53 protein-coding genes and 4 pseudogenes (2 of these 57 only partly in view) are annotated in these 57,671 nt (G+C 46.1%); 23 read left to right on the forward strand and 34 right to left on the reverse strand.

Annotation, left to right across the window (positions count from 1 at the left end):
• The 3 genes from H5715_RS15635 to H5715_RS15645 all read left to right on the forward strand — a co-directional run.
• Positions 1-223, forward strand: partial view of a DUF2971 domain-containing protein gene (locus tag H5715_RS15635; protein ID WP_075188169.1) — the final stretch only. Its footprint begins 611 nt before the window's first position; only the last 223 of its 834 coding nucleotides appear in the window; its start codon lies beyond the left edge, outside the window; it ends in the stop codon at positions 221-223.
• 351 nt (positions 224-574) lie between these two features.
• Positions 575-1,411 carry a DUF2059 domain-containing protein gene (locus H5715_RS15640; protein ID WP_075188168.1) on the forward strand — a complete coding sequence of 279 codons (837 nt, stop codon included), beginning with the start codon at positions 575-577 and terminating at the stop codon, positions 1,409-1,411.
• Positions 1,412-2,471: 1,060 nt separating this feature from the next.
• A complete protein-coding gene (locus H5715_RS15645; RefSeq protein ID WP_083608272.1) occupies positions 2,472-2,924 on the forward strand; it encodes a GNAT family N-acetyltransferase in 453 nt (150 codons plus the stop codon).
• Positions 2,925-3,048: 124 nt separating this feature from the next.
• Here the strand turns inward: H5715_RS15645 and H5715_RS15650 are convergent, their stop codons facing one another.
• Genes H5715_RS15650 through H5715_RS15660 form a run of 3 tightly spaced genes read right to left on the reverse strand, consistent with a single transcriptional unit; the run spans position 3,049 to position 9,301 of the window.
• A complete protein-coding gene (locus H5715_RS15650; RefSeq protein ID WP_221892301.1) occupies positions 3,049-6,183 on the reverse strand; it encodes an EAL domain-containing protein in 3,135 nt (1,044 codons plus the stop codon).
• A 60-nt stretch (positions 6,184-6,243) separates the two neighbouring features.
• Positions 6,244-7,623 carry a DUF1329 domain-containing protein gene (locus H5715_RS15655; RefSeq protein ID WP_075188166.1) on the reverse strand — a complete coding sequence of 460 codons (1,380 nt, stop codon included), beginning with the start codon at positions 7,621-7,623 and terminating at the stop codon, positions 6,244-6,246.
• 16 nt (positions 7,624-7,639) lie between these two features.
• Complete coding sequence (locus tag H5715_RS15660) at positions 7,640-9,301, reverse strand: DUF1302 domain-containing protein (RefSeq protein WP_075188165.1); 1,662 nt, start codon at positions 9,299-9,301, stop codon at positions 7,640-7,642.
• Positions 9,302-10,321: 1,020 nt separating this feature from the next.
• Between H5715_RS15660 and H5715_RS15665 the strand changes: the two genes are divergently transcribed.
• The 7 genes and pseudogenes from H5715_RS15665 to H5715_RS15695 all read left to right on the forward strand — a co-directional run.
• On the forward strand, positions 10,322-10,534 hold the full coding sequence (locus H5715_RS15665; protein ID WP_075188164.1) for a DUF6500 family protein: 213 nt from the start codon (positions 10,322-10,324) through the stop codon (positions 10,532-10,534).
• Between the two features lie 255 nt (positions 10,535-10,789).
• Complete coding sequence (locus H5715_RS20635; protein WP_425506998.1) at positions 10,790-11,140, forward strand: CPBP family glutamic-type intramembrane protease; 351 nt, start codon at positions 10,790-10,792, stop codon at positions 11,138-11,140.
• 133 nt (positions 11,141-11,273) lie between these two features.
• A complete protein-coding gene (locus H5715_RS15675) occupies positions 11,274-11,453 on the forward strand; it encodes a hypothetical protein (RefSeq protein WP_075188162.1) in 180 nt (59 codons plus the stop codon).
• A gap of 189 nt (positions 11,454-11,642) precedes the next feature.
• Positions 11,643-12,191 carry a cysteine hydrolase family protein gene (locus H5715_RS15680; protein WP_083608269.1) on the forward strand — a complete coding sequence of 183 codons (549 nt, stop codon included), beginning with the start codon at positions 11,643-11,645 and terminating at the stop codon, positions 12,189-12,191.
• Between the two features lie 286 nt (positions 12,192-12,477).
• Complete coding sequence (locus H5715_RS15685) at positions 12,478-13,257, forward strand: SIMPL domain-containing protein (RefSeq protein WP_075188160.1); 780 nt, start codon at positions 12,478-12,480, stop codon at positions 13,255-13,257.
• Positions 13,258-13,411: 154 nt separating this feature from the next.
• A complete protein-coding gene (locus H5715_RS15690) occupies positions 13,412-13,876 on the forward strand; it encodes an RDD family protein (RefSeq protein ID WP_075188159.1) in 465 nt (154 codons plus the stop codon).
• A 424-nt stretch (positions 13,877-14,300) separates the two neighbouring features.
• Positions 14,301-14,780 (forward strand): annotated as a pseudogene (locus H5715_RS15695) (outer membrane beta-barrel protein); the annotation flags it as partial.
• A 67-nt stretch (positions 14,781-14,847) separates the two neighbouring features.
• Here H5715_RS15695 and H5715_RS15700 read toward each other — a convergent pair.
• Positions 14,848-15,921, reverse strand: coding sequence for an MBL fold metallo-hydrolase (locus H5715_RS15700; protein WP_246434794.1), 1,074 nt, complete (start codon positions 15,919-15,921; stop codon positions 14,848-14,850).
• Positions 15,922-16,077: 156 nt separating this feature from the next.
• Here H5715_RS15700 and H5715_RS15705 point away from each other — a divergent pair, with 156 nt between their 5' ends.
• Positions 16,078-16,701 (forward strand): TetR/AcrR family transcriptional regulator, encoded by a 624-nt coding sequence (locus H5715_RS15705; RefSeq protein ID WP_075188157.1) that lies wholly within the window; start codon positions 16,078-16,080, stop codon positions 16,699-16,701.
• A 78-nt stretch (positions 16,702-16,779) separates the two neighbouring features.
• Here H5715_RS15705 and H5715_RS15710 read toward each other — a convergent pair whose 3' ends face one another.
• The 8 genes from H5715_RS15710 to H5715_RS15745 form a co-directional block, all read right to left on the reverse strand.
• The gene (locus H5715_RS15710) at positions 16,780-17,946 is read right to left on the reverse strand and encodes a DUF4785 domain-containing protein (protein ID WP_075188156.1); all 1,167 of its coding nucleotides are present in this window, start codon (positions 17,944-17,946) and stop codon (positions 16,780-16,782) included.
• Between the two features lie 11 nt (positions 17,947-17,957).
• Entirely contained in the window at positions 17,958-18,824 is an 867-nt protein-coding gene (locus H5715_RS15715; protein ID WP_075188155.1) for a hypothetical protein, read from the reverse strand.
• A 1,157-nt stretch (positions 18,825-19,981) separates the two neighbouring features.
• Positions 19,982-20,422, reverse strand: coding sequence for a PaaI family thioesterase (locus H5715_RS15720; RefSeq protein WP_083608267.1), 441 nt, complete (start codon positions 20,420-20,422; stop codon positions 19,982-19,984).
• A gap of 27 nt (positions 20,423-20,449) precedes the next feature.
• Positions 20,450-21,280, reverse strand: a complete 831-nt coding sequence (locus H5715_RS15725) for an MBL fold metallo-hydrolase (protein ID WP_075188154.1) — start codon at positions 21,278-21,280, stop codon at positions 20,450-20,452.
• 33 nt (positions 21,281-21,313) lie between these two features.
• Entirely contained in the window at positions 21,314-22,249 is a 936-nt protein-coding gene (locus H5715_RS15730) for an ATP-binding protein (RefSeq protein ID WP_221892305.1), read from the reverse strand.
• A gap of 23 nt (positions 22,250-22,272) precedes the next feature.
• Positions 22,273-23,289, reverse strand: coding sequence for a P-loop NTPase (locus H5715_RS15735; protein ID WP_221892306.1), 1,017 nt, complete (start codon positions 23,287-23,289; stop codon positions 22,273-22,275).
• Positions 23,270-23,884 (reverse strand): hypothetical protein, encoded by a 615-nt coding sequence (locus H5715_RS15740; RefSeq protein ID WP_075188153.1) that lies wholly within the window; start codon positions 23,882-23,884, stop codon positions 23,270-23,272. Before H5715_RS15740 ends, H5715_RS15735 begins: the two co-directional genes overlap by 20 nt.
• Positions 23,885-23,936: 52 nt before the next feature.
• On the reverse strand, positions 23,937-24,320 hold the full coding sequence (locus H5715_RS15745) for a NifB/NifX family molybdenum-iron cluster-binding protein (RefSeq protein WP_075188152.1): 384 nt from the start codon (positions 24,318-24,320) through the stop codon (positions 23,937-23,939).
• Positions 24,321-24,509: 189 nt separating this feature from the next.
• Between H5715_RS15745 and H5715_RS15750 the strand changes: the two genes are divergently transcribed.
• The 5 genes from H5715_RS15750 to H5715_RS15770 all read left to right on the forward strand — a co-directional run bounded on the left by H5715_RS15750 (position 24,510) and on the right by H5715_RS15770 (position 28,792).
• A complete protein-coding gene (locus H5715_RS15750) occupies positions 24,510-25,874 on the forward strand; it encodes a sigma-54 interaction domain-containing protein (RefSeq protein WP_075188151.1) in 1,365 nt (454 codons plus the stop codon).
• A gap of 176 nt (positions 25,875-26,050) precedes the next feature.
• Positions 26,051-26,398 carry a NifB/NifX family molybdenum-iron cluster-binding protein gene (locus H5715_RS15755; protein ID WP_075188150.1) on the forward strand — a complete coding sequence of 116 codons (348 nt, stop codon included), beginning with the start codon at positions 26,051-26,053 and terminating at the stop codon, positions 26,396-26,398.
• Between the two features lie 115 nt (positions 26,399-26,513).
• Complete coding sequence (locus H5715_RS15760; RefSeq protein ID WP_075188173.1) at positions 26,514-26,876, forward strand: NifB/NifX family molybdenum-iron cluster-binding protein; 363 nt, start codon at positions 26,514-26,516, stop codon at positions 26,874-26,876.
• A gap of 66 nt (positions 26,877-26,942) precedes the next feature.
• The gene (locus H5715_RS15765; RefSeq protein ID WP_075188149.1) at positions 26,943-27,494 is read left to right on the forward strand and encodes a disulfide bond formation protein B; all 552 of its coding nucleotides are present in this window, start codon (positions 26,943-26,945) and stop codon (positions 27,492-27,494) included.
• A 587-nt stretch (positions 27,495-28,081) separates the two neighbouring features.
• A complete protein-coding gene (locus tag H5715_RS15770) occupies positions 28,082-28,792 on the forward strand; it encodes a DUF2799 domain-containing protein (RefSeq protein ID WP_075188147.1) in 711 nt (236 codons plus the stop codon).
• Between the two features lie 793 nt (positions 28,793-29,585).
• Here H5715_RS15770 and H5715_RS20085 read toward each other — a convergent pair.
• From H5715_RS20085 to H5715_RS15800, 6 genes and pseudogenes are all read right to left on the reverse strand, one after another.
• Entirely contained in the window at positions 29,586-30,047 is a 462-nt protein-coding gene (locus tag H5715_RS20085) for a transposase (RefSeq protein WP_221892307.1), read from the reverse strand.
• A gap of 89 nt (positions 30,048-30,136) precedes the next feature.
• Positions 30,137-30,895: an AAA family ATPase gene (locus H5715_RS15780; protein ID WP_075188172.1), complete on the reverse strand. Its 759-nt coding sequence runs from the start codon at positions 30,893-30,895 to the stop codon at positions 30,137-30,139.
• Positions 30,896-30,956: 61 nt separating this feature from the next.
• Complete coding sequence (locus tag H5715_RS15785) at positions 30,957-31,187, reverse strand: hypothetical protein (RefSeq protein WP_075188146.1); 231 nt, start codon at positions 31,185-31,187, stop codon at positions 30,957-30,959.
• Entirely contained in the window at positions 31,174-31,842 is a 669-nt protein-coding gene (locus H5715_RS20305; protein ID WP_281388165.1) for an RHS repeat-associated core domain-containing protein, read from the reverse strand. The genes H5715_RS15785 and H5715_RS20305 overlap by 14 nt, the downstream gene beginning before the upstream one ends.
• Before the next feature lie 190 nt (positions 31,843-32,032).
• Positions 32,033-32,282: pseudogene (locus H5715_RS20310) on the reverse strand (transposase); the annotation flags it as partial.
• 357 nt (positions 32,283-32,639) lie between these two features.
• Positions 32,640-33,053, reverse strand: a complete 414-nt coding sequence (locus H5715_RS15800; RefSeq protein ID WP_185906555.1) for a group II truncated hemoglobin — start codon at positions 33,051-33,053, stop codon at positions 32,640-32,642.
• Between the two features lie 197 nt (positions 33,054-33,250).
• Here H5715_RS15800 and H5715_RS15805 point away from each other — a divergent pair, with 197 nt between their 5' ends.
• The 3 genes from H5715_RS15805 (at position 33,251) to H5715_RS15815 (ending at position 35,284) form a co-directional block, all read left to right on the forward strand.
• Positions 33,251-33,700 (forward strand): hypothetical protein, encoded by a 450-nt coding sequence (locus tag H5715_RS15805; RefSeq protein WP_075186659.1) that lies wholly within the window; start codon positions 33,251-33,253, stop codon positions 33,698-33,700.
• Positions 33,701-33,761: 61 nt separating this feature from the next.
• Positions 33,762-35,084, forward strand: a complete 1,323-nt coding sequence (locus H5715_RS20315) for an RHS repeat-associated core domain-containing protein (protein ID WP_484600454.1) — start codon at positions 33,762-33,764, stop codon at positions 35,082-35,084.
• Positions 35,084-35,284 (forward strand): hypothetical protein, encoded by a 201-nt coding sequence (locus tag H5715_RS15815; RefSeq protein WP_075186661.1) that lies wholly within the window; start codon positions 35,084-35,086, stop codon positions 35,282-35,284. Before H5715_RS20315 ends, H5715_RS15815 begins: the two co-directional genes overlap by 1 nt.
• Positions 35,285-35,581: 297 nt before the next feature.
• Here H5715_RS15815 and H5715_RS20640 read toward each other — a convergent pair whose 3' ends face one another.
• On the reverse strand, positions 35,582-35,719 hold the full coding sequence (locus tag H5715_RS20640; RefSeq protein WP_425507047.1) for a helix-turn-helix domain-containing protein: 138 nt from the start codon (positions 35,717-35,719) through the stop codon (positions 35,582-35,584).
• 85 nt (positions 35,720-35,804) lie between these two features.
• On the opposite strand from H5715_RS20640, the gene H5715_RS15825 reads away from it, so the two are divergent.
• Positions 35,805-36,650: an REP-associated tyrosine transposase gene (locus H5715_RS15825; protein WP_185906556.1), complete on the forward strand. Its 846-nt coding sequence runs from the start codon at positions 35,805-35,807 to the stop codon at positions 36,648-36,650.
• Between the two features lie 254 nt (positions 36,651-36,904).
• Here H5715_RS15825 and H5715_RS15830 read toward each other — a convergent pair whose 3' ends face one another.
• The 3 genes and pseudogenes from H5715_RS15830 to H5715_RS15840 form a co-directional block, all read right to left on the reverse strand.
• Positions 36,905-37,237: a hypothetical protein gene (locus H5715_RS15830; protein ID WP_185906557.1), complete on the reverse strand. Its 333-nt coding sequence runs from the start codon at positions 37,235-37,237 to the stop codon at positions 36,905-36,907.
• Positions 37,238-37,321: 84 nt separating this feature from the next.
• Positions 37,322-38,179, reverse strand: a complete 858-nt coding sequence (locus H5715_RS15835) for a hypothetical protein (protein ID WP_075186664.1) — start codon at positions 38,177-38,179, stop codon at positions 37,322-37,324.
• A gap of 178 nt (positions 38,180-38,357) precedes the next feature.
• A pseudogene (locus tag H5715_RS15840) lies at positions 38,358-39,772 on the reverse strand (IS4 family transposase).
• Between the two features lie 100 nt (positions 39,773-39,872).
• On the opposite strand from H5715_RS15840, the gene H5715_RS15845 reads away from it, so the two are divergent.
• Complete coding sequence (locus tag H5715_RS15845; protein WP_075184799.1) at positions 39,873-40,118, forward strand: hypothetical protein; 246 nt, start codon at positions 39,873-39,875, stop codon at positions 40,116-40,118.
• Between the two features lie 504 nt (positions 40,119-40,622).
• Here the strand turns inward: H5715_RS15845 and H5715_RS15850 are convergent.
• The 7 genes and pseudogenes from H5715_RS15850 to H5715_RS15875 form a co-directional block, all read right to left on the reverse strand.
• Positions 40,623-41,099 carry a hypothetical protein gene (locus H5715_RS15850; protein WP_139309732.1) on the reverse strand — a complete coding sequence of 159 codons (477 nt, stop codon included), beginning with the start codon at positions 41,097-41,099 and terminating at the stop codon, positions 40,623-40,625.
• 22 nt (positions 41,100-41,121) lie between these two features.
• Positions 41,122-41,916 carry an RHS repeat-associated core domain-containing protein gene (locus H5715_RS20430; protein ID WP_075184797.1) on the reverse strand — a complete coding sequence of 265 codons (795 nt, stop codon included), beginning with the start codon at positions 41,914-41,916 and terminating at the stop codon, positions 41,122-41,124.
• A 695-nt stretch (positions 41,917-42,611) separates the two neighbouring features.
• Positions 42,612-44,129 (reverse strand): Lnb N-terminal periplasmic domain-containing protein, encoded by a 1,518-nt coding sequence (locus tag H5715_RS15860; RefSeq protein WP_175574241.1) that lies wholly within the window; start codon positions 44,127-44,129, stop codon positions 42,612-42,614.
• Positions 44,130-44,165: 36 nt separating this feature from the next.
• Positions 44,166-44,504 (reverse strand): annotated as a pseudogene (locus tag H5715_RS20675) (DUF7843 domain-containing protein); the annotation flags it as partial.
• A 50-nt stretch (positions 44,505-44,554) separates the two neighbouring features.
• Positions 44,555-45,052, reverse strand: a complete 498-nt coding sequence (locus H5715_RS15865; RefSeq protein WP_075184795.1) for a DUF3015 family protein — start codon at positions 45,050-45,052, stop codon at positions 44,555-44,557.
• A 266-nt stretch (positions 45,053-45,318) separates the two neighbouring features.
• Positions 45,319-47,151, reverse strand: coding sequence for a glutamine--fructose-6-phosphate transaminase (isomerizing) (gene glmS, locus H5715_RS15870; RefSeq protein ID WP_075184794.1), 1,833 nt, complete (start codon positions 47,149-47,151; stop codon positions 45,319-45,321).
• A gap of 61 nt (positions 47,152-47,212) precedes the next feature.
• Positions 47,213-47,989, reverse strand: a complete 777-nt coding sequence (locus H5715_RS15875; RefSeq protein ID WP_075184793.1) for a DeoR/GlpR family DNA-binding transcription regulator — start codon at positions 47,987-47,989, stop codon at positions 47,213-47,215.
• A gap of 348 nt (positions 47,990-48,337) precedes the next feature.
• Between H5715_RS15875 and H5715_RS15880 the strand changes: the two genes are divergently transcribed.
• Positions 48,338-48,991, forward strand: coding sequence for a PEP-CTERM sorting domain-containing protein (locus H5715_RS15880; protein ID WP_075184792.1), 654 nt, complete (start codon positions 48,338-48,340; stop codon positions 48,989-48,991).
• A 205-nt stretch (positions 48,992-49,196) separates the two neighbouring features.
• Positions 49,197-50,465, forward strand: coding sequence for an NAD(P)/FAD-dependent oxidoreductase (locus tag H5715_RS15885; RefSeq protein ID WP_075184791.1), 1,269 nt, complete (start codon positions 49,197-49,199; stop codon positions 50,463-50,465).
• A 68-nt stretch (positions 50,466-50,533) separates the two neighbouring features.
• Here H5715_RS15885 and H5715_RS15890 read toward each other — a convergent pair whose 3' ends face one another.
• From H5715_RS15890 to H5715_RS15910, 5 genes are all read right to left on the reverse strand, one after another.
• Entirely contained in the window at positions 50,534-50,866 is a 333-nt protein-coding gene (locus H5715_RS15890; RefSeq protein WP_139309731.1) for a TFIIB-type zinc ribbon-containing protein, read from the reverse strand.
• 190 nt (positions 50,867-51,056) lie between these two features.
• A complete protein-coding gene (locus H5715_RS15895; RefSeq protein WP_075184790.1) occupies positions 51,057-51,764 on the reverse strand; it encodes a phospholipase D-like domain-containing protein in 708 nt (235 codons plus the stop codon).
• On the reverse strand, positions 51,761-52,306 hold the full coding sequence (locus tag H5715_RS15900) for a rhomboid family intramembrane serine protease (protein WP_075184806.1): 546 nt from the start codon (positions 52,304-52,306) through the stop codon (positions 51,761-51,763). Before H5715_RS15900 ends, H5715_RS15895 begins: the two co-directional genes overlap by 4 nt.
• 3 nt (positions 52,307-52,309) lie before the next feature.
• Positions 52,310-57,622 carry a DNA repair ATPase gene (locus H5715_RS15905; protein WP_075184789.1) on the reverse strand — a complete coding sequence of 1,771 codons (5,313 nt, stop codon included), beginning with the start codon at positions 57,620-57,622 and terminating at the stop codon, positions 52,310-52,312.
• 15 nt (positions 57,623-57,637) lie between these two features.
• Positions 57,638-57,671 carry the 3' portion of a hypothetical protein gene (locus tag H5715_RS15910; RefSeq protein ID WP_075184788.1) on the reverse strand. 182 nt of this gene lie beyond the right edge of the window, so the window shows 34 of its 216 coding nt (coding positions 183-216); the start codon falls outside the window, past its right edge — the gene reads right to left on this strand; it ends in the stop codon at positions 57,638-57,640.

Raw genomic sequence — 57,671 nt, forward strand, 5'->3', positions numbered from 1 at the left:
AGACCCAGAGGGTTCACCAATAATGCGTAGAAGTGGGGCATCGTACCTACTAAGAAACGATGCAATTCAAGCTGTATATTTTGGTGTAAATACGCCAGATCAGCATCAAGAAAATATAAAAAATATGATAGATAACGGCCCATTTTCGCCGAAACTATGGTGCAGCAAATTAAATAAAGATGAGTTTAGTGTTGATTTCCATCCACTGCATAAGTCGGTATAAAAAATTTGTCACGTCAAACATCTACTCCGATTGTTGTTGTACGCGTACTGACAGCAACCCACGCTACGGAGCATCCTAGCTTTAGCTACGAGCGGCAGGTCAATGCCCAAAGATATTCAGTTGTTTACACCTCTCTGCCAATATTCCGATTCGGGTATACGGCTAGCCCCCAGTAGGGGCATATCGTCAATTAGTTCACGGGTGATCAAAGCCTTCCTCTCACGACATTGATTGGAACTTCCGAGCTATTCGCAAGTTAATTGATAATGATTCTCTCCCCATTGATATCACCTCGTAATAATTAAATACCCCGTGGTAATATGGAACAAAATCTCAATCAAGGAGCAGAGTATGAAGGCCGTATTACACATTTTATTGATCAGCTTGCTAAGTTTTCAGGCATTTGCCTTTAGTGAAAAAATTCCAGAAGAGCAAATTAGGCAGTACATGGCGCTAAGTGGCGTAGATGAGATAATTGATTCCGTACCCCTGCAGATTGAAGCAATGATTAATCAAAGGCTTCTCACCTCAGAAAACCCAGAGACTGAGAAAGAGATTATGCAAGTTCTCACATATTCTTGGGATTCCTCTGTTATTAAAGAGTCCATTTTTAATCACATTCAGAAAAATTCAAACAGTGGCGAGATCTCAGCTTTGCTTGACTGGAGAAAAAGTCCTTTGGTGGTAAAAATTACAGCGGCAGAATTAGATTCGGCATCTCCCAACTTTCAAGGCGATCTGCTTCATTATATCGCAGACCTTCAGGTAGCACCTCCGGCACCAGAAACCATACAAGCTATACGCCGCCTTGTAGTCGCTACAGATATGGTGGATATGATGGTAGAAATGGCTGTTCAGGTAACCAAGGCAATGACAACGGCATTTTTGCAGGCGTCGGGTGGAAACGACGAGAAGGCGACTATTGAATTAGATAAGCAAATTGATTCAATGCGAGCATTGCTGACCCCTCAAATGGAACAACAAGCCGTATTGATGTCGTATTACATATATCGCAACATATCCAACGAAGAACTTGACAGTTATTCATCATTTTACAATTCAAATATTGGCAAAAGAGAGCTCACATTGGTGTCTGAATCACTAAGCGTAGCGATGTCTTTGTGGGCCGAGCAATCAGCTATCGCGATAGTTAAAAACTTAGAGAGCAAAAACGACAAAACCTTGTAACATCGCAACGCTAAAGATCGAACAAAAAGCCCACCGCCGTGGGCTTTTTGTGCTCGGGGGCGAGGCGCGTGTTTGAGGGGGAGAGCCCGTCTGCAGGTAGGGCTATCTGCCTATAAAATAAGCGCCAGGATGGATCAGAGTCCTGCTCGGGTGGGTTACCCACCTCCAGGGAAGGTCACCGTTTTCCTTACCAACAATTTCAAGCTTGCCGTAGAAACGATTGCAGATATTTACAAAGCCCGCTAGCGGATTGAAATTTTCTTTAAGTGGATCAGGCAAAGTTTGAACGTTAGGGTATTTCTCGGCACGTCAAAGAATGCGTTGTTGAGTCAGATATGGATTTCCATGGCTGTGTACTTGTTGCTGGTATACCCCAAGCTTTGTAACAAATTTAGCCCCAGCCTTTAGCAGATTCTACGCATGTTTCAGTTCAGTTTATCTAAGCGGCGCGGCTTGATCTCCGACTGAAATGTAAATCCACCGATGGCGATTCCTACGAAGACTGTGCTAATTTATCTTCAAAAAATCCTCTAAGAGAACTTAGCCTTCAAGGCTTGGTCACTATAGGGTCAACTTACCATCTCTACTTATTTCCTCGGACAGGCGCATACTAATAGCGGTGATCAAATCCAAGGCTAAGCACGCTCCGCGCTATTGTTCTGTATATTCTTTGAGCCACTTACCAGACATATAATGGAAATAGGCTTCCAGGTTTTCGGGTACTTCATTATCGTAGGCGCCCAAGCCTCTCGTGCCGTATCTCTGTTTCTGAGTAGGCAAAAAAATGCTGGAAATACGAGAAGCCGAACTTGTAAAGGAGCTAGCGGAATTTATTAAAGAGAGCACAAGCATTAACAATGAAAAATATGGCGCGCTGAATACTGTAATATACGCAACAATCAGTGGTTGGTTGTTCGCGCTAGTTTTCATGGTGGCTAGCGCACTATGCACCTGACTTCAATACCGAAGAGCAACAAAGTATTCAAGCGCAACGTTCAAAACATCTTTCAGTTTCCATGTAAACCCAATTACGCTTTAGGGTCGATTAAGGCAGCGTTAGATGAAAACCACAGTACTATTTATGATAACTAAAGAAATTAAATACAATACCGTAGAATACGCAGAAACACTAAGACTGAGATCTGATGTTCTAAGGGTTCCTTTGGGAAAGAAGCTTACTGTTTCAGACACATTTGGTGAAGAAAACCAGCTACATTTTGGTTGTTTCAGTGATCATCATCTTAAAGGCTGTGTTGTCGCTAAACCTACAGAAAATGACGCAGTAGTCAAACTGAGGCAAATGGCTGTAGCTGAGTCTTTTCAGGGGAAAGGTGCAGGAAAGAGACTCATGTCAGATGTTGAGACGTTTCTAAAAGATAAGGGGACAAAACAAATAGTATTGTCTGCAAGAGAAACAGCAATATTATTCTATAAAAAACTAGGCTATGAGGTTATTGGCGAACTATACCTGGAGCAAGGCATTGAACATATAAAAATGAAAAAGCTCATTTAGCATGGGTATTATGAAATCTATTTTCGGCGTAAAACAAGCATTTGGGGTTCGCTTCGTGGGGCGATTGAAAAATCGTCGGTGTTGCTAGCGCAGCGTTATATGGGAATACAATTATGCTTGGTTGCTAAGCCGTGCTGGCCGGACGTTTCTCAAACAGTTTCATCAATGATTTTTCAAATTCATCTATTGGAGTAGGCCTACCATATAGATAGCCTTGGCAATGATCACATCCGTTATCTAGTAAAAACTTTTGCTGATCTTTTATCTCCACTCCTTCAGCTATCACGCCCAAATTGAGACTTTTGGCCATGGTTATAATGGTACGTACAATTGATCTATCGCTCTCATCTTCCGTGATGTCCCTTACGAATGATTGGTCAATTTTTAATTTGTCTATTGGTAGCTTTTTTAGATATTGCAAAGAAGAATAGCCAGTTCCAAAATCATCTAGTTCAAACCTAATACCAAACGAGCGTAGATCCTGCATTTTTTCGATAACTGTATCTATATTTTCTAACAGCATACTCTCTGTTATCTCTAACTGAATTAGTTGCGGATTGACTTGGTGCTGAGAGATCGTCGTTTTTATACGATCAACAAATTCAACGTGATGAAATTGCTTGGCACTGACATTGATAGACAAGGTTAAGTGCCGAAAGTAAGGGTTACTTTCCCAACGTTTTAGCTGAGAGCAAGCAACCCTTAAACTCCATTCCCCTATCGGTAATATTAGGTCTGTTTGTTCAGCTAGAGGAATAAAACTAAGTGGCGAAACCATTCCTCTTGTGCTGTGGTTCCATCGAATGAGAACCTCCGCCCCAAGTGGACGCCCCGCACCATCGACTTGCATTTGGTAATAGAGTTGAAATTCTTGCTGATCTACCGCAGTACGCAAATCTCTCACCATTTCTGCACGTACATCAATGGCCTCCTGCATCACTGGATCAAAAAATCGTAAATTATTTCGGCCCGCTCGCTTAGCATCGTACATAGCAATATCGGCATGCTTTAGAATGTCACCGACTTTATGCTCGCTGCCGTGAAAAAGGGTCGCGCCTATACTGGCGGAATTGTAATAGGTGTGGGAATTTAGCTGATAGTCTTGATTTAGCGAATCAAGAATTTTTGCGCCTATTGTTTCAGCCTCAGCTGCGGCGGCCAAGGGCTCTTCACTTAATCCCGGCAAGAGCACAACGAACTCATCACCACCAAGCCTTGCTACCGTATCACCTGCACTCACACATCCCCTCAGTCGTGTGGCGACTCGCTTTAATAGCACATCACCAATCTCATGGCCTAATGTATCGTTAAGTAGTTTAAAGTGGTCTAGATCTATAAAAAGTAGCGCACCTAAATTATTTGATTGCGTATTGGAGACTAGCAGCTTATCGAGCAGGCTCACTAATAATTGGCGATTGGGCAGTTGTGTTAGAGGATCGTAGAATGCCAGGTTTCTAATTTGCTCTGAAGCAGCTTTATTTTTGGTAAGGTCGATAAACGTTCCGACATAGTTTGTTACTATACCCGAATCGTCTTTCACTGCGGTTATGTTCAGGTATTCAGGGTATATTTCTCCGTCTTTGCGGCGGTTCCAAATCTCTCCTTCCCAGGTTCCCGCCGAGTGAATGCTATCCCACATAGACCGGAAGAATCTCACATCATGCTTGCCAGAGCGAAGTAGGTTGGAGTGCCTTCCCAGCGTCTCTTTTTTTGAGTATCCGGTAATTGAAACAAAAGCGTTATTAACACGAAGGATTTTTTCTTCGGCATCGGTGATCATAATCCCCTCTTGGGATTCAAAAGCGGTAGCCGCAATTTTTAATTCATTCTCAGCTATTTTTTGTAGCGTGATATCGGAATGGGTGCCGGCCATGCGTACAGCGACACCATCGTGGTTACGCTCTACGACTTTCGCACGATCTAATATCCATTTATAATCGCCTTCTTTTGTTCGCATGCGGTAGGTGGCTTCGTGCTGTGTCGTTCTTCCATCCAGATTACTCTGGATGGATTGCCAAGCACTCGCTACATCCTCGGGATGAATATAATCAGACCATTGAGCTACGCTCTGGGCGATCTCTTCGAAGGTATAGCCCAACATTTCGGCCCATATCGAATTGCGATCTACCTTGCCTGCCTGAATATCCCAATCCCAAAAGCCAAGGTTACTTCCCTCTAGTACGAAAGAGAGCTGTTTCTGACTATCGCGCAGTGCCATTTCAACACGTTTGTGTTCCGTTATATCGACACTCGAACCAAACCACTTTACAACCGTTCCCTTTAGGCCACGCAGTGCTACGGCATGCATATCAAACCATCGATACTCTCCGTTTGCTTCGCGAATTCGGGACTCCACTCTAAATTCATCCCCGGATCGGGTTGCCGTATCCCACTCTGCTAACACTTTATTATAGTCATCGGCGTGAATTTGTTTCAGCCAGCCACGCCCTCGCTGTTCTTGTTCCGGCACACCCGTAAACTCCAGCCACTTTCGGTTGAGGTAGTCGCAGGAACCATCTGGTTGAGATGTCCAAACTAGTTGAGGCAATAATTCCGCCAGTTGCCGAAAACGAGATTCGCTTTCCCGTAGCGCCGCCAACATTTCCTGGAAGCCTTCGGTTACTTTGTTGAACGTTGAAAGGGCTATTTGCAGTTCGGGAGTACCGGTGACAGGAACCCGAACTGATAGATCCCCTCTCACAACTTGCTCACCGGCTGAGGCCAATATTTTTAGCGGGCGTAGGGATCGATAAAGAACCAAAGCCATACCCAGCAGTACAAATACCAATAGAGCCACCACGCTCCCTAACACCAAGAGATATTGATCCCAGGCTTCGTTGACCAGACGATTTGGAGACATTGAAATGGTCAGAAGACCGAAGTATTCGCCGTCTACAATTAAAGGTTTATTGAAAGTAATGGAGTTGACGCCGCACATCCATACAAAAAAAGCAGGCGCTTTTAGCGTGATGACAATGTCTTTATGGAAAGCTGTTTCTTCAGTGACATAACGAAAACTAACGTAATTAACATCTGTACTCGTGCCGTAGCTATCAATCAATTCAGACAATGCAGATAAATCGAATGTTCTTCGATCGTGCTCATCCGTAAAGACAGACATCTCCACAGCAGCTTGCAGCACATCCATATTGAGATGATATTCGTTGGTTAATTCAACGGGGGTTTTGTTGGTGACTATATGAGCAAAATAAAAGGCGGTACCTAAGGCAGCTAAGCTGCCAATCAGAATCGATATCAACACCAACCTTGTGAATAGACTGAGCTGACATCGATGAAGCGAACCGGAAAAAGCCATAGGTCACTGAGCACGACGAGGTAATGCATCGGGGGTAAACGTTAGTGGCGGAAAACCTTCAGATTGAATATAAAATCCCATTCCTTGATCCCCAAAATGCTGAGCAAAAGTGTAACGTTTATCCCGAATATCATAGGCCCAATAGCTTCTGGCTAGGGGGATTTTCAGATCATAAAGTGGCGTTTGCGCCATAAATATCCCTTTGCTTAACTGGCCCTTGTCGCCATACGCATCGGTCATTCCCGCACCACCCCAATCTTCATCGAAGTAGAATAATCGTTTGGACGAGCTATGTTTGACACCCGCTTTTCGAATAGCCTGCACTACCCATACACGATGTAGCTCCCAACGCACAAAATCCGGGTTGAGGTGATTGGGGTTCAAAATTTGCGAAGCGCTGGTCTGAAAAACTAAGCGGTAATTATTGTAGGGGATATACATTTCACGTTTGCCAAGGAGGGTAAAATCAAACAGATCTAACCGGCCCTGATACAAAAACGAATCGTCAAAGTTCAATATGCCACCAAATACTCCCACAGGCGTGTCATAAGTTAAGTCCGGCGCCACTCGAATACGGCGAGTTGCGGCGGAATAGCTCCAGGCCCGCCTAGGCTGCTTAACTGGGTCTAATGTGTCTATCGAATACGCCGCGTTGCCTGCGGCATTCGGTGGCGATAGAAAATGCAGGGCGGTTTCGATGTACGCGTTGCCTTTTTTCTTAAGATTCTCGGCATTCGAAGAGCGCATGTAGTACTGACTCTGAAGAGAGGCTTTTAATGTCACGGTGTTAATGGCCCGCCCGCTGCTATCGACATACCAGTTGCGACCCTCGAATTCAGCAGGATAACCGTTATACGCCAATAGGTGATTCCACATCACCTCGTATCCATTCTTCGGAATTGGAAATGGAACCCCCCCAAAGGCGCCTTTAACTGACAAGCCATCTTTTTCCAGCCTTGCCTGTGTAGCGTTGTTTACGCTATTTTCGAGCACCCAGTCTGGATATGACACGCTACGATGGCTGGGGTAGATATCCATCCGATAGCTTGGGTAACGCCGCAGCAATGCCTGACTGGTTTCACTTAGCTTATCGCTAAACTGATCAATATTGTCACTTGAAATTGAGTACAACGGCTTTTCTTCAGGAAAAGGGTCGGCCCAGCGCCCTGAACCTTTTTGGAAATCTGCGGGAAAATCAGCCTCCTGAATACCGCCAGTGTAGGCAGGAATACTACCTTCAGCATTCGGTTCCTGTTCTGCCCCGAAATATGTCAGCTTGCTTCCTAATTGGCGCGCTTCCACAGCACTGACTGCCGCCCAAGCACTAGGCAGACCACCAACGATCGAGAAAATAAAACAGATAGCCCAGCACGGGGAGTTCATCAATCATCATCCTTGCTCAAAAAACTACGCTATAGGTAAAAGAGAGCCAATCTTTATCTTTATATGGTGGCCCTAGCAGTCGTGATCCAAACACTGAATCTGGCGCTGACTGAATTTTTTGATCGTAGCCGGTGTATGCCACGCCCAATTTGTGGCGCACAAATACTTTTGCCGTCAAGCCGATTTTGTAGAGCGTGAACCCTTCGCTTCCGCCAGCGTTAGTAGCCGCATTGCCATGAATATTTTTAGAAATAAATACCGGCATTTCAATATTGACGCCAGGGAATACCTGGAACCACGTCGGCGTGAAAGCCACACTCAAACCAAAGGCTTCGTTGTCGGCACAACCTTGTATTGTTCCATTGGTATCGCAGGCCGCCTGGTACCTTTGCGCTCGAAAAAGTTCTGAGTTGTCGGTCACCTTGTCGAGCCTGGACCAATTCACTTCGGACAAGAGAATGGCAGAATCATACCAAGGGCTCGGGCCGATGCTGACAAGCGCATTAATGACACTATGCCACGTTTCTCCTTTTGCTCCCTCATAGCGATCGGAAGGCATTGAACCACTACTGACCAAAGGCATGTGCCGCCGGTGAGACAGCTCTGCACCAAGGGACGCCCCGCCGATATTTTTTGCCAATGACACCCCTTGCAGGGAAATATCTTTGGCATAGACCGCGCGAGTCTGCCCTCCGCCGGTGGGCTGAGCCAACCACCCGGTTTTATCATCAAACTGGCGATGATAAATTGCCACCGTGCTATCTAGCATCCTCGAGCGCCAGATTAGCCCCAGGCCCAGGTCTCCCTTTTCTCCGTCTAACGAAGAAAGTCGATTAACATTTGGGCCTTGATTCGCAACATCAAGACCAAAGTAAGTGCCGCCCTCTGGCAGCCTACTAGCGCGCCATTCTGCGCTGTATTGGCCAACGACCGAAAGCTCGGGCGTCAGCTGCGCCAACACTGAAAATTGGCTGAGTGGCAGTGCCGTTTCTTTAGCGGAAGCACCGGGGTTGGTGATACCTTTCATGCCATCGTTAGGCACCTGGGAATAAGACACGGCATTCGTATTACCAAACAACGATTCCCCCCAGACTACAGCGTGGCGACCTAACTTCACATTCCACACCGTCACTCCGACGTCAAACGCCCCAAAAACAAAGGCATCGAGCAACTCTGCGGAGGGGCCTGCGTAATAACGTTTTACATACGACGAAAATTCACCATTCTCGTAGCTATCTGGAAAGATATGCCCCCCTAAAGCATCTGGGTTACTTTTTCCATAAGTGCCATAGGCTTCGTCATACCATGCTGCAGCGGTAAGGCGAGCACCATAACGACCGGGAAAATGTATATCGAGTTCGGAGAACCAGTCTATGCGGTTTGTGTTAATGTCATAACGATCGAAGAGCGCGTCGCCCTGGTCAAAAAGCGCATGATCTGCAATACGAGAATCGCGTTCGCTCATCCGCATTCCCCAGTTGTACCGGAACGTATTGGCCCATTGAATCGTTGTGCCTCGATATGGCTTTAGTGTGCGCGACTTAACTGCAGAAATTTGTGTCGACGATTCTGAAAAGTCATCCGCATAGAGCGAAGGAATATAAAAAATGCCAACCAGCAAAATGACAAACTTTGTTGGTTTTTGCTTAACAAGGCTGGAAATGAAATGGCCGCTCATAGGGCTCTCCATTGCTCTTGAAGTGAGACTTATCTGTTTTAATAATTATTTGTGATAATCTCTATCGAACCACGGTAGCTTGATTCGCGCCGATACAGTAGACGCAGCTATTGCACAGCCTAGCAAAGCTTGCGCCTTACCACAACGGGCGGCTAATAGTTAACACAAGCCCTTTCTCTTGATTAACGATCGAATTTTGGCAATAGGAAGGGGACGGTAGCTCGAGAAATTTGAAGGATTTCCATTCGCTTGCGAACGAAAATTAATCCAGAGACCAAACGACTACGATTTATTCGTCGATCGATAATCGAGGTCTGTAACTATCGTTGAATAAAATTTCCTGCTAGGAAGTTGTCGAAATTTGGTGCCTGTGACAAAGTTAAAGCATTGTTGGAAGAGGTGTTCAAAGGGGCCTTCTTTTGCTCAAAAATTTTTCCGGCTTCTCCTCACTACTGACAAACGCGTTAGACACAATAAAGCGACTTAAGAAAATATCAATAGTATTTGGATTAGTCATATCGGCTCCTTTTACCTTCTATTTTTCTTTAACCGTGAAGTCATCCATCGATGGATCAGATTTAAGCGATCCCGACAGCGGCACTCCCTCAAAGTATGTGTTTTTTTTGGTCAACACCACAGAGTCGTAATCATTGATGAATTTAATCGATTTGTGCGTTCTTGGGGTGCCGGTCCAAATAGAATCGATATAAATAGTGCTTTTCGTGTAGTAACATTTCTAGAAGCTGCTATGTTGAAAGCCGCTGTAGATTCTATAGAACCAGATAGAGACTATGTTAAAGTAAAAGGGCATATGGGGATAATCACCGAAGATACGGAGTTTACTGTAGGTAGATAGCAAAAATTTCATTTCGAGCAATGTGTAGCGTTAACCATATTGTTAACTCACTGCACAGTCATCCACGCTATCCACGCTATCCACGCTATCCACGCTATCCACGCTTGTTAGTGTGCTATTAGCTTTACACTGATTAAATATCATTAATATAAGTTGAGTTGTGCATGAGAGAAAGCCTTAAGCAGAAAATTATCGATGTCTGTGACGAGAAAATAGAAAAAAAGGGCGAGAACGTAGGTCTTTCGTTCTATGCCTTTTTCGCGAACAGAAACGACGATCCTAAATTGCTAATGGAAGCCGCAGAGTGGTGGATTATGACCAATAAGTTGGATCATTTTGAAAAAGCAGTAAAAATCAGGGAAATGGTTAACACTTAAAATTAAATTCGATCCCTATATTCCCAATTTGTACGATCTTCGGTTAACACTGTACTATTTTTGTGTCGCGCCATTAGGCATTAACTTCTCTAAAATTCCAGCTATAAACTGGCTTAAATTACGCAATGTATTCAAGCTCACCTAGCAATGCCCAGCACCACGCCAAGGGCAGAAAACGCGCTCCGCGGGGCCGACGTTTCGTTCACCGCGGGGCTTGGGCTTGATCGTGAATAGTCTAATTACTCCTTTTTGTTGTTGGCTATATTTTTACTATTTCTGTATCACGCTTCAGTGCCGGGGATTGACGTGGAGATTATGTTTGGGGGCGTTTTTCTCTTGGTTTTGAGTAAGGCCACTGTGTTTTCCGGTTTAAAATTGTCCGGCGCAAAAATCACTGTGGCATGTGTTTTCATATCGATTTTGTTTGGCCTTGCTTACGGCATACAATTTACTCGCCGTACTGTCGGGTTTAGCCCTATTATAACGTTCGCTACGGGAGGTATCGGCTTTTGCTTTGTTTGGCGTCGTCAGCTAACGGGCAGCCTTGTTTTACCTATTATCATTCACAATGTTGCCAATTTATCTGTAGTCTATACGCTCACATAACCAGGGCATTCGCCGAGTAATATCTACAGGCGCAGTACTTTGGTTTTATGCTAGCAACCAATTTTTATTGCAATTGATTCACTATGTTCCATTAATTTTTTCTAAAGCTAATGGAATATAAAGGGGGTATCTAATGTACATAAAATTTGTCATCATTCTTGGCGCGATCGTTTTACTCGCCTGCACGTCTTTTGCGGCGCTAAACCTCGAAAGCTCCGATACCTGGATAAGCATTTGGGTCCCGTTCGTTATTGCGGGCACAGGTCTTTGCTTATTTGGTGCGATAGCGCACTTACTTGGCCATAAGAAGTAGCCACTTTCTTGTTGAAAACGACAGAGCATTTTCCACCAGCTCGCCGGTAGTTGTCGATGGTAAAGGTCGGAAGTATTTCAACTATCGACTATACATGCCGTGTGGCTGAATATTATGCGCGCTATTTGCGGGTGATGGCGTTGCTAATCGGCACAGCTAAATCGTTGGATTAACAGAGGAATTAAGCACGTGATTGCCTTAGTCGTCATAGATCAGCAAAAGGGCATAGACCACCCAAAGCTGGGTAAGCGTAATAACCCAAATGCCGAAGAGGAAATTCTGCGTATTCTTGATCTATGGCGAGCTAACAGATGGCCAGTTTTTCACGTAAAGCATCAGTCAAAAGATCGTGATTCGGTCTTTTGGCCGGAGCAAGACGGGTTTGATGTAAAGAGCGAGTTTCAGCCAATCGAGGGTGAAAAAACAATTGAAAAGTTGGTTCCCTGTGCGTTTACGAACAATACCCTTGCAGCCGAGCTACAAGGGCTTGGAATCAGTGAGATAGCGTTGGTCGGCGTTGCCACCAATAATTCAGTAGAGGCCACCGCCAGAACGGGCGGGAACCTGGGTTATAGGGTTTATGTTATCGAAAATGCGTGCTTTACCTTTGCTAAACCAGATTATTTCGGTGTAGATCGAACCGCTCAGGAGGTGCATGCAATGTCACTGGCAAACCTTAATGGCGAGTATGCATCGGTAATTGATAGCTCCCAGTTGGTCAGAATGGTAACCGCGTAAAATTTCCCGCTATACCGCAACGCTCTCTGTTTAGCCGCGACAACCTTTAACGGTATTCCCATATTCTACCAAATCCAATACCGAAAGCCCGCCCCTATGAAGCACACCACCGCTATAGATGCCCGGTTATTGTATTTGCGCTAGATCGACCTTAAGGTGTTTAATTCGATACAGCTAAGGCGCTGACATTTTTCAATAGACAAGTAATCTAGCCGTCACAGCTGTACGCAAAGCTATGCTTGCTAGGTAAAACAAAAATCGAAAACTATTAGAGGAAGAACATAGAATGTTTAGGTACTGGATTGTTGTTACTTTTATGCTATTCACTGCGATCGTTCAAGCAAATCCGCTTCCCGATAAGCCTCATATTTATGTGGAAGGTAGCGCTGAAATTGATGTAATGCCAGATCTTGCAACTTTCGTCGTTTACCTGGAAAGCGTTGGCGTAAACGCTGAAAAGCCCAAGAGCGATATCGATAAGAAGTCTGTAGCACTTATTACGCTATGTAAAAAATTGGGCATTGACGTTGCCGATGTAGCCGCGAGCGGTATTCGAATACATAAACAATATGAGTATGAAGAGAAATTTCGCAAAGAAGTTTACGTAGGGGTTAACGTATCAAGATCTGTAGAGATCACCCTAAAGGATATTTCAAAATACAAAACAGTCATGCACGAATTGGTCACTTCGAATATTTCAGCGAATATAAGCACTTCGCTAAGCCTAAGCAACGCAAAATTATTTACAGATAAGGCGTTATCGTCGGCGTTAATAGATGCAACGGAGCGGGCACAAGCTATCGCGTCTTTACAGAATGTAAAACTTGGCAAAGTCTATTCTGTGAGTGAATTCAACCTTCGCCAGCCCGAACGTTACTTGCTTAGAGCATCGAGGCAGATCCAAGGGCAGTCTAGCGCAGCAATACGAGCAGAGGATATTGGCTCTTTTTCTGATCAGGATTCGTTCAATTCTTCGCAGAGAGTCGCGGGTAAAACAGTTGATCCATTTGATGCCGGTAGTATGAAAGCTATTGCGCAAGTTTACGTGGTTTTCCTGGTGAAATAGCTGCTACCCGAGCTCCGGCTTGGGTGATACCCAAAACCCCAATAGATTAACTGACAAATGCGTTATTCAAACATTAAGAAACCATGCTTTCTGAATTTACCACACCATAAAATGGTTAAAGTTTAATTGCATAAAAAAAACTATAGGATTTAGAATGGAAGACACAAATACGATTTATACGGCTCCGGATAGTAATTTAAAAACTGAAGAGCAAGAAATAGACGATGTTTTTCCCGCTTCGGCTGGGCTACGGTTGGCCAATATGTTCATTGACTATATAGCTTATTTGGCCTTGATGTTTGTTTTCGCCATATTAGCCGGTACTCTGTTTGGAGCACCTGCCGTGAACGCCATCGAAAAAGTGCCAGAATTTCTATTGGGCTTACCCATTTACCTGCTGTATTACTTGATTCTGGAATCCACTACCTCTAGAACCTTAGGGAAATTGATCACAGGAACCAAGGTGGTAAATCAACAGGGTTTGACACCGTCTTTCGTCCAGATAGTTGGGCGCACGTTCTGCCGCTTGATCCCATTTGAAATTTTTTCTTTTTTGGGTGACGAGACGGTCGGTTGGCACGATAGCTTCTCAAAAACACGGGTGGTTAAATGCCGGTAGCTTTCCATAAAGTGCTGCATTAAGAAAGCGGATGGCCGTTAGCAGAAACTGCAGCGAAACGCAGCCCGACCATACCCCGCCGTCGCGTGGTTACTATTGTAATTTCAGCGCATTAAAAAATGGATGGATTGCTCATTCGTTGAGACCTGCAATATTACCAACCAAGCTTTCCCTTATCTGTACGCTGACGGTGAAAAGCCCATTATACCTTTGCTAGAAAGAGAGTAAGCATCTATATTCTATGCTTGGATTAATTCTAAGTTGAAATTCTTTAGCCACCATTCCTGGTGATTCGAGGGTGAACACATGTCAACTCCCATACTAGAGCTGAATCAAACAAATCAAGCGAGCATGGGAAAAATAAGGTCAATCATGAAGTCACGCCTACAAAATGTTCTAATTTGTATTTTGCACCAAAGCCTACGGAGATATTCTCAATTCCAAATCGTATGTGGGAATTAACTTAGCGGAGCTAAATTACCAGCATGTGGGCATGGATGAATTATCTTTGTCTTCAGCATATGCAAGATTTGGTGCTTCCTTTGGTAAATATGCCGCACTGGAGTGGCGGCTTGGTTCCGGGCTTGAGGGCGACAATCAAAATATATATGGGTATCGAGTCAAACAAGAGGCTGATATCTACTACGGTGCCTACTTTATTGGGGGAGTACCCATCTCAAAAACCCTCTACCCATATATTCTTTTAGGATATACACAGTGTGATCTTAAGGTAAGTATAGATACAGACGCGATCAAGTTAGATTATTCCGATATCACTTTGGGCATTGGGCTAAATGTAACGCTGCAACAGAACCTTGTATTAAATGCTGAATATACGAGATACATTTACACTGATGAGTTTGAGTTGACTGCGCCGTCTATTGGACTAACGTATTTCTACTAGAGGTTATAAGAGTAAGTGTATATTTGGAAGGTAAAGCCGAAACCGACTTTACCTTCCATTAACAGCGTTACAGTGCTTCTGCCTGTGTCAGTGTTTGCTTCACAGTGCCAGCATCCTCTTCCCACCAGGCCAGGGTGGTGGGAATATTATTGAGCGTAATGACCTGCCCCATTATCGGGGTCAGCAGGGATACACCCCCTTGTTTCGCCAGCGCGCTTATTCGTTGCAATGGCTCGTACCAGCTGTGAAAGGCGAGATCAAATGTGCCGTTGTGTATTGGCATCATGTGCGCTCCGCCTAGATCTTTATGGGCCTGCAAGCTTTGCTCTGGTGTCATGTGTATGCTCGACCAGTCTTTATCGTAAGCGCCCGCTTCGATCATTGTTAATGCGAATGGGCCAAACCGTTCGCCAATATCTTTAAAGCCGGAAAAATAACCTGAATCGCCACTAAAAAACAATGTGTTGTCGGGCGTTTCAATAACGTAGGACGCCCACAAAGTTTTATTTTTGTCTAACATGTTGCGGCCAGAGAAATGCTGCGCGGGCGTGGCGGTGATTTGTATGTTTTGAATCTTGGCCGATTCCCACCAGTCCAATACCTGAATATTTTCGGCAGGAACTTTCCATTTGAGCAGGTGCCTGTCAACGCCCATAGGCACAATAAAGTGTTTTACCGATCGCGCGAGCGACTTAATGCTTGCTTCATCCAAATGGTCGTAGTGATCATGGGAAATCAATACGCCGTCAATATCGGGCAAATCTTCAAGTGAGATGGGAGTGGGGTGAAAACGTTTGGGCCCTAGAAAGCTGAAAGGCGACGCGCGTTCGCTAAAGACCGGATCAATCAACCACTTCTTACCGCCAATGTTCAAGAACACACTAGAATGCCCCAAGCGTATAACGGTATCGGAATCTTTCGGCAGTTGCTCCAGATGCTCTGCGCTGAGAATACTAAGCGGAATTTTCTGCCGCGGTGCGACATCTACACGCTTTTCGGTCACGTATCGAAAGAGTATCGGAAATAGTTTTCCATTTTCGGCAAAATTCGGATCTGTGTTCTTAAAGCCGTCTCCGGCGTTATAGTGCGCCGCGCGAGAATACTCTGCGCCAGCGGCTTCTTCCGAAGAAGCGGTTACCATTTTCACCACGAGGCCACCTATCAATAAAAGGGGTAGAACTGTTAAAAGTCGTTTCATATCTGCAACACAAGTAAACTGTACGGTGTAGTTTACCGGCTTTCTTTGAAAAGTAAACTGATCAGTGTAAAATTGCCACAAATTTAATGAAGTCTAAAAATGAACAAGCCCTGCATTGTGAAAAGAATCCTGACCCGCTCCGAGCAAAAGCGCGCAGCCATTGTGAATGCGGCGATGCTAGAGTTTCAAACTCGAGGTTTCCAGGCGAGTAATATGGACGATATCGCGCTGCGTGCGGAAGTTTCAAAGCGCACTGTTTACAACCACTTTCCCAGCAAAGACGCTTTGTTTGGAGCCATCATGGAAAAGATGGTTGAAATGTTACGCGACTTTGAGCATGTCCCGTTCTCTGCAGAAACTCCGCTGGAGCAACAGTTGCGACAATTGGTTTCCAATGAAATTTCATTGCTGCAAGCAGAAGGCTTTATCTCGTTAGCGCGGATGATTTTTGCGGAGACCATCCACTCGCCCAACTTGATTCAAACGGCGCTGCAGACATTCAACAAGCAGGAATCGCCAATCGCCAATTGGTTTAACGCGGCGGTAAAAGCAGGCGCACTTAAAGCGGAGCATCCCGATATTCTGGTGACTCAATTCACCGCTGTGATTAAATCGTTTTGTTTTTGGCCGCAGCTAATTGAAGGCGCTGCCTTTCCGGACAAAGAAAAAATTGCCTTGGTCTCTGATACGGTGGTGCAGATGATGTTGAAGCAGTACAGCTAAGCGATAGCTCGGGCGGGTAGGATTTGCCAACAATCTGGCCCGAAAAGGCCAGATTGTTGGCAAGTTAGAGCAGGGAGCTTACTTTAGTTCCCAGTGTCCTTTCTGGTTTTCAAGTACATGCATGCGCCCTTGATCCAACAATTGAACGCTGTACACCTCGTAGGGCGCTTTAAGACCAGACGCGGCCAATTGTGCTGGGTCGATTGCAACGTTCATTTCACGTGCACCAGCCTCCAGCCACTCGGCCTGATAGCTCAGCATTACGGGCTTTTGCTCGCCATCATAGTCCACACCATAGATCAGTGCGCGCGCCTCGTAACGACCGGACATTTCCACATTCAGCGCCAATGTTAAGCTGTTGGCGCCAGCTTCAACATCGACAAGATCAGCCGACTGCTGATAGATATCCGCAGCCACAACAGCAATACGCTCTACCGGTTCTTGGCGGGCATTAAGAACGGTTGAATGGACTTCAACCTGCCAAAGTTCACCCCGTGTGGAGCTTACATCGACATCGATAGGCCATGCCGTTTTAAAGCGACCATCGCGCATTTTGCCAGGCACCGCGTAACGCTTGCCTTTCGGTGATACCAGCACGGCAGACATGGACTCGACCGAGGATTTCTGCTCTGAGCTGACTTGAGCATCGATAGTCAGTGCTTCTGAACGCGCAAAACGAGTTTTGGGTGCGCTCACATTCAGCTCAATATCACTGTTTTTATCAAGTACATAAACCACAAACTCCTGGTCCTTGGCGGCATTACCATTCGCGCGCAAGTTAAAACGTCCACGCCCCATGTCGGGAGGAACGCGCATGGCATGTGCACGGCCATAGAGTTCTGGATGGCTTTCACGCAAGCCCTCGGTTTTACGATGCAATGCAATGGAGTCATCATCAACATTGCGGCGCTGTTTGCCGTTAGACAAGGTCATGCCCAGCGGTACCTTCTTTTGCAGAACGCGCTTACCCTTTTTAACACCATCGAGTGGTGATAGCTGAATCACCGCGTTATCTGCATCCAAGGTTAAATCGATACCTTTATTCAGCTGGTCTCCGGTAACCTTGCGGAAAAAGACACGGCTGCTACGCTGCACAGCTACATCCTCCAGATTAACTTTGGTATCAGGCTCCAGTTGCTGAACAAAAGTTACTTTTTCGCGGCTGGTTTTACCAACACTTTCACCGAAAGAATCCGACGCGAACCCCAAAACTACAAATATCAAACATACATTGATCAATTTCATGGCAGTTCACCTTAAATGTCGTTTCTTAGAATAACGTCTAAATTAAAACACTTGCGTCGGCTTTGGTTATGACTCAGAGGCTCTCCGCCCTTCGTCTTACTGGTATCGTTAAACCATAAGCTGCCGGCAGCCTTTTGCGACGAACAATTAATAAATCCATCGGAGCAATTGTCCAGCCAGGCTTGGGTTATCTCCAAACCGAGGTTTTGGGTGTAGCCACCACAATAGCTGTCTGAATCCCAAATGGCCGTTTCTACATCAGTACCGACAATACTCCAAAAACCAACCGGTAACGATGGACGACCAGAGGTACCCAGCAGCCAATTTTCGTTGTAATGAGCCATCCAGCTGGTTTGCTGCATGCGAACGGCATCACTCTGATATCCCATCAACCAACCCACAGCGGCCTCGAACTCATTACCCGCCATTACGGCGTCGGCCAGAGGCGTACCGGCACTGGTTGCAGCAATAACATTGACCCAGCGAGTGTTGTTAATAATGGTAGGGTAGCGGCTATCTTCGGTAGGGTTGGATAAAATCCAACGCATCACGTTTCCACCATTCGAATGGGTGATAATTACCAGGTCGTCGATATTTTTAGAGGTAATGAAATTATATAATTGTGTCGCCAAACAACCCGAAGCGGCGCTCGTCCACATGTATTGCTCGAAATCACAATTTACAACCAGCATATTATTTTGGTTGCTCAAACCCTGACGAATCGATTCCACCATATCCGATTGCCAGTAATCATTATAAGCATCCGTTTGGGCGCCTGTTCCGTGTACCAGTGCAACACCGGTTACCGCGAAAGCGTGTGTCGATAAACACAACGACAGCACCATACCAATCAAACTCAATTTTGATCTAGTTAGCATAGCTTTAATCACCTTTTTTTATGAAATTCGGGAACAATAAACGCTCCCAAAACGAGAACGCAGATAATAGGATCAATTTGGAACACACTCCCACCTATATTCACCCCATTGCATTAACCTGTTAACCAATTAACATTTACAACTTTCCAACCTAAAATTCCATTGAAATAATCGTTTACCTTAAAAACAATGAATTATCCAAACCCGATTTGTACAAAACAGTCCCAAACCACGCTTCAACAATCACTACCGTCTTCTTTACCTTTCTACAATTACCTGCTGCCAGCCAAAACGTAAAAAAGCATAAACCACTCTAAACCTTAGAGTTTGTATGCTTTCTAAAAGACGTTAAAATTAGTAACAACACTTTTTATCAACAATCACCTTTAGCCTACAAAGGCATAAAACAAGAAAATACAGGTATATTTCTATTATGTTATTAATTATTAGTAAAATAAAATCCATGGTGCTAGGCACCTAAAAACATTGTTAATTAATATGCCGAACGTTTAGATCGGAATAAAGGCAATACAAACTACCTATTGACGAAAACAATTCAACGTTTAATTTTGGCCTTAATTAAGCCGGTAACGCGGTATGCACTATACAAATAATGTATTACAAGTATTTGAATAGATAGCCGAACAACAGATCAACTGCGCGCATAGCTGAAACAATTTGTATTGTTACAAGTAAAATAAAATTGGCTACTTTTTTATTCGAACGTTAAAGAATCATAGTCAAATTATCATACTGGCGACATCTAGCTGCATAGCATGCCAAATAGCCGCAAACTAACGTCAGTATTCAAACGAATTGGGTAGCTAAACATCAGCCGATTTTGGATTATTTGTTACAGGCGCGCGTGAGCATTCCACTCGCTATTTTTATTTTTTAAAATCAAAGTCCTGCGAAGAGTACGAATGAAGGAAAATTAGAAATGAAAATAGTGAAAATAAAAATAGATGGGTGCCACACTCGGCAAGCCTGATCTATACACTCATACCTGGTTTTATTAAAAATATTTTTAGTGTTTTTCGCACATCCATTTTTTATTTTCTGAAATTCCACAGTGTTCGCAATCACGGCCGACCTGTTGCCCATATTTTATCTACCCTCAACACGGGAGGGCGAAGCACCAAGGCAAAGTGGGCTCTCTACTTCCGCAGAAATTTCGCTTCCGCATAGGCCATCAGCTGGCCGCTCACGTGTAATTCAGATTTCAGGCGGTACAGCGGCGATTTCGATGAGGTTATCCACGCACAGAGGCGGATATTTTGATCGCAGGGGACCGACACCAAAAACCGAATATGTAGATCTGCTGTCACCGCGGTGATGTTGTGGTGAAACAAACAGTGGGTCATTGCTGCATCGAGCATCATGGAAATTATGCCTCCGTGGAGGATGCCTCGATAACCCTGAAGCGCTCGATGCGGTTTGATATCGCCCTCGACGCGACCATTGCCAATATTGCGAAACGTGAGCCCCAGCGATAAGGCATTGCTGGCACCACAGGCAATGCAGTGGCTGTGACCATTGTGGTGGCCGCCGAAAGTCTGCTGCGATGCGCGGATAACGGGTTCGGTAATGGCTGTCATAGCAATACCACCTTGTGCTTTGCCGCTCTAAAACTGCAATACCGAGCCAACGCCCACGGCCTCGTATTGCGCGGGAAAGGCCTTCGATAAAGAGGCCATCGCCTGAAACCCGGTACAGTGGCAGGGGCTCAAGCGTTGAATGGGCAAGCGATGCAATTCCGCTAATGTCGATTGCATGCGCTGCGAATCGGCGTTTAGAAGGTGCATGCCGCCCAGTACGGCACAAACAGGTTTGTTATTGGTGAGTTTCTGAATGTAGTGCAGGGTATTGATAACGCCGGAATGCGCACAGCCCAGCACAACCACCGTGCCAGTTTCGGTCTCGATAAATACAGCCTGGTCATCCAGAATTTCATCGGGCACGCGGCATTCCTTATCTTTAAAAAAAGGTCCGCCGGTATCTTCATATTCGTTTGTTCGCGGAATAGGGCCGGTACACCACGCCTTTTCCGTTAATTGCGTAGGCTGTTCCACCCGGTAGATCTGTGCTTCACACTGGACAATCCCGGCAACGGGCTTCGACATTCCCACCTCGCGAGCCGTGCCGTCTGGATTGCGCGTATAGCGTGTACTCAAGGCATCGGGATGTAGAAAAACCGGGCGCCCCATTGTTCCCGCTAAGGCATCGGGCAAGCCGCTCGTGTGATCGTAGTGGCCGTGGCTCAGCACGATCGCATCGGCCGACACCAGGTTGATTCCCAGGTGTTGGGCATTATGTTTAAGCGCCAACCCCTGACCGGTATCAAAGAGAATTTTCTTGTCTCCTTCTTCGATCCAGAACGACAGCCCATGCTCTGCCAGCAAGCCGCGACCCTTTGCGCTGTTTTCCGTCAATACCGTGATGTTTAGATTCGACAAAACTAACTTCTCCCCAGGTGCTAACCTTTTTGGCTAGTGTTGCAACAACTGTGATTCGATGGATGCCCAGACCTGGCGTATATCCTGCGCGCAGCCTTCAGAGGTGTAATCGACAATGCTACGCCCTTTAATTTGCGCCTCCGTCACCACACGGTCGTAGCGCACCCGCCCCACCACAGGGATCTTCCGGCGCTGCGCGGCGCTCTCGATTAGCGACGTTAGCTCGGTATTAATATCCCATTTATTAATACACACCAGTGTGGGAATGGCTAAATGTTTCGCCACATCGGCAACGCGCTCTAGATCGTGCAAGCCGCTAAGGCTCGCTTCGGTCACAATAACAACCAGATCAGCGCCGGTGAGGGAGGCGATGACGGGGCAGCCAATGCCGGGTGAGCCATCGGTCAGGATCAATTCCACCTCGTGTTTTTCGGCCTCTAGCCTGGCCTGCGCACGCACCACCCCCACCAGTTTGCCCAGGTTTTCCTCGGCGACACCCAGCTTGGCATGGACCATAGAGCCGTAGCGGGTGCTGGAAACAAACCACTGGCCGTTAATAGCCGGTTTGAAATCAATGGCTTCGGCGGGGCAAAACCAGGCGCACACGCCGCACCCTTCGCAGGCGATAGGATCGATATGATAGCTCTCGCTGCGATCACCGTTTACCGCTGCCTCAACCCTAATGGCATCGAAACGGCAAAGGTCAACGCAGTCACCACAGCCCAGGCAACGTTCAGCGTCGATAGCTGCGCGCTTGCCGCCAGAGAAGTTAGTCCGCTGCGTGACCATGTGATCAACGACAAAATGAAGGTTTGAAGCATCGGCATCGCAGTCCGCCAGAACCACGTTTTTGGCCAGCGAGGCAAAGGATGCAACCAGGGAGGTTTTTCCCGTTCCGCCCTTGCCGCTGATAACAACAATCTCCTGCATAACGCTACTACCTCGCAAACCACCATAAGAAGAAAACAACCGAGCCGCCTTGCTTCACCCGCTTAGCTGGTTGGCTCTGCAACACCGGCCAAGCTGTCCAACAGCTTCTTAAAAGCCGTTCCGTATTCGGGAATAGCGTCGCAGACCATCAAGCCCTGAGAATTCAGCTCTGCAATACGGCGGTCATCGGGAATAGAGGCGAGAATGCGAATATCGTGCGCGAAGCAGAAGTTCTCCGTTTCGCGGTCGTTGCTACCGGCGCGGTTAATGACCACGCCAAACGGCACCTGAATGGCGCAGAGCATATCAACGGCAAGTTTGAGATCGTGTAGCCCGAAGGGGGTTGGCTCGGTTACCAGCACAACATAGTCCACGTCGCGCACGCTCTCAACTACAGGGCAGGCCGTTCCCGGCGGAGCATCAATAATCAGCAAGTCTACCGGGGCGATGGCTTCCTTGGCCTGACGGATCACCGGAGGACTCAGCACTTCGCCGATATTGAGTTCGCCCTGAGCAAAATGTATCTGGCCGGATCTGCCCACGTCAATCCGACCAATTTGTCGCGAAGTTTCGGTCACCGCGCCGCTGGTGCATACACGCCAGCAACCTCCGCAGCCGTGGCAGAGATCTGGAAATGTCAGCACTTTTTCGTTGATTACGACGATCGCGCCGAACTGGCAAATCTGACCGCAAAGCCCGCAGGCGTTACATTTGCTCACATCCACTTTGGGCACTGCAACGCTGGCGGGTTTGGTATGGAGGATCTCGGGTTTTAAAAAGAGCGCTGCGTTGGGCTCCTCAACGTCGCAATCCACAAACCCGACCCGCAGCGCTCCCGTTGACGCCACATGCGCCAAGTTTGTCGCAACGGTGGTTTTGCCGGTACCGCCCTTTCCGCTGGCGACGGCAACTCGCATTGCTCCACGCGACAAGCTATTGCCAGCAACACTCGGAAAATAGGGCGTTTGCGGCTGCTCACATCCAAAGAACGCGCACTCACTGGCCGAAGCCAGTCCTTCTTTGTGCTGCACCGCACTGGCAGAGCAGTGTAAGCCGATATTAATGTTTGGGTTGTTCACTTCTAACCCTCGAAAACAGGAGTGGAAAAACAATATCGCTCGTACAGCAGGGCACCCACACGGCAAGGAAGAGGAATACTGCGATAACAATGGTCTCGGTTATCGCTATCCCGGCTCCCATAGCCATTACAATATGGAACAGCGAGGCCCAGGTACTGAGCAGCACATGTCCGGCGTGGGGGAGCCGAGTCGTCGGCTGAAAAAAGGCACTTGCAATACCAAGCAGGGCCACTGGCGTAACCAGTTTCCACTGCTCCACCACTCCCAGGTGGAGCCCCCGGTTGGGCAGATCCAGCAGTACCTCGCCGATAAAGGGAATAACGCTATCACTCAAGGTGGCGATGCCCACCGAACCAAAATAGCCAACTAACAAAGTCTGCCACACGCCCCGGTTGCCCTGCAGGCGATACAACCCAGCGGTCACAACAGCGCTGAGGAACACATGGGAAAGATGCAGGCCCCAGAAAAATGTCGTAGATAGCTCTCGCGACATACCAGTGGTGCTAATAAAAATAACCAGCAAAATGCCCGTTACCGCCCCGAACAGGGTAAACGGCGCGTGCAACCGCAACTCCACAACGATCGTTTTCAACATCAAATTTTTGTAATCCTGTTAATTCCAAATGATCTGCACCGGCTGGCCCTCGCTAATGCCGCGGCTTGTTCTGCTGTCGGCAGTGCCTGCGCCGTCTGTGCCCGCTACAACCCGGCATCAAGCAACTCTCATGCTGAAGCCGGTCTTTTAAAAAGGCGCCTAGGACTTGCTCAATCTCACCACAGGTCTGGGCAATCACCTCAATTCCCTCGCGAATTAGCGCATCTTCATAGGGTCTGGAAATCGCCCCGCAAATCAACACATCGACATCGGCAGCCGCCAGCGAGTGGGCGAGCGTGCGCGCATTACCGTTCTCAATTCTGATATTTTGACGATCAATAATGGAACCCTGATCCAGTCCGACCAGCACTAGGGTGTCTGCGACATCAAGAACCGGGGAAACCTGGTTTTGCCAATGGGGGATTGCCAATCTCATAACGAAAGCACTCTTAGCTACAAGCATGTCACAGCAGTTAACATGCCATCGACCCAAAAGCCCCTTAACCCCGGCAAGCTGCGCCTCCCGCCGCGAATACGCTGGCCGTAGTCGGGCATATTGCAATACAATGCCATTTATAGGTTGGCAAATTGCCAGTTTATAAATCCTTCTTGTGCGAGCTTACTTATGTCGAACCTCATACCTGCCAGCCAAAGGGAAAACGCCATTCTCGATTCCGTGAATGAGGGTGTATTTACAGTCGATCAGGATTGGCGCATCACCGCGTTTAACGCCGCCGCCGAGCGTATTACCCGCATCAGTCGTGAGGCCGCCATCGGCAAGCGCTGCTGTGATGTCTTCCGTGCGAATATCTGTGAAAAAGACTGCGTACTGCGACGAACAATCTCCAGCGGCAAGCCCGTGCTCAACGCTATGGCGTATATCGTTAACAGTGAAGGCGAGCAGATTCCCATCCGCATTTCTACCGCCTTGCTGAAAGATAACGCCGGCAATATCGTTGGCGGTGTCGAGACTTTTCAAGATCTGACGGTAGTTGAGCAATTGCGCAAGGAGCTGCATGCGCGCTTTACCTTTGAAGATATTATTGGCCGCAGCGCCCCCATGAAGCAGTTGTTCGAACTGGTTCCGCTGGTGGCCGAAAGCAACAGTACCGTGTTGATTGAAGGCCCCAGCGGCACGGGTAAAGAATTATTTGCACGCGCGATACACAACCTCTCCCCACGGCGAACAAAACCCTTTATTGCCGTTAACTGCGCGGCGCTGCCCGATACCCTGCTGGAAAGCGAACTGTTCGGCCACAAGGCCGGCGCCTTTACCGATGCCCGACGGGACAAACCGGGGCGCTTTGCCCTAGCGGAGGGTGGAACCATCTTCCTCGACGAGATTGGCGATATTTCTCCCGCCATGCAGGTGCGCCTGCTACGCGTTCTACAGGAGAGAGTTATTGAGCCCTTGGGCGGCGTAAAAGCGCTCGCCATCGATGTGCGTGTTATCGCGGCCACCAACAAAACCCTGCAAAAGGAAGTGCGCGCCGGGCGCTTTCGCGATGATTTGTACTACCGTATTCGCGTCGTCCACCTGCTGCTTCCCGGCCTCAAACAACGACGCGAAGACATCCCACTGCTTGTGGACTATTTGATTACAAAGTTCAATCGCCTGCAGGGCAAGGATATCGCCGGCGTTTCAAACGAAGTAATGGCGCGCCTGATGGAGCACGACTACCCGGGCAATGTGCGGGAGCTGGAGAATATTATCGAACAGGCCTTTGTGCTCTGCCGTGGCGGCATGCTTCACTTGAACCATCTGCCACCCGAGCTGCGACCCACTTCCGCACACAGCCCGGAAAGCAGCCAGCCCATGAGCCTGTCGGAAATAGAAAAAGTCTTTATCAGCGAAGCCCTGCAACGCAACCAGGGAAACCGCAAGCAGACAGCCCTGGATCTGGGCATAAACGTCAGCACCCTGTTCCGCAAGATACGTAATCTGTCGATTGAACTTCCGACAAAAGACGGGCGTAGCGAAAACAGTTAATCGTGCAAATTACGCGATTCCATCGACCAACCGGCAGTCGCTTTTCCCTGGGAGCCTAAGCGTAACCCCCGTCATAGCAGCGCTCTGCGCTACATTCTCCGGCGATCCATAAGCCTGGCGCCTTTCTTGCTCTATACACATTGTTTCGTGTAGTTGGGCAAAGAAAGGCGTGATTTATGAAAATTGCCATTACCTCTCAAGACCGTTCAGACCTAAACACCGCCATCGAACCGCGCTTCGGGCGCGCCCGCTGGATTGTTGTGTACGACACCGAGTCGAATGAGTTCTCGGCTGTCGACAACCAGCAAAATGTCGATGCCGCCCAAGGTGCAGGCGTGCGGGCAGCGCGTGATGTTGCAGAACTCGGCGTGCAGGCGGTTATCACCGGTCAGGTCGGCCCCAAAGCATTTACCACACTGCAGGCCGTCGGCGTATCCGTTTTTACCGGTGCCACCGGCACTGTGGCCGACGCCATTAACCAATTCAAAGCGGGCCAGCTTATACGCAAGGAAAGCCCAGGTTGAACAGCGAACGGAATCTTCTCGCTCCTCTTCGGCAGCTGGATGAAAACGGGCTTGCCCAGCCACCCTCAAGATTATGTATTCATTCAAAAAAAACGCTATCAAGGATAAACACAACATGATTATTGCCATCCCGACTATCGATCAAAAGATTTGTATGCACTTTGGTCATTGCGAGCAGTTTGCAATGGCGGAAGTTGATGAGGAGAAACAATCGATTATCCATATAGACTATCAAAAACCACCGGCGCATGAACCTGGTCTACTGCCGCGCTGGCTTAACGAAAAAGGCGCGAACCTTATTATTGCTGGTGGTATCGGCAAGCACGCACAAACCCTGCTTGCCGAGAACAATATAAAAGTCATTGTTGGCGCAAAGGACGGAACCCCAGAAGCCATTGTGGCGGCCTATTTTAATCAGACGCTAACAACCGACAAAAATCTTTGCGATGAACATTCACCCGCTAAGAAGTGCCAGTAAAGGCGCTAGAGACGCCGAATGTAGACCTATCAACCTAACCCATAACGGCTATATAGAGACACTAACATGAGCACAGATTCACATGGCAGCCTTCCGCTGCCCTCCATTCGATTTACCAATTTGTTTATCGTTGCAGCCTGTACCTTTGCCGTATTTACCGCCGTTTTATATTTTCAGAAAATGTTGCAACTCACCCCATGCCCTCTGTGCATAACGCAACGTGTCTTTATTATGATGATCGGTTTTACCGCCTTCGCCGCGTTTGCACATCACCCAAAATATTTAGGGCGCCGTGTTTATGCCAGCATGGGGTTTATCGTTGCCGTGATCGGCAGCGGTATTTCAGCACGACACATATGGTTACAAAATTTGCCCGAAGAATTGGTACCCGCCTGTGGCCCTGGCCTGACCTACATGTTTGAGACAATGCCGTTATTCGATGCACTTAAAGTACTTTTCCAGGGTGATGGTGATTGCGCAGAAACTGTCTGGTCGCTTTTCAGTATCAGTATTCCCGGCTGGACGCTAATAGCGTTTGCCGGTTTAGCCACCGTGAATATTTGGCAGTTTGTACGAAATGACAGAAGGGATTTAGTGCTCGCGGCTGTAGTCGACTAGCCGCTTTGTCAAAACGTAAGCGAGGCCGCTTTAAGTACTGAACCCGCACCACTTTCAGCGAACCTGCAGAAAGAGGCTGTTGGCGATCGGCTAAACAATCGCGGCACACCTAAGGATGAAAAATGAAATCTAAACGAAGCAGAAATTTAGGGCCAGAAGGCCGATGTGTTTGTCCAAAATGCAACCATATTTTAAACCACCGCGCAGGCGTTCCCTGCCAAGAAGAACAGTGCCCGAACTGTGGCAGCAAGCTACTACGCGAAGGCTCCTTTCACCACGACATGTTCTTAAGGAAAAAAGTGAAAGTTGAATCAGAAAAGGCCTAAAGAATGATTGCCCAACAATGCCGCTGAAAAATGCGGCTTAACAATGCAAAACATAATACCGACCTTTTTCCGCCCCTTTAACCAAAGAGGCAGGCCCCCAACGCGTGGCCCCGCTAGCAACCGAGACTAGATAGGGCCCTTGTCCCGAGAAGTACAGAACTCCTGCTGTTTGATGTAAACATCGCTAACAAGCATAGTATGGGCCCTATTAAACGCCTAAACTTACAGATGACGCTCAGCAACAGGATAAAAACGTAAACCATGAAAAAACATATTCTTTATTCCCTTATGATGCTGCTCTCTGGTTGCGCCAGCATGAACAAAGATGAATGCCAGCTAGCCGATTGGCAAGCGGTGGGCTACCAACATGGTGCACGAGGGCAAAATGCCACCGCGTTTGAACAATACCAAAAAGATTGTTCAAAACATAAAATCAAAGCGGATTTTAACGCTTTCAAACACGGCCACCAACTCGGCCTAAACGACTACTGCACCCTCGAGGGCGGCGTAGCAAACGGCAGAGTCGGCGCAAACTATAACAATCAGTGCCCCAGCAATCGCTACCCCAACTTCGCGAAAGGTTACCGGTCCGGCTTGGTTCAATACTGCACGTATGAGAGTGGCTATAATTTGGGCCAACAGGGTCAGTCTGCCAACAGCAATTGTCTTCAAGTGAAATCCGCTGATTTTGAGACGGGCCACGCAGATGGCTATGCCAAGTTTGAAGTTAGTCAGGCCATAAATGAGCTTGAAAATGAGCTGCTTGCACTAAACGAAAAAATTCAAATGGCCGCTGATCATATCGCCGATGCCGAAGCCGTTATTGTTAGCGAGACCAGTGTTCCAGAAACACGCAAGCAAGCGCTGGAGGACATCAAGTACTACAAAAATGAACAGCATCAGCTGGATTACGAGTACCATAAAATTGAAAAGAAACTCTCTCGGCTACAAACTCGTTTAAACAGAATGTAGCGGGAATATACGATTTTAAGCTTTGTATCACGGTAGAATTCTATATATCTCTAGCGTTTAGAAAGTCTAGCTGTCAACTCGGATTTAATTGAGGTCTGTCCTGAACGGCACTTGAATGATTTGAGCGGTAGAGGCATTGTGCTAAACGGCAAAGAGGTGACCTCTACCGAGGCGTAGTATTTCAAGCACCGAGCCTGTTCCCCTGGCTAACCGCACGCGAAAATGTGATGCTAGGAGTTGAGCACGTTTACCCCCACGATTCCAGGCGGGATAGAAAGGATATTGTTGAATACTACCTTTCAAAAATGGGCTTAGTAGAAGCCCTGTATAAAAAAGCGACCGAACTATCCAACGCTAAAGCGGGGAAAATTAAGCGTTTTGTATCGCTCCATAAATTATTCCGAATTAAGAGCTACTCTAAAAGAGGCTCATCCTTAACATTTCACACTCACCTATTCAAAGGCCTTTACCGCCCGACTTACCGTAGCGTAACTTACACCATAAATCTTGCCGACTTGGGCTAAAGTGTAATGACCACTTAGGTAAGCTCTGGCCATACCTTCATTACGAGTATAATTTGAAACAAAATACGCTAATGGCTTCAAGGGTGCGAGCTTTTGCGGTTTAGGGGTATCATTCAGTGACTGGTCTTCACCTATCTTGCATTGGGGTTCTTCAACAAAATCGTCCGAGCCCAAATATACCTGGTTTTTCCCGTCTTTTATAAACGTCCTATATCCTTCAACAGAACGCTTTCGTTGTTTGCCAAAACCGGCTAAAACCCAATCTGTTGTCAAAGCTTTACAGGCTCACCGTAGCCAGCTGTCGCTCTATAGCTGCTCCACGGCCACTCATTGGCACTTCGAACCATCCTGGCACGCACTGGATTCAATACGATATACCGGCTTAATTCCAATAAATAGGCGTCTTTCTCAACCAATATAGCGTTATAACGCCCCTGAAAAACATGCGCTACGCGCTTATGAAAACGATTAAACGGCTGGGTATAGGTGTCATTAATATACTTCATGCCTTTTGACAAGGTGGCTGCCGGGGTTTCGATAAGTAGGAGGTAATGATTGTCCATCAGGCAGTATGCGCAACAAAGCCATTCATATCGCTGGCAAGCGTTTGCCAACAGGGAAAGAAAGGCTTGCCTATGCTCATCACATAGGAAGATATCGCTTTGAGCATTACCCCGAGCTGTAACGTGGTACAGCGCGCCTGCATATTCTATTCGTAGTGGCCATCCCATAACTCCCCCCTATTTTTGGGGCGGGCAAAAGGCAAGACCTGACCCCATTTATTACTTTATTTCCCCCACTAGCAATTGGAATAAGGCAGCTATTCATCAGCTGTCAGCTGCTTTACCATTGATTCGTGATTATTTAAGAAGTACTTTGTTACGGTGTAATGTTCTGTTTCTTCATATTTGATTTCATTCATTTCACCATCATCAAGTGAAATAATCTTTGAATCTTGATACGCCATTAATATTGGTGAATGGGTTGCAATAATGAATTGTGAACCATCAGCTATAAGTTGGTGCATTCTTGCAAGCATTGCCATTTGGCGTGTAGGCGATAATGCAGCTTCAGGTTCGTCCAGTATGTATAAGCCTTGACCACCAAACCGATTCATCATTAGCGCAAAAAAAGATTCACCATGTGACTGTTCGTGCAATGAAACACCACCATATGAATTGATAATTGGTGGACCGCCCGGACCTTCATCTAATTTGTCTATTTCTGTCGCGACGTTATAAAAACTTTCTGCACGTAAAAAGAAACCATCTTTCGGTCGTTGGTAAGACCGGGATAATCGAAGGTATTTCCATAGTGCTGAATGTGAAGTTCTTGTTGAAAAAGAAAAGTTCTTTGTTCCGCCTTCTGCATTAAACCCCCATGCGATAGCTAGTGCTTCAAGAAAAGTAGATTTTCCTGTGCCGTTTTCTCCGACAAAAAAAGTGACTCGGGGATGAAATTCAATGTCGTCGAAACACTGCATCATTGGAAGTGTTAATGGAAACTCTTCAAAATCTTCTATTTTTTCTTTTACCAACTTCGCGGAATGAACAAATTGGGGGTTACTGGAAGATACCACTTTCAAAACATCCCTAATAAATACATAACCTTAAATCCCCTAGCTTAGATGACTAGCTGCCTTATTCCAATTGGTCAGGCTTCAGTTCTGGATGTTCATCGAATATTGGATTCATAATATCCAGCAACATATTCCCCATCAGCTTCCCAACTGAACGGCGATAAGCATCTAATTCATCTTTTGAACAATGGTCTTGCACCAGTGTAACCGATTGGTTGAGTCTGTCACCAAATTCAACCATCAGGTCAATAACTTCAGTAGCTACTTGTTTTTTCATGTCATTTGCATTCATCAGGTTCTTCCATACAGCGATTCACGCAGTTCCAGAAAGAAAACCCATTATCATTGGTTGGTAACGCTGAATCAGAACAGCATTCAATACAACGATCCTTCTTGGATTGCTGACTATCATCACTGCTGTCATCAGTCGTATCATCATTCAAAGCGTCATATAACAGTGAACCAAGGGTAGCACCAGTGACAGCTTGAATACCGTAATTTATTCCCGCACCAATTCGACCACCAACCCAAAATGCCCCACGTGCTGCATGAACTGCTGATTCACCGTTAGGGTCATAGTAATTTATAGGATTACCATGCACATAAGCGTAGGTATTCGGTCCATCATTTAACCCTGTAGGATCACTTTGTATATACCTACCCAAGCTCGGATCATAATCCCTAAAGTAGTTGTAGTGCAGCCCACTCTCCCCATCAAAATACTGTCCTGGAAATCGTAGATTGATTTTTGTGAGATTAGTATCGTTATCCGGGTCTTCATTCGCCAGTCCTACTCCAAAAACATCACTATTCCATTCCCACACTTTAGTTTGGCTTTGGCTCGTCGCCAATCGTGGCGTGTTTAAATGATCCGCGTGTATGAAAATGGTGTCTGTGGCTTGGAATGTGTTGTTGCTGTAGGTGTCTGTGACCTGTGCGATGGGCAATGAACCGATCCACACGTAGTGGGCAATTTTTGTGACATTGCCGCTGCTGTCCTTTTGCGTTTCAGCAATGAGTTGTCCGCTCAGATCGTAGTGGTAAATTGTAGTGTTTTGAATTTCCCCCGCATTGTAATAAAGGCCCCCTGAGCAAGCCCTTCTGCTACGCCGAACTCACTTCGTGAACGGGGTATTTTCAGAATAGTACCAACTGATGATATTCGTGCACTTTCGTATACGCTTTTCCTTGGCTTTTCACATAACTCGCCATCATATTTTCATCCCCATGCTTACCTACCGTACTTGCAAAATAGCCATCCGACCTGAACTCCCCCCCAAAGCAGCTTCTTAACATGCGGGCATTTCTTAAACACCTCTCTCGCACTAAGACTTTTTATAAGTCTTACGAATTTCGTAACGCTATATTTCGGAACTGATTGAACCAGATGCATATTTTTGCCCACCGTGAACACCCATTTTTCCCAATCGTGAACACCTAATTTTCTCAACTGTGAACACCGAATTTTGTCCAATCGTGAACACTTTTTCCGCTAGGCAAAATTTGGTGTTCAGCTTCGCAAAATTTTTCAGCGATAGAAATACCCACCCTAAATACCTCTTGCAGGCTGAGGCTTCGAACGTAAGCTCCGCTCCTTTTGTCTAGCGATTAGCCACGGGGAGCACTCATGACAACCAAGAGGGTCACTATGATCAAACTCAAAGAAATCCTGCGCCTGAAATTCGAAGCGCAGCTCTCCCTGCGGCAGATTGCGCTGTGCTTAAGCCTGTTTCGATTGGCTCTCTCAGGCGCTACACACGGCGCGTATTCTTTCTGCTGGAACCTTTAGTTGCTCGATTAAATAGACTTTAAAAGACTCTTTGTAGGGTTGTTGTTCTGCGGCCTTTTGCATGCATAAAATCCAGGCATCCCTTTCCGCGGTTCCAATAGGCAGATGCCTGTGGGCCGAGGGAATTATGATACTACCGAAATGTTCGGAGTATAATTTTGGCCCGCCCAACCAGCCCGATAAAAAGTACGTAAGCTTTTTTCTTGAGGCTGTAAGATCACTCGGGTGCATACTGAGAATGATTTTAGCTTCTGGAAGGGTTTCCATAAAACCATAGAACGAATCGACAAGCCTGGTGAGGCCGGGTAGCTCGCCCGCTGCTCTATATGAGGTTTGTCCTATGCCATATTCTACTGTGTTAGAGCTCATGTCAGGTCCTATGTTTGTACAATGAATAACGGCCGATTGACGCCGTTACAGGGTTAAATCTCTTAGGGTTATATTCCCCGCCGCTTGCGGCGTAAAGCAGAAGGGCTTGCCCCGGGGATCCTTATTATGACGGTTATGATCGCCAGAACCGCTGGTATTTTCCTTCGAAGATAAAAGGCCGTCTCGCGTATTCAACCATGGATTATGAGGAGTATGGTTACGACGATAACGACAATCGAGATTACTACCGGCGACGTAATGGTGATGTACTTACCTTTAAGTACGATGCACTTAACCGCATGGTCGAAAAGAGTGTTCCCGAAAACCCCGGTGTGGATGCCAGTCATACTCGCGACGTGTGTTATCGCTATAACAACGCAGGTCTAATGACTGCGACGTTGTTTGACTCATATCCTGGTAACGCGAGCCAGTGTGCCGGTGAAGGCATCACCCAGAACTACAATGTTTTGGGCCATATGAAATATTCGACCATCAACCTCGATAGCGTATCTCGCACATTAACGTATACCCATAATGACAATGGTTTTCGCGTCAACGTTACTCATCCTGATGGCCAGCCCTTCAGCTATGTGCCCGATAACCTTAGCCGCCTAACCCATAGCAGCGCTGGCCAGCTACGGTTATAAAGCGGAAGGGTATCTCGACAATCTCAGTGGAGGCGTTACTACCCGCTACGGTTACGACGGCATTGGACGAATAGATTCTTTGGCGCACGACCTGGGTGGCAGCAGTTACGACAACACCTATGGGTATAGCTACATCCCCTCGTCGCAAATCAGCCAGCTCACCACCTCCAACACGGCTTATGCACCGATAGCGTCACAACAAAACAAAACCTATGTGGCCAATGGTTTAAATCAGTACACCGACGTCTCGGGAGCAATTCATCGCTATGATGACAACGGCAACCTGATCGATGACGGGCAGACCGTATATACCTTTGATCAGGAAAACCGATTAGTCAAAGCCGCTGTTAAAAACGGCGGCGCACTCAAGGCCGAACTTTGGTACGATCCCCTGGGCAGGCTTTATAAAGTACAGGGCCCGTCAGCCACGACTCAGTTTTTATATGACGGCGATGAACTTGTCGCAGAATTTAATAACACCAGCACCACCGTACAACAGCGTTATGTACATGGCATCTCAATAGATGATCCAGTTGCCTGGTTTCAAGGTAACTTAGTCACCGAAAGCAACAAGCGCCATCTAAGGGCCAATCACCAGGGTAGCATCGTTGCGGTTACAGATAATAACGGTAACAAACTCCAAATTCCCAGATACGACAGTTGGGGCAACCCAGAATCGACACCACCCGTACGCTTTGGGTACACTGGCCAAGCTTGGATACCGGAGTTAGGTCTTTGGCATTATAAAGCCCGGATGTATTCGCCTAGCTTAGGCAGGTTCTTGCAAACCGATCCGATTGGGTATGAGGATCAGATGAATCTTTATGCTTATGTGGGGAATGATCCGATGAATATGGTCGATCCTACTGGAGAGACGTGTGAGTCGTCAGATGGAGCTACAACCTGTGCACCTGAAGAAAGCTCACAAGATGAGGATGACTCGTGTGAAGATGAAGATAAGCCGGAGGAAGAGGTTGTTGTTACAGGTCATAGGCCAGACAAGACTAAAGTTGATTTCTCGATTTCATTTTCTGGTGATGGGCAAAATTCATCGGGTGATAGCTCAAGCAACAAGAACTGTGTAGCAAACTGCTTGCAAAATAATTATGGCCAACTCTATACGGTTGCAAATTATTTTAACCCCATAGGGGCGCTTTCTATAAGCAGTCAAGTCGTATCTGAATCAGTCACATCTTATTCGAAGCCTCGTGTAACGAGGAATTTATATACCCATGGTAGTTCAACTTTTGCAACTGGTGTTCGTCAAGCGGCTAGCTTACGGACTTTGGGTCAGCTAAATGTTGCTGGGGCGGTGGCTGCGTCGTTCGCGCTGCCTTTTACAGGTACAGCTCAAATTGTTTGCAACATGAGATGTAGTAAATAATGAATATTAAACTACTTTTTATCAGGTTTTTGGCTGGTGTTCTTGGAACCTTTATGATTTTTTCTGGTTGTTATCTAGCGCTATCAGATGTGCCGAAAGGATTTTTCGAGTGGTCTGGTTATTTAGGTGGCTTGATGCTTGGTATTGTTTTTTTAGTGTATGCCTATAAAGGTAAAAATATGCTGGGAAAAGAAAAATAAGCCTCCTCAGTAAAATCTGTGGGCCAGCATAGGCTCGGGCAGCTTGCCAAGAGCGTGATATAAAATAAGGAAAGGGGGTCAGGTCTTGCCTTTTGCGTCAATCGTTTTTTACACTCCGTGGGACAGCCCGGACAGGCACAGCAGGAGGGGTCAGTATCGATTGAAAAGCCATTCTCCGGACAACCACATTAACGATTTGTTCGCCAAGCCCTGACCTTCTGGCCAGGGCTTTTTGCTGTTAGGGGTTGCGTTGGCGCTGTACCGTCAACACCAGACAGCCTTCCTATACGCCTGGGGTCAAGTCTTGCCTTTTGCCTTTCTTAATATCCTGCTGACCCGTGAATAATGCAAACCAAAGTGCTCACCTATTTCTTTCATGCTATAGCCGCCACTGGCGTACGCTTGGCTGATGGCGGTATTCCGGTCTGCTTCAATAGGGGCATGGGGTCAAGTCTTGCCTTTTGCCTACCGCTGGAGTAGGTTTCGATTTATCCAATAGTTGATAAAACAGGCAAAGATTATGGCCAGACCTCTACGCTTGGAGTTTGCTGGTGCGCTTTATCACATCACCTCGCGCGGAAATCGGCGTGAAGATATTTACTTAACGGATAAAGACCGTGAGCTGTTTCTCGCGGTTTTGACTGAAGCCTGTGACCGATACAACTGGGTGTGTCATGCCTACTGCCAGATGTCGAATCACTACCATCTTTTGATTGAAACGCCTGATGCCAACCTTTCCAAAGGTATGCGCCATCTTAATGGCGTGTATACACAGCGCTTTAACCACAACCACACCCGCTTCGGGCATGTCTTTCAAGGACGTTATAAAGCAATCCTGGTTGATAAAAATGGTTATTTATTGGAGGTGGCCCGTTATATTGTTCTTAACCCCGTGCGTGCGGGTATGGTGCGACACGCAAAAGATTGGCCCTGGAGTAGCTACCGCGCCACCATCGGCCAGGCCAAAGAGACCGGCGGGTTGCAGACCGAATGGCTGCTCGCGGCATTTGGGCATCAGAAAACACGCGCCATAACTGCCTATAAAGACTTTGTTCGCCAAGGTAAAGGCCAGCCCTCTCTGTGGGGAACGCTAAAAAACCAGGTATATCTGGGTGACGAAGAGTTTGTTGAACAGATGCAGCAGCTTATTGACGGCAGCAAAGAGCTGTCAGAAATACCATCAAGCCAGCGGCGTGCTGCACCAAAACCTCTCGCCTGGAACGAAGCTGCCGAAGCAGACCGGAATACCGCCATCAGCCAAGCGTACGCCAGTGGCGGCTATAGCATGAAAGAAATAGGTGAGCACTTTGGTTTGCATTATTCACGGGTCAGCAGGATATTAAGAAAGGCAAAAGGCAAGACTTGACCCCAGGCATACCCAATTATCCGAATTAGTCGCGCAACAGCAAGTGGGAAATCGAACGGGGCGAATAGAGCCAAGGCCTGACCCCAATGGTGGTTTATTTCTGCAATTATAATTAATGCAAAACAATAAAGATCAACCAAAATATAGTTGTCCACATGCCAGAAAAATTCCAAGCGTTTGTTCTCATCACCCATATTAAGCAATTAATTTTCGTGAGTTCATTGCTTAATATGGGTAAAAAATACTGGTGATCACTACTCTTTTACGCAATTATTATCATTTCTGTATTCAAGCGAATCGACATGTAGCCACTGTTGTGAGTTGAATTCACAATAAGTGTATCCCTGAGCATTTAAGTATGATTTAAAGCCGTAGTGAAGTGCCTGTGGAAGTATAAAAATTGAAAGCAAGCCAGCAATGATAATGTGTGTAAGTGTTCTTCGTAGCTTGTCTGGCAGATCCTTTTTTAAGATGCTTGTGTAAACACCGTCTACCATTAAAGCTGCAATGGCTATAGCTCCCCCCAATAGGTAATAGCTTCCTTTATCAATACCAACAACTGGGGCTGAATTGACTATTTGGCTCATTGTTAAGCTAATGCTGTATACGAACCAACCTAGACAGCACAAGCCAAAGATCAGGAAGAATAGTAAAGATAATATTTTATTCATTTAACGAGGAAAAGGAGATAAGAATCGATTAATTTGGTGTTTTGCGGTTGCAATCAGTATGGTTTTAGCTCGATCAATTGCGTAATCTACAAAAGACTCAGCCACTTTAGCCCCAGCTCTTATAGCATCATCTTTTTTCTGCTTAATATAGGTGTTCACGTCATCACCCATTTCGTCCAAAGCTTCAACAACTTTATAGGAAAGGCCATATTTTTGATCGATTTTCCCTAATAAGTATGACACTCCCACACCTACAATGATTGCAGCAGCAAGAGGCCCAATGGCAATAGAAAACGCTGCGGCTGCAGCAGCGATTGATGCTCCCGTTGCAATGCCCACCTTAACAATATCAGTTGCTAAATAGCCAACCGTATATGAAAGGGTTGTTTCGTCAGTCAACACAAACTCTGCAATACGGTATGCACTCAACAAAAAGATTGTTACAACTCCGCCGACCTTTGCTGATCGGACAGCAGCACGTTTACCAAGCCCCATCGATATGACTTTCGCATTTTGCACGCCATATTTAGTTCCTGTCAGAATTCTTCGAAGGCCGGGCGCTCCTTTCAGGATAATATGGGCTTTACCGCCGTAGTGTTTAACATAAGCTTGGGTGGAGATACCGCCAAGGTCGGCGATGAGTTTCGATAGTGTAACAATATCTTTTCCTGCAGCTCCATAGTTTACGCTAAATTCCAAGCCTCCTTTCAGCTTACCCCAGGTTTCTGCGATTATTCTCTTTTTAGGGGAATTGGTTCCGGCGACGATGTTGTCCATTTCTTCAAGAGAAATGACATAAACTTCATGCGAGTTAGCACTGATATGCGCGCGCAAAGCTTTCTTTTCGTTTTCATTCATTCGGCGTTCCCTTTTTTACTCTATGCATCGTAGCTTCCTTATGGTGAAACAGGATTCTATCTGTTTGAATGGATCATTACATTATGAGGATTAGTAAATGTAATCGGGTTATCATTATAAGAAGAGACAATGGGGTCAGACCCGAATGGCACTTACTTTAGGACCGCCAAAAACTAGATCATTCAGCATTTCCGGTTTTTCTATATTCTCGCTGCTTTGGAAGATGCCCGTTTTTTAATATTTCCGCTTGCGCTAACTTCCGGTGTTTTGTCAGTAAAGAAAAAGGTTTCGGCCTCCGTTTAACAGCCCTCGGTTCTATGCGACCAGGCCGATTACCTGCCTGCTGCTCCCCGACTAACTTGAACAGTTGCATCAATTTATTTTCATCACAATATCCCACTTGACGACTCCAGGCCAACCATAACTGCAGCGTGTGTTTAAAACTGAGAGCGCGAGGTTGTACGTTTGCCAGCGTTGCAGATTGAGCCATGATAATTCGAATAAGGTTCTATGCCAGAAAATATATCCACATTTCTTTCTCAGCCATATCTGGTGTACGACAAACCAAGGTTTCCATTCCTAATATTGTTTTGATATTTCGAATATCCAGTTCTACATGCCAGCGCTGATGGTAAAGCTCCTTCAAAGAGTTTCGCGGTGCATCGTTAGGCCGTAGTAACGAGGTAATCAATATTTTGTTTCCAATTCTGACTTCCCTTATCGTCAACTCTTCTGGTAACGCGTGATAATCGTCTTGCTTCATCCATTCTGGGCATTGCTTGGGCTTTGGTAAACGAATGAGGTGATCTCTGGCTTCCAGCTTAACGCCCTTACGAAAATCCGTTTTTCGCTTTCTCATTCCATTTTGCTCAAAAACGACATCTATGGATCGTGCCATACATTCGGCTAACGCAAAATAGCTTCCATAAATGGCGTCACCAAGCAGAATATCTCCGCTTTTAAAACTGGGCAATATTGACCGCAGCAAAGCATGTTCACTGCCCCCTTTTCCCCTATAGGGCCCCATCGCTGCGTTGACTATTGCTCCGCTAGACAAACACGTTGCACCAACTATTCGACATATTGGGACGCACAGCCCCGGTTTTTGAGCTTTTTGTTGCGGGTAAGCTTTTTGATTAGCTGGCGTATCCGCTAAAGTGACTGTTGTACCATCGATTATGCGAACAGAGCGCCCATGCCAACGCCATTCGCTGGGAATATGCCTGTCCAATAATTCACTGGTTTTACAAACCAGCGACGATACCATCGCGGTTGGTAATCGCTTGCGCGCCTTACAGTAACCACCCGTATGGGTGCTGCAGGGTACTAACCCATGGATAAGCCGTGAAACCGATGCTTCTTTAACCACCCGCTGACAAGATCGGTCATCACCCATAGCTTGCGCCAAAAACATGGATAACGTCTCTGTCGGTGGAAATAATCGTTCTCTATGCTCCGGTAATAACGCCTCAAGCGTATCGAATAATTCCGGTGCAGTTAATACGTTAAAAAAACTAATAGCATCTCGATGAAACGCTTCTCTTTCTGAATAATTTTTTGTTGATGCTGCCGACGGTTATGTCTAGCATTCATTGGAGCTGGCCCTTTGGTGGCAGTGGCATCTTTGGCGAGGTAAAGCTCCACCATTGGACCAGCTTTTCTGCTTTTAAATCAATTAGTTGTATCTAAGTAAGTGCCATTCAGACCTGACCCCGTTTATTATTTTCAGCTAGCAGATATTTTAGAGGTCAGCCTAGACCACTTACTACGAGGTACTGAAGGGCAAGAGCTGCTTTCTTTTGAGATTAAGAACAAAAAACTTAAAGAGCTTTGTAAGAAAGTGGACGAGTTAAAACCAGCAGACCAAGATGTGGTGTGCCATTTTTTAGATATGGCGGTAACACAAGACAAGCTTAAGCAGTTAATGGTTTCCCCATAAATAATGCTCCACACCATAAACTAAAAATCCCCAGTCAAGGACTGAGGTTCTAAAGAACCGGCTAAAGGAAAAGGAAGGAATTGATCAATTTAAAATCCCTCCGTCCCCTTTAATTGCTAAAGAAAAAAGATAGGACTTAACTATTTTTCAAGTGTCTCTGACCCCTTGATTCCGAATCTGGTACTGCACAGCCTACTCTGAAAGCTCTAATTAAATTAACCAAAGCTTTGCATGTAAGCTTAGATGACTTGGTCTTTGGTGCAGAATCACGAGGGCCAGACGAGCGGCTAAGGTTGCAATTTGAAGCGATTACACAATTTGATGAAGAGGATAAATTATTGACTCAAGGTGTATTAGAGGGGTTGATTTTAAAGCATCAATCTAAGCAATCAATACAGCGGCAAGCCACTGCCAAAGGGTTGTAACGATTCAAACAAAAAAGCCCCAGACAATGACTGAGGCTTACAACAAGCAACTAAAGTAAAAAAAGGGCTTAACTATTTTTCATAGTGTACCTGACCCCTTGGCTTGAAACCTTAACTTTGAACCAAGCCGCTTACACTCTGTTGAATTAGTTTGATAAGGGCCATAGCACACATAATCGTCTCCAACAGCTTCAATAAGAATAAAGTTTCCAGCCTTACCTTCAGAGAAAAACTTGAATGTCTGCGCATCACTGATTAAGATCTGAAAATTTACAGCCTCAACATCTTTGATATTAGTATACGCATTAAAGTAATAGGCCGGAGAGCCAAGAATAACCACCCCTCCGACCACAAGTGCAACCACCTTCCTTTTCAATAGTACTGAGACACAAATCATCGATATAAAATTAAGGATAATGATGTATGCCATAAACTCAAAGTGCACAACCCTGTTTGCAACAAGCAAGCCAAATAAACATAATGCAGTCACACAAAAATAAGCTACAAGCATTATGTTCCGTACAATTTTGTTCTCTATGTTTTCTTGAATAAGCATACCAATCAATATCCCACTCAAATTATTTGGATGTAGTAAATACATTCTTCCATGGATCAAGATAGACGGTAGGATCACTAGGGTTTTCAGATGTACCTTGCCCGCTCATGTGACCAAAGCTAGGTTTATCCGTAAAGTCCCAATTGTCATCAACCCCCCCACCCTTTTGAACATCATTAAGATCATCCCATACATGATCCCACTGCTCCCCACAAATCAAAGTATTTTTACCAGTTAAGTTGCGGAGAAAATCATAGCCGTTAGTTTTTGATACATTATTATTGGCCACACCACCCAAGAAACCACTTGTATCCAACCGATCACCACTATTAACCATATCCTGAACAGATTGATTGAAAATATCTTGGATTTTTTGAACATCCGCAGCACTCAACCCATACGGATCTATATACCTCAGCGGATTATTGTTTACATAAGAATAAGTATTGATACCACCCCGCAGTCCAATCGGATCGCTTTGTATATATCGTCCCAACGTCGGATCATAATCCCTAAAGTAGTTATAGTGCAGCCCACTCTCCCCATCAAAATACTGTCCTGGAAATCGTAGATTGATTTTTGTGAGATTAGTATCGTTATCCGGGTCTTCATTCGCCAGTCCTACTCCAAAAACATCACTATTCCATTCCCACACTTTAGTTTGGCTTTGGCTCGTCGCTAATCGTGGCGTGTTTAAATGATCCGCGTGTATGAAAATGGTGTCTGTGGCTTGGAATGTGTTGTTGCTGTAGGTGTCTGTGCGATGGATATCGGCATTCAATTCAATAACATCTAAGAACACCGTCCACTCAACCATAGAAAGCTAAAAGCTCCGATTTATCCAATTAGAGCTCGAAGCTCCGAGCTAATAGCTTGGCGTTTGCAGCTAAAAGCTCCGATTTACCCAATTAGAGCTCGGAGCTCCGAGCTAATAGCTTGGCGTTTGCAGCTAAAAGCTCCGATTTACCCAATTAAAGCTTGAAGCTCCGAGCTAATAGCTTGGCGTTTGCAGCTAAAAGCGCCGGTTTACTCAATTAAAGATGGGTTCCGCGGCCTAAGAGGTACCCTATCTGGAGCAAAACATACCCGGGAGGGCTTCACGCCATGCAAGAGGTACAACTGACGACTACTTATTGCAGAATTCGAACGGCCAGAGCTGTCCAAGGGGTGTCACAACTGGGGTCGAAAGAGGAGAGCGCACACTAATCGAGTTTGCCTTGTGTTATCAACACTGGGAGAGTGCGCGAACGGTAGAGAAGTTAAAAAGGTTTTATCTGTTGGTTTGGAGCCAAAATCAGTCCATATACAACTCATCCTGAAAATCCTTAGTGCTGTCGTAACGCTCACTATAAGCGCCATGATTTTCGGCTGACATCACAAGGTGGTTACTCCGCGAGGCCAAGCGGCATCCAAGCAGAGGCGGGCCCTTTTATCGGATCGATGCCTTCACCCGCAAGGCGACAAGCACAACAGGAAGCCAAACGCACCGGCGTCAACAATATCGATATACCCCTACCAATACCAAGATAGCCCTGCAGAAACCTGAACCGCATTGTGCTGTTCAAAACGGAGTCGAACATCCATGTCTCTGTGAATTTGGTAGCGGGTCTCAAAATGAATTTTTTCATCCGCTTGTTCTTTATCGACTATAAATTGGTAGTAGAATTCGTACTTAAATTTTGCTTTCGAAGACCCAATAAAGCCCATTTTTGGGGCTAACGCAAATATCCCACGGTCTTCAAAATGACTCTGCACCTTCGCTTCAAAGAGGCCATAAAAAACAATACCGTTATCCAGTTCTTTCGCTCGGCCATACCCGCCCGACGCACTCCATACGTCACACGTTGAGCAACCTAAGCTGTACTGGCCATAATTTACGCGCAGCCCCCACGAATACGGACGATCTCCCTCTAAACCGCTAATGCTTGGGTTTATGGAAAGAATATTGAGAAAATCAATATTCTTTATTCGAACTTCGTCAGGCGTAATTTCTACCGTTGTATCAAAAATATTTAGCTCTGCGTTTTTTGGCCTTCCATAGTCAAGGCTCAATAAATCATACTGAACAGGCCTATATTGAACCAAAACAGATGCCTCATGCTGATCGCTATAACCTCCCATTACTCTGATCAAAGAGGGTCGCGCACTTTCGTGAGGGGGTTTTTCGTTCCGGTAACGTGAACCGTCCATAGGCGGATTACCAGCAGATAATTTTAGCCTCTCTATGAGAACCTCTCGATTTCTTTCTGCCACATATTCTCGGTCGAAATCCCTTATTTTTAGAAGCTGAAAATAGTCCAATGCAACAGTAAGAACAAGCTTCTTTTCCTGCTCTGTTAGTGTTTCAAAAATATGGTAGTCGTAAGAAATGAAATCCGTAAATGCCTGCGCCTGCAGCAATGTTAGATTTTCAAAATTGTATTTGAACTTCGTTAGGCGAGAGGGATGATAATTAATATTTTTTACTATTTTATTAGTATCGCTAGCTTCATACAGTGACCGAAAAATTTCCGGCGGCAATACCCATAGAGCCCGACGGTTATATAGCTCTAACTCGGGAATGATAAGTTCAATTAAATCTGCGATTGCGGTACCACAGTTTTTATATGTAAAAAAATATGTGAATTTATTCGGCACCAACTCCCACAAGTGAGTTGTTAACAACCAAACTTGATCGTCTGTTAAATTTAATTCATATTCCCACAAATCACGTAATTGAATTTCGCCATAATTATAGTTTTGCCGGTAGAAATTACCGTCGGAGTACCCTGCTTCATATCCACCAAAGACTCCTTTAGTAATATAGATTAGAGCATTTTCGTTTTCGGGAATGATAGCTCCATAGTCCACTGTATTTGCCAGTAATCCACTCGTTACACTTTTATTGGTGCTCAACCGCAAAATTGCGTGCCCAAAAAATGATGCTGGGTTTTCCATAAAGCCGTTAGCGAAGAATAAACTCGCTTCCTTGATATCCCCTTCATGGCTCCACTTCCAAAATTCACTACAGGATTCAATCGGAATATCCACGCCTCGCCAGTCCAATGCGAGCATCAACCAATTATAGCGAGCAGGGTATCGGCATCTAGCATGCTCATTACGATTATCTGGTATAACCTCAAAAAACGCCTGTATTGTTGCCTTTAACTCGCTTTGAGCGTCTACGGATCCTTGCTCTGAAAGGAAAAAGTTTTTTGTTTTTATTTCACTTTTTCGAGTGTTCTTAGTATCCAGAGAATTGTAGTGGATAAGCTTGTGCCAAACCCGGTGCTCGTGAAGCTTTAGATCTTTGGCTTTTTTAAATAATGCATAGCCTGCTTCACTTTGCTTGCTATTTGGGTCGGATAGGCTTTGAGGGGAATAGAATGCCAATATGGCAATGAAGCTTAAAAACGTTAATCGCATAGGGAGTTGCTAAAGAGTAAAGACCAGGACATGCCTGGCCTTTTCCATTGTTATGCCTGGCAGGACGCTACAGAAGATTTTACAATGGTGAAATATGTTTGAGCTTTTTCTTGGTCGGTTGCTTTACCGTAACTACTTTCGTTTACAGCACCGGAAAATTGGCTACGAATAGTACTTAAGGCTTCAGCTTCTGCCGAACCATCGCAAGCATACAAATCCATCAGTGTTGCCAGATGAGCGCCTTCACCGGCGGCAGTTTCTTCCGTCAGGTTTACATAAGTTTGATGAATAAATTCAGCCGCTGCAACGTCAACACCTTCGCAGGTTTCTGGAGAAGAAACAAAAGACGTCGTTGCCGTCAGTCCGAAATCCCAAATAATATTGGACAAAACTCCACCCACGTCGTGCTTGAATATTGCTCCACCAATACCGCAATCAGCTAAGAAATTTGCAATATCTTCCTTCTTGGTAGATTCCGCTGCAGTTGCAGAAATCGCACTAGCGAAAATAAGACCGCCAATTAACACCTTACTAATACTCTTTATCATTTTATTTCCTAATTATTGTCAGGTTTCTAAGCGCCATATAAATATCTATATCCTAGAGTTTAATGTTTGGCACCCAGAATACTAGAGCAACGTCCATGACGACACAACAAAATTCATTAAAAAACACCTACTTATGACCAAAGTAAACGCCGAATTTCTGTTCTATTTCAAATTTATAACTATTCTCTAACACTTCCCTCCGGCCTCAACACAATCAAAGCCGGCTGTTTTACTCTCTCAGACGATCTTCAAACGCCTCCTAGAAACTATTCAACCGTTACAGATTTCGCCAGATTGCGAGGCTGATCAACATCTGTTCCTTTAATAATGGCAACGTAATAGGACAGTAACTGTAGTGGTATGGTGTAGAGGATTGGCGCTAGCCATTCGTGAATGTGCGGCACATTTATCACTCGCATGGTGTCATCACTTTTAAAGCGTGCGTTTTCATCTGCGAATACGTACAAAATGCCGCCGCGCGCGCGCACTTCTTCGACATTGGATTTTAGTTTTTCCAACAAGTCATTATTCGGTGCTACAACAATAATCGGCATTTCTGCATCGATTAGTGCGAGAGGACCGTGCTTTAACTCTCCAGCAGCGTAGGCCTCAGCGTGAATATAGGAAATTTCTTTCAGTTTCAGCGCGCCTTCCATTGCGATGGGGTATTGATCACCACGGCCCAAAAATAATGCGTGATTTTTATCGGCAAACTCTTCTGCCAATCCTTCAATACTTTCCGCCAGCGCTAAAGATTCTTCCAGCTTCGCTGGTAGGCTCTTCATAGCTTCGGTCAGCTCTTTTTGCTGTTCTACGCTTAGGCCATTGTATTTGCCCAGAGCCATAACCAACATCGCCAAACCAACCAGCTGTGTTGTAAACGCTTTTGTAGAAGCAACGCCAATTTCTGCTCCGGCTCGTGTCATAAAGGCAAGATCGGATTCGCGCACCAGGGATGAGCCCGCAACATTACAAATGGTTAATGATCCGAGATAACCCAATTCTTTTGCCAGGCGCAGCGCGGCTAGGGTATCGGCCGTTTCACCGGACTGGGAAATGGTAATTAATAGGCTGTTGGGCTGCACAAAGGATTTTCGATAGCGAAATTCCGATGCGATTTCGACATTACAACTCACACCGGCGAGCTGCTCCAGCCAGTAGCGCGCGACCATGCCGGAATGGTAGCTGGTGCCGCAGGCAACGATTTGCACATGCTGCACTTTTTTGAACAGCTCCGCCGCACCATTACCAAATGTTTCGTCTAGTACGGTTGTTTCACTTAAACGGCCATCTAAGGTATTGATAACGCAATTAGGCTGCTCGTGAATTTCTTTAAGCATGTAGTGCCGGTACTGGCCTTTATCGCCCGCATCGTAACTGACATTGGATTCGTGAATCTCCCGCTCTACCGGATTACCCTCTTTATCGATAATATCAATGGTTTTACGGGTAATTTCGGCAACATCGCCTTCTTCCAAAAAGATAAAACGACGGGTAACCGGCAGCAGGGCCAACTGGTCCGAGGCAATAAAGTTTTCACCAATACCCAGGCCAATAACCAGAGGGCTGCCCGAGCGTGCAACAACAACGCGAGAGGCATCTTCCCTGTCCATAATCACGGTACCATAAGCTCCCTCCAACTGGGGAACGGCATTTTTCACCGCCTCAAGTAAACTACCTGCCGCTTTTAATTCTTTTTCAACCAGGTGGGCGATCACTTCGGTATCAGTATCGGATTCAAAGCGGTAACCATCGGCCTGCAGCTTCTCGCGCAAGAGCGCATGATTTTCGATAATACCGTTGTGAACAACGGCAATTTTTTCACTGGAAACATGCGGGTGTGCATTGCGCTCACTAGGCTCGCCGTGCGTTGCCCAGCGCGTGTGAGCAATACCGGTTCCACCGGCGGCAGGGTTTAACTCTACGGCATCTGCCAGTTCTTTTACTTTACCCAGGCGCCGCAAACGCTGCAGTTCACCATCTTTACCAATAATGGCAACACCCGCTGAATCATAACCGCGATACTCGAGGCGTCGCAGACCTTCAATCAGTATTTCAACAACGTCTCGTTGGGCTACCGCCCCGACAATTCCACACATAGTCTTTTCCTTTTTTTGCAATCGCTGGGGTCACTTCGTTAACCCAACTGACAATAGTTGTTTAAACTTTTGCGCACACGACTTTTACGCCCTGTGCCTGAATTTCTTTTTTAATCGCGCTGGATAATTTATCGTCCGTTACCAGTAGATCGATATCTGTCCAGGCCAACTCCAGATTATGAATTTTTCGACCGACTTTTTCAGACTCTACAACCACAACGACCTCGCGGGAGACTTCTGCCATTACGCGGCTTAGGCTGTATAGCTCGTTATACGTTGTGGTGCCGCGCTCGGGGTCTATACCGTCGGCACCAATAAACAGCTGATCAAAATCGTAGGAGCGCAAAACTTCTTCCGCCAACTGCCCCTGAAAGGCTTCCGACTGTGTATCCCATGTGCCACCGGTCATCAGCAGGGTGGGCTCATTTTCAAGCTCACGAAGGGCATTGGCAACGTTGAGGGAATTGGTCATAACCACAAGGCCTAGCTTGTTTGCCAGCTCGGGCAAAAGTGCCGCTGTGGTTTGGCCTGCATCGATAATTATGCGGTTATGATCGCGGATAAGCTTTGCGGCCGCCTTTGCGATGGCTTGCTTTTGCTTCGATACTTTTTCTATCGCTTCTGCAGTGGAAACCAATTCCATCTCCTTCGGAACAGGTACCGCGCCGCCGTATTTTCGCAGCAATAAACCACTGGCTTCCAACGCCGCTAGATCTTTGCGGATGGTCACCTCAGATGTACCGTGTTCCTGCGCAAGCACTTCAACGCTTAATTCGCCCTCGGCATTGAGCTTGTCGATAATAGCGCGCCGACGCTGCTGTGTATTTCGTTTGTGCATTGCTTACGCCATAAGTTTCGAAACGAAAGATATTCTATCGCTTCGAAACAAAATAACAAGAAATTTTCTGTGTAGCACACCAATTTAATCATAAAAAAACTCGACAGCAACTGTCGACAATTTTACCATTTGGCGCATATTTTATTCTGAAGGCGCGCATAACCCCTTGTTTTCCTTGTTGTTATTTTATTGGCACGCTTAATGCTAAATAATAACAGTGAAATTTTCAAACAGGCGTGCAGGGCATTAAAAGGAAAGGAAGCGAAACAAGTTTCGCCCTCTAATTCTGTCGACTGCACAAGGCCTATCGTTCACAAACACGTTCATAATTAATTTTAAGGGAGAAGTATGATGGTAATTAGAAAGCTAATTGCAGCTGCCGCGCTCGTTCTGGCATCTGTAACAGCCTTTGCCACCCCGCAATTTTCTGGAGAAACCCGTTCTTCCGATATCACCAGTTTTTCTAACGCTGGTTACTATCTTTGGCAAGACGACGCAGCCCCCTCCAGCTGGCATTTGCGTTGGACCGGAGTAGGCGCTGAGGTCAACCCAGTTTCCTGGACCGGATCAATCATTTTTACAAATGACGAGCTGGGTGTAGTTCTAGGCTATTCTTTCGAGAATACCGAAGACACTGTTACCGCGATTACCAGCCTTATTCCTGGTTCCGATTTAGTGGTCTTCACCTCTATTACTGACAATTCTGGCGGTGTCGATGGACTCGACTTCACCCTTACCGGTGGAACTGAGCTGTTAGAATTTAATCTTGGTTCCAGCATTTTTACGGATAGAGGTGTAAACCTCGCCGATCCCGGTATCAGCAGTGAAGGCATCTTTATCGGTGCGGGCCTTTCTGGAACTCAAGTCCTCACCTCGATCAGTGATGGCATGGTATACCAGCAATTCGAAGTTGCTGTTCTAGAACCCAACTCTATTGCCTTGCTGGGGTTAGGTATTTTCTGCCTAGCTCTCGCTCGTCGCCGTCAGGCAACAAGCGCGTAATGCCACCGACATAGTGAGAACTTCAAACCCCAACAGGCACCGCCCGTTGGGGTTTTTCTTTATGTGCCTCCAACATATCTGTCGTCAGGCTCTACGCACTAATATTTTAGTTTCTGCTAACATTCAAATAGACCTCAGGCCCATTAGCCGTATCGAAGACCTCTGGTAAAACTTACCATTCAATATAGAAAGAGGAGTGCTGGATATGGCAACTATCGTAATTGTCGGTGGCGGCTTAGGCGGTATGCCTATGGCGTACGAAATGAAAGATCTCGCCCGCGCTGAAGACAACGTTATTTTAGTAAGCGATAAAGACTACTACCATTTTGTTCCGTCAAACCCCTGGGTAGCTGTAGATTGGCGGAAGCGGGAAGACATTACAGTTCCCCTTTGTAACCCGTTGAAAAAACGCAGCATAGAGCTTGTCATTGGCAAGGTCACCCGCGTTAACCCCGAAAGTAGCGAGCTTTCACTCGAAAACGGCGACACCCTTACATACGACCACTTGATAATCGCAACAGGCCCTAAACTCGCGTTTAACGAGATAGAGGGGCTTGGCCCGGAAGGCTTTACCCAATCCGTTTGCCATGTTGACCATGCCGAAAAAACACGAGATAGCTGGTTCAGCTTTTGCGAAAACCCGTCCCCCATCGTGGTAGGCGCAGTGCAGGGGGCTTCGTGCTTTGGCCCCGCCTATGAATTTGCATTTATTATGGATGCGGATTTACGTAAGCGAAAAATTCGCGACCAGGTTCCTATGACCTTTGTTACTCCAGAACCCTATATCGGTCATCTCGGCTTGGATGGTGTGGGTGACAGTAAAGCCATGCTGGAATCCGAGCTGCGCAAACATCATATCCAGTGGATCTGTAACGCCAAAGTCGAAAAAGTCGAAGCTGGCCTGATGCATGTTATTGAGTGCGACGAAAATGGCGAAGACAAAAAACGCCACGAATTGCCATTTGGCCACGCGATGATGCTGCCCGCGTTCACCGGCATTGATGCCGTCAGAGATCTAGACGGATTGGTAAACCCCCGCGGATTTATTATTGTGGATAAGCATCAGTGCAACCCCACCTATCGCAATATTTGGGGAATCGGCGTTGCTGTAGCCATTGCCCCGAATAAGCCAACCCCCGTCCCCACTGGCGTTCCAAAAACCGGCTTTATGATTGAAAGTATGGTTACCGCCACAGCACACAATATTCGCGCAAGATTAGATGGCTCAGAAGAAACGGCTGAAGCCACCTGGAATGCGGTGTGTCTTGCCGACATGGGTGACAACGGTATCGCTTTCGTTGCCATGCCACAAATTCCACCACGCAATGTCAACTGGATGAAATCTGGCAAATGGGTTCACTTGGCAAAAATTGCCTTCGAAAAGTATTTTTTGCGCAAGATTCGCACGGGGGTTAGCGAACCGGTGTTTGAGCGTTGGGTGATGAAATCATTGGGGATTACAAAACTAAAATAGCGTTAAACAGAAAGAGTGCGTATTACGCGCACTCTTTCTTAGAAAATTTTTCCTGCCATAACATATATCTAAAAATTGATGGTTATATAGTGTTTAATTTCTGCTCTTTTCGGGTGTTTATCTAACCACAGTTTAAATTCATTCACTTTTTCAAAATCTTTTTCACCCAATACCTGGCTGTAATGATCGCGGAGTGAACTGGCTTCTCGCTGCTTTAAAATATTTCGCTGCCACGCATCGGTAAATACCGAAGAGAGCTTTTCGTGTAGATCGAGCTTCTTTACCAAATCCCATTCACCCGTATCCAACCACACTTCATCACAATGCCCGCACAACTCCAAGCGATTTTTGTGGCTACGCCCAATTTGAATTTCGACATTAAGCGCTGGCATTTTGGACACTGCTTGGCACCGCTTGTTTCTTCGGCCAATTCCGTAGAAATATTGCTGACCTCATGACTGCGTTCAGACCAATACCGGTAGTTCATCAATGGCAGAAGCGATGAGTGGCAACTGGGGCAAACCGCAGCAAGCAAGCCATGCTCTAGTTCTTTTGGCTCCAAATCTACATGCTTGCAATTACAACATTTCATTAACGTATCTCCTTATAGGTATTCCAAAGTTGTTCGAATTTTTGCTGGTAATCCTGAACCGCTTTGGGGTGATAGCTCAGCATCAGGTTTTCTTGATTTTTTTCGCTGGCACTGCGCGTCCAGTTAAAACTGCCATTTAATAATTTATGTTGATCGAAAATAGCGAACTTATGGTGCATATGATGCGGACTGTTATCCAGTTTCACGGGGACTCCCTGCTCTGCAAGGTAGTGAATGTCTGAGCCTTTATCGAACGATTTATCATCGTCAGTAATAATTCGAACGTTTACACCTCGGTTATGAGCACGAACGATAGCGTTGGTTAAATGATTATCTGAAATGGTGAACACACAAATCGCCATCTGTTTTTTAGTTTCATGGCAAGTATCGATAATAGCTTTCCGACAGGCTTCGCCGGGGCTAAAGTAGCTGTTCGGCGACGGATAGCTGTCGGTAGAACCTATCGCTTTTAACGTTCGCTCCAACCATTTCGCAGCGACGGGCAGCTCTTCTAGGGCTGCGCGTTGAATAGCATGTGCAAGATGCTCTCGGTATAGATCGAAGCACTTATTATGCATAAATCGTTTTTGCTCTTCGTTCAGGGCCTGCATTGTTGATTTCAGTACAGACTTTTCACTGCCCGAAAGCCGTAGATCTTCGAATGTGAAGCGTAGCTCTTGCTCAAGTTCACCTAGGGTTAGTGTCATTTTCGTCCTCTGCGTCGTACCAAAAAGTAAGCACAAACAATACCCGAAACCGCACCGAATAGATGTGATTCAAATGAAATACGCGGATCATTGGGTAAAACACCCAAGATCATACTACCCCAAAAGAATAGGACGAAGAGCGCAATCGCAATGTTATAGAATTTTCGATCGAACCACGCCGTGGCTATCGAAAGGCTCCACAAACCAAATACCCAACCACTGGCGCCGATATGCATCGCATGTCGGCCAAGGATCCACACTAGGCTGCCCGTAACCGTAATGATGAAAAGACTGCTCAACACATAGAAGCGGATTCCCCGCAGTAGACATAAGGCGCTGAACACGATTAATCCAATTAAGTTGTTGGCTAGATGCGCCCAGCTCCCATGTAAAAATGGTGCCGTAAATATGTAAGGCAGGGTGCTAGTATTTCCGGGTAAAATGCCAAATTGTAATAACTTCCCGTCTACAACACTATTGGCAAGATGCACTCCAACCAGAACAATAACCAGCCACAAAATTACCTTTATTCTTACTTGCATCACTTACAGCTGCTTTTTGGTTGCCATTTTTTCTAGCTCTCTTAATTGTACTGAAACCTCACCCATTTTTTCATGCGTACGCAAATCGATTTCCAGTTTTTTTTCCATACTTCGCACTAAAGGAAAGATACTGTTTTCGATGGTATCCGCCAATACTCGTAGCAACTGATCGATCCCTGGAACGGGCTGATTAACAACACTCACCTGGGGCGGCTCAATTTTGCTATGGGATTCGGCAAAAGCCTGTAAACTCTGGCTAAATTTTCCCAGGGCATTGCTCAGTAATTTACTATCTCGGCTTTGCTGTGAAGGCTCGGCCTCCCTTGCTGATCGACTTTCTGTATTTTCTGCGATACCTTTCACACCAGCAACTAGATCCACCAGTTGTGCTACAACCTTCGTCCCAGTATCTGAATCATCACCACCCATCGCTTTGTTACGCAAAAAATCTGCTTGAATTTGTGTCCAGCGAGCCGCTTGGTCTGCGGTCATATTACCGCGTAACTCTGCCAGTTTTAGTAAATTTTCCTCTGCACCCGCCGTGAGCAATTGCGCTTCACCAAGATAGTGGTCCTGAATAAGCTGCATGAGCTCTTCGCTATTCATAACCGCAGATAGCTTTTCACCCATTTTATTCATATTGCGATAGCTACCTTGCAACTTAAATGGCGGCTGGGTACGATATTTATCAGCCTGTGCGGCGGAGATAATATATTGTTGATTGATTTTTAAAACTACATCACGAATAACGAAAAGCTTTTTCAACACATCGACAATTTCGTTAATCTCCGCACCGCTGTACTGATGACTTAGATTAGTCGTCGCTACTTCCTTACCCTGAGCAAGCTCGATAAGCAGATAGACATCTTTAATGTCACGCGTTGCCAGCGGAGCTAATACAGGGTTGGATGTTAAACTGTTTTCAATATAGCTAAGCGCAAACTGTTCATCCATACCACCAAGAATGTCACCGAGGTTATAGATGTCGGCTCGGTTGGCCAGCATATCGGGTATTTTGAAGAGGTCGCCAGATTCCGTATAGGGGTTTCCCGCCATGACCACGCAGAATTTCTTACCTCGCATATCGTAGGTTTTGGTTTTCCCTTTCCAAATCCCCTCAATACGGCGTGTTCCATCACACAAAGAAATAAATTTCTGCAAAAATTCCGGGTGAGTGTGTTGAATATCGTCCAGGTACAACATCACGTTGTTACCCATTTCCAAACCCAGATTCAACTTGTGTAGCTCCTGCCGTGCGGTTGCGTTAGGCGCTTGCTCTGGGTCCAGCGATAAAACATCGTGGCCTAGGGAAGGGCAATTGACTTTCATAAAAATTAAACCCAGTCGATTGGCGACATATTCCATCAACGTGGTTTTACCGTAACCGGGAGGGGATATCATCATCAACAGACCCATTAGGTCCGTACGTTTATTCTCGCCAACCGTTCCCATTTGCTTGGCCAAATTGTCCCCAATCATGGGAAGATAGGCTTCATTGATAAGCCGGTTGCGCACAAAGGAACTTAGGGGACGAGGTTTGAACTCCTCTAACCTAAGCGCAGCTCGCTCTTTTGCAATAATGGCTTGGCGGGTTGTTAAATATTGATTGTAGCCGGTAACAAAGACTGTACGGTGATGATCCAGACGCGTAAAAAATTCGTCTACCGCTATCGCCAGTCTACGGTTCTGAATACGCTTATGCTCTCCCATCAAACCGTCGACAGTTAATTCAAGATCCACCTCAGTAAATCTGCGATCCAACCGCTCATCGGCATTTATCAGCGCAGCAGCTTCCGGAATATAGCGTTGGAAGTCGTTCAGCTGCTTATCCCTCACCAACGCGCTTAACCAAGCGCAAGAGAGATTCCATCGCTCGCCAGGCCAGCCCATCATTTTTTCCAGCGCTATCTGGAATCGTCGCCAACTATCGTCATCCAAGGTTCGCTTAAGTTCATCCGCAAGCTCACGAGCATATTTTGAGCCGATAAAGGCCACGCGTTCGCGTCCCAACTCACTGACGAGGTAGTCTGCTGCGCGCCGTAGCTCCAGCGGGGCGACATCAATCGGATGTTGAACTAGAAATTGCTGCATTGCCTTATGAACTTCTTCTACCAGTAATTCGTGCGCATCTGCACTGGTGAATTGCTCGCGCATGCGCACAGCAGACTGAGCTCGCTCCATCCAGGTTTCGAACGTTAAGCGCTTATTTTTTTGCTGTCGGGAGATGTGTTGAATATTGGCCCAAAAAACCTGGGCGATACCCCGAGACTTAGGATCGAAAATTAGTAGATCAGCCGCATCCATTGCTGGCAGCAATCGCTGTAGTATTTTTACCGCATCGTGGTCGTGAATACCTTTTTCATAGCCCTCTTTATAACGCGGTGTTGCGAACTCTCTCACCAATGTTAGCAGCGATTTTTCATCTAATAGGGCGGTGTACAATTGTTTCAAGCTTAGTCCGTCTTCCCGCTGCTGGGCACTACGGAGAATTGACGCCGCCAAGTATTCCGCTCGACAGACTTCATCGCTTTCAGATTCCAGGGTCACTTGCCAGTAGGGCTGCAAGGCCTTCAATTGCTGATTATCGATCGGTTCGAAAAAATCCGTACCCGTTAGGTGGATATTGAGCTCATCCGCCCTTGGTAAAATCGTAAGATCGAGTTCCTGGGTGTTAACACTGAACTTGTGCCGCGGCCCCAGCTTAATAACGGTACCACCACCTTCGTAGATATCCGTTTTATCGCGTAAAACCCGCAAAGCCTGTTCTTTTGCTGCCTTAAATTTTGCTTCTATATCATCTGCTTTCACAGCAGCATTTAGTTCGCGAAGCTGTTTAACGAAATCTCTGATTTTTTGTACCAAGGGATCACTGGCAAAATATGTATTCAATTTGTCCGCTTCTGTAAATTTCGTTGAACGCTTTTCAATACTCCCCAATATGCGGTTCGCCGCATCCGCAATAGACTGCGAACGTCTTTCTCGCTCGTCCAGTAATTGCTGCTTACGGCTTTCAAATGTTTCGTAAATCTCCTCCCGCTTGGCCATGATATCGGCAAGAAATTGATCGAATTCACTGAACTGACTTTCCAGATCTTCTAGCTGCACTAAAAGGCGAGACATTTGTTCGTCGCAGCTTTCCGGTGAATTGGTCATGCCCAAGGCATTGGTAATACTTTGGGTAAAGAGCTTAAATTGTGCAGAAAACTCTGCTATAGCTTCGGCAGAGCCTAGATTTTTCTGTTTATGTCGGGCGTCGGCCTTGCTCTGATTCAGCCTAGAATACACTTCAGAAATCGCGTCGATAATCCGAGTACGAAGTGTCGCATCGTTTACTTTTAATGTTGATAGCAACTCTGAGAGCAAATCCAGACCAGCTGCTGTTTTTTCAATTGTCTCAATAATAGGATGTAGCTCTGCAATGGTACTAACAGCGCTAACGTCCTGATTGAGAGTCTCAATTTTTTGGTAGTAGGGTTGCAGAGCATTTTCGTTCGCCAGAAATTCAACCGTACGCTCACTGAGCTGGTCTTGCACTTCCGTTAGCAGCTCTTCCATGTTATCGATAGCGCCCGTATCAATATACCGGTAGGATTTAATGGTGGCCAAATGTCCGGAATGTTGGCGTAGCTCATCTAAGGCATCGACATATTCTTCGGCTGTTTCCCAGGAGGCTGAGCGAATTCTTTCTACCAATACTTTGTGTTTTTCCTTCGCATTATTGAGCGCACTGCCAGACTGATTGCGTATACTCTCAACTTTCGCAAATTCATCAATGGCCAATTCAGCAGTATCAGCCACATCGCGCAGGGTTTCCCCAATTACGCTTAGTTCAGCAATTTCTGTTTCAACATCGCTTAGCCAATAGTGATTATCAAAAACCTTCAGTGAAGCCTTTGCCAACTCTTCATACAGGCGAACCGATACTGATTGGTTACCAATCGTTTTGCAAACGCTGAGTAAATCAGAGATACCCCGCACCAAGGGGGCATTACCAATTCGCCCGAGGAATGTTTGGCTGGTGGGCGCTTTACTGGCAAATTCATCGCTTACATAAGGCGTATGCCAAATTTGCATTGGATGTATACGGGTGGGCTCTTTTTCGGCAGAAAATATAACGAGCTGACCGGAACTGGAAAGCGCATAACCATGGCCGAAAATTGGGTTCGCCAGCTTTTTATCGATCATGTTGTACGACATTAGACCCACGACCCCCTCAACGGGTTCGTAAAAAACATAGAGAACATCTTCGCCATTCGGCGAGCGAATCATTCGCTTGAAGCGCAGGCCGTCGGTTTGTTCGTCGAATGTTTTATGTTCGCCTCCCTGCAAATAGTAACCGCCGGGAAACACAATACCGTGGTCTTCCGGTAGCTGAACACAGGACGCACCAATTGCATCGATACGACTAACCACTGAGGTAATTGTGTTAAATACGAAGTAGCGCCAGATCTCCTCGCGGTAGGGCAGTATTTTGATTAGTATCAGATCGCCAAGGGGCGCATAAAAATAGTCTGCATCATCAATCGACTGGGTTTTGTCTTCAACATTTTCACGATAAATACCCAAACCGTCTTCGGTATTGTTTTCTATCTTAACGGTAAGATCACCACCAACAGTTTCGACAAATACCGTATCCAAAATATTCACATGGGGATGTTTGCCATGTACCGTATCGTCACGCGTTGCTTCTATCCATTCAAAATCATACGCCGCCGGAAGCTGAATATCCCGCTCCCCTCGGTTATCGATATAGTCCACTTTATTGCCATCAGGCGAAACCGACCAGCGAAAAACGCGAATATCTTCAAGGCGTTCGCCAATCTGAAAGCCCATTAACAGTTTCCCGTTTTTTTGGGTAACCTCTAAAAGCTTTGTATTTTTGTAGTAACGATAAAGTTCGGAAAAATCTTGATTAAAACGACTGTCGGCCAAAAACGAGCGAGCGATAGGCCTCTCAGCCAGCTCCAAATTCTTACTGCTTCCCTCTATGGAAAAAAGCGCAAAAACATCTTCTACATGAGTTTCTTTTTTTAACCCAATAAAGACATTATATCCAAACAGGAGATAATCACCCACCTGAACAATATCTCGAGCAATACAATTATTTTCTGTGCGAACACGTACGCGTGCCGCGACTGTCATATCTGTGCTGCCAAACTCACTTAAGCGAGCGTCGTTTAAAGAGCGTGCTTTTTGCTCAAGGGTTGCCCCCTGATCGAGCAAACGTTTTTTAATAACCTCGTACGCACCGCCTTCTGCAACAGCTTTATCGACGAGTATCTCGTTGTTGTCCTGTAGTTGACGATCATCCGCCATGATTTTTCCCTAGTTTTATTCTTTCTCTGCTTGTACCGGTAGGCGTTCT

The organism is Teredinibacter haidensis, from assembly GCF_014211975.1.
Taxonomy (GTDB): Bacteria; Pseudomonadota; Gammaproteobacteria; order Pseudomonadales; family Cellvibrionaceae; genus Teredinibacter; species Teredinibacter haidensis.

Bases quoted from the DNA above. Each gene is read 5' to 3' on its own strand.
- H5715_RS15640 (WP_075188168.1), top strand. From the start codon at position 575: ATGAAGGCCGTATTACACATTTTATTGATCAGCTTGCTAAGTTTTCAG.
- H5715_RS15645 (WP_083608272.1), top strand. From the start codon at position 2,472: ATGAAAACCACAGTACTATTTATGATAACTAAAGAAATTAAATACAAT.
- H5715_RS15655 (WP_075188166.1), bottom strand. From the start codon at position 7,623: ATGAACTCCCCGTGCTGGGCTATCTGTTTTATTTTCTCGATCGTTGGT.
- H5715_RS15660 (WP_075188165.1), bottom strand. From the start codon at position 9,301: ATGAGCGGCCATTTCATTTCCAGCCTTGTTAAGCAAAAACCAACAAAG.
- H5715_RS15665 (WP_075188164.1), top strand. From the start codon at position 10,322: ATGAGAGAAAGCCTTAAGCAGAAAATTATCGATGTCTGTGACGAGAAA.
- H5715_RS15675 (WP_075188162.1), top strand. From the start codon at position 11,274: ATGTACATAAAATTTGTCATCATTCTTGGCGCGATCGTTTTACTCGCC.
- H5715_RS15685 (WP_075188160.1), top strand. From the start codon at position 12,478: ATGTTTAGGTACTGGATTGTTGTTACTTTTATGCTATTCACTGCGATC.
- H5715_RS15690 (WP_075188159.1), top strand. From the start codon at position 13,412: ATGGAAGACACAAATACGATTTATACGGCTCCGGATAGTAATTTAAAA.
- H5715_RS15700 (WP_246434794.1), bottom strand. From the start codon at position 15,921: ATGGTAACCGCTTCTTCGGAAGAAGCCGCTGGCGCAGAGTATTCTCGC.
- H5715_RS15705 (WP_075188157.1), top strand. From the start codon at position 16,078: ATGAACAAGCCCTGCATTGTGAAAAGAATCCTGACCCGCTCCGAGCAA.
- H5715_RS15710 (WP_075188156.1), bottom strand. From the start codon at position 17,946: ATGAAATTGATCAATGTATGTTTGATATTTGTAGTTTTGGGGTTCGCG.
- H5715_RS15715 (WP_075188155.1), bottom strand. From the start codon at position 18,824: ATGCTAACTAGATCAAAATTGAGTTTGATTGGTATGGTGCTGTCGTTG.
- H5715_RS15720 (WP_083608267.1), bottom strand. From the start codon at position 20,422: ATGACAGCCATTACCGAACCCGTTATCCGCGCATCGCAGCAGACTTTC.
- H5715_RS15740 (WP_075188153.1), bottom strand. From the start codon at position 23,884: ATGTTGAAAACGATCGTTGTGGAGTTGCGGTTGCACGCGCCGTTTACC.
- H5715_RS15745 (WP_075188152.1), bottom strand. From the start codon at position 24,320: ATGAGATTGGCAATCCCCCATTGGCAAAACCAGGTTTCCCCGGTTCTT.
- H5715_RS15750 (WP_075188151.1), top strand. From the start codon at position 24,510: ATGTCGAACCTCATACCTGCCAGCCAAAGGGAAAACGCCATTCTCGAT.
- H5715_RS15755 (WP_075188150.1), top strand. From the start codon at position 26,051: ATGAAAATTGCCATTACCTCTCAAGACCGTTCAGACCTAAACACCGCC.
- H5715_RS15760 (WP_075188173.1), top strand. From the start codon at position 26,514: ATGATTATTGCCATCCCGACTATCGATCAAAAGATTTGTATGCACTTT.
- H5715_RS15765 (WP_075188149.1), top strand. From the start codon at position 26,943: ATGAGCACAGATTCACATGGCAGCCTTCCGCTGCCCTCCATTCGATTT.
- H5715_RS15770 (WP_075188147.1), top strand. From the start codon at position 28,082: ATGAAAAAACATATTCTTTATTCCCTTATGATGCTGCTCTCTGGTTGC.
- H5715_RS20085 (WP_221892307.1), bottom strand. From the start codon at position 30,047: ATGGGATGGCCACTACGAATAGAATATGCAGGCGCGCTGTACCACGTT.
- H5715_RS15785 (WP_075188146.1), bottom strand. From the start codon at position 31,187: ATGAATGCAAATGACATGAAAAAACAAGTAGCTACTGAAGTTATTGAC.
- H5715_RS15800 (WP_185906555.1), bottom strand. From the start codon at position 33,053: ATGAGCTCTAACACAGTAGAATATGGCATAGGACAAACCTCATATAGA.
- H5715_RS15805 (WP_075186659.1), top strand. From the start codon at position 33,251: ATGGATTATGAGGAGTATGGTTACGACGATAACGACAATCGAGATTAC.
- H5715_RS15815 (WP_075186661.1), top strand. From the start codon at position 35,084: ATGAATATTAAACTACTTTTTATCAGGTTTTTGGCTGGTGTTCTTGGA.
- H5715_RS15825 (WP_185906556.1), top strand. From the start codon at position 35,805: ATGGCCAGACCTCTACGCTTGGAGTTTGCTGGTGCGCTTTATCACATC.
- H5715_RS15830 (WP_185906557.1), bottom strand. From the start codon at position 37,237: ATGAGCCAAATAGTCAATTCAGCCCCAGTTGTTGGTATTGATAAAGGA.
- H5715_RS15835 (WP_075186664.1), bottom strand. From the start codon at position 38,179: ATGAATGAAAACGAAAAGAAAGCTTTGCGCGCGCATATCAGTGCTAAC.
- H5715_RS15850 (WP_139309732.1), bottom strand. From the start codon at position 41,099: ATGCTTATTCAAGAAAACATAGAGAACAAAATTGTACGGAACATAATG.
- H5715_RS20430 (WP_075184797.1), bottom strand. From the start codon at position 41,916: ATGGTTGAGTGGACGGTGTTCTTAGATGTTATTGAATTGAATGCCGAT.
- H5715_RS15865 (WP_075184795.1), bottom strand. From the start codon at position 45,052: ATGATAAAGAGTATTAGTAAGGTGTTAATTGGCGGTCTTATTTTCGCT.
- glmS (WP_075184794.1), bottom strand. From the start codon at position 47,151: ATGTGTGGAATTGTCGGGGCGGTAGCCCAACGAGACGTTGTTGAAATA.
- H5715_RS15875 (WP_075184793.1), bottom strand. From the start codon at position 47,989: ATGCACAAACGAAATACACAGCAGCGTCGGCGCGCTATTATCGACAAG.
- H5715_RS15880 (WP_075184792.1), top strand. From the start codon at position 48,338: ATGATGGTAATTAGAAAGCTAATTGCAGCTGCCGCGCTCGTTCTGGCA.
- H5715_RS15885 (WP_075184791.1), top strand. From the start codon at position 49,197: ATGGCAACTATCGTAATTGTCGGTGGCGGCTTAGGCGGTATGCCTATG.
- H5715_RS15895 (WP_075184790.1), bottom strand. From the start codon at position 51,764: ATGACACTAACCCTAGGTGAACTTGAGCAAGAGCTACGCTTCACATTC.
- H5715_RS15900 (WP_075184806.1), bottom strand. From the start codon at position 52,306: ATGCAAGTAAGAATAAAGGTAATTTTGTGGCTGGTTATTGTTCTGGTT.
- H5715_RS15905 (WP_075184789.1), bottom strand. From the start codon at position 57,622: ATGGCGGATGATCGTCAACTACAGGACAACAACGAGATACTCGTCGAT.